The sequence below is a fragment of the Cryobacterium glaciale genome, from assembly GCF_004402535.1.
Taxonomy (GTDB): Bacteria; Actinomycetota; Actinomycetes; order Actinomycetales; family Microbacteriaceae; genus Cryobacterium; species Cryobacterium glaciale.
Genome location: NZ_SOEY01000023.1, coordinates 1 through 57,671 on the forward strand (window position 1 = coordinate 1; position 57,671 = coordinate 57,671).

At 66.7% G+C, this 57,671-nt stretch carries 53 protein-coding genes (1 of these 53 running past the window's edge); 36 read left to right on the forward strand and 17 right to left on the reverse strand.

The window, feature by feature from the left end; genetic code table 11:
* Positions 1-943 (reverse strand): DNA topoisomerase IB (locus tag E3O06_RS11170; RefSeq protein ID WP_134503469.1); only part of this gene is annotated, 943 nt, incomplete at its 3' end.
* A gap of 315 nt (positions 944-1,258) precedes the next feature.
* Between E3O06_RS11170 and E3O06_RS11175 the strand changes: the two genes are divergently transcribed.
* The 7 genes from E3O06_RS11175 (at position 1,259) to E3O06_RS11205 (ending at position 9,666) form a co-directional block, all read left to right on the forward strand.
* Positions 1,259-2,449 carry an Rv2578c family radical SAM protein gene (locus E3O06_RS11175; RefSeq protein WP_241980110.1) on the forward strand — a complete coding sequence of 397 codons (1,191 nt, stop codon included), beginning with the start codon at positions 1,259-1,261 and terminating at the stop codon, positions 2,447-2,449.
* A gap of 187 nt (positions 2,450-2,636) precedes the next feature.
* Entirely contained in the window at positions 2,637-3,839 is a 1,203-nt protein-coding gene (locus E3O06_RS11180) for a sensor histidine kinase (protein WP_134503470.1), read from the forward strand.
* Complete coding sequence (locus E3O06_RS11185; protein ID WP_134503471.1) at positions 3,836-5,260, forward strand: hypothetical protein; 1,425 nt, start codon at positions 3,836-3,838, stop codon at positions 5,258-5,260. The genes E3O06_RS11180 and E3O06_RS11185 overlap by 4 nt, the downstream gene beginning before the upstream one ends.
* A complete protein-coding gene (locus E3O06_RS11190; RefSeq protein WP_134503472.1) occupies positions 5,260-5,889 on the forward strand; it encodes a thymidine kinase in 630 nt (209 codons plus the stop codon). Before E3O06_RS11185 ends, E3O06_RS11190 begins: the two co-directional genes overlap by 1 nt.
* Before the next feature lie 135 nt (positions 5,890-6,024).
* Entirely contained in the window at positions 6,025-6,678 is a 654-nt protein-coding gene (locus tag E3O06_RS11195) for a response regulator transcription factor (RefSeq protein ID WP_134503473.1), read from the forward strand.
* Positions 6,678-8,978, forward strand: coding sequence for a sensor histidine kinase (locus E3O06_RS11200; protein ID WP_134503474.1), 2,301 nt, complete (start codon positions 6,678-6,680; stop codon positions 8,976-8,978). The genes E3O06_RS11195 and E3O06_RS11200 overlap by 1 nt, the downstream gene beginning before the upstream one ends.
* A 142-nt stretch (positions 8,979-9,120) precedes the next feature.
* Positions 9,121-9,666, forward strand: a complete 546-nt coding sequence (locus E3O06_RS11205) for a sortase (protein ID WP_134503475.1) — start codon at positions 9,121-9,123, stop codon at positions 9,664-9,666.
* Positions 9,667-9,720: 54 nt separating this feature from the next.
* On the opposite strand, the gene E3O06_RS11210 is transcribed toward E3O06_RS11205, so the two are convergent.
* The gene (locus tag E3O06_RS11210) at positions 9,721-10,026 is read right to left on the reverse strand and encodes a DUF7882 family protein (RefSeq protein WP_134503476.1); all 306 of its coding nucleotides are present in this window, start codon (positions 10,024-10,026) and stop codon (positions 9,721-9,723) included.
* A 160-nt stretch (positions 10,027-10,186) separates the two neighbouring features.
* Complete coding sequence (locus E3O06_RS11215) at positions 10,187-10,888, reverse strand: CPBP family intramembrane glutamic endopeptidase (protein ID WP_166788189.1); 702 nt, start codon at positions 10,886-10,888, stop codon at positions 10,187-10,189.
* A gap of 123 nt (positions 10,889-11,011) precedes the next feature.
* Here E3O06_RS11215 and E3O06_RS11220 point away from each other — a divergent pair, with 123 nt between their 5' ends.
* The 7 genes from E3O06_RS11220 (at position 11,012) to E3O06_RS11250 (ending at position 19,285) form a co-directional block, all read left to right on the forward strand.
* A complete protein-coding gene (locus E3O06_RS11220; protein WP_134503478.1) occupies positions 11,012-12,484 on the forward strand; it encodes a tyrosine-protein kinase domain-containing protein in 1,473 nt (490 codons plus the stop codon).
* Between the two features lie 91 nt (positions 12,485-12,575).
* Positions 12,576-14,414 carry a DUF4012 domain-containing protein gene (locus E3O06_RS11225; protein ID WP_134503479.1) on the forward strand — a complete coding sequence of 613 codons (1,839 nt, stop codon included), beginning with the start codon at positions 12,576-12,578 and terminating at the stop codon, positions 14,412-14,414.
* 79 nt (positions 14,415-14,493) lie between these two features.
* Positions 14,494-15,933 carry a tyrosine-protein kinase domain-containing protein gene (locus tag E3O06_RS11230; RefSeq protein WP_134503480.1) on the forward strand — a complete coding sequence of 480 codons (1,440 nt, stop codon included), beginning with the start codon at positions 14,494-14,496 and terminating at the stop codon, positions 15,931-15,933.
* Positions 15,930-16,727 carry an arsenate reductase/protein-tyrosine-phosphatase family protein gene (locus tag E3O06_RS11235; protein WP_134503481.1) on the forward strand — a complete coding sequence of 266 codons (798 nt, stop codon included), beginning with the start codon at positions 15,930-15,932 and terminating at the stop codon, positions 16,725-16,727. The genes E3O06_RS11230 and E3O06_RS11235 overlap by 4 nt, the downstream gene beginning before the upstream one ends.
* Complete coding sequence (locus E3O06_RS17585) at positions 16,724-17,797, forward strand: hypothetical protein (RefSeq protein ID WP_166788190.1); 1,074 nt, start codon at positions 16,724-16,726, stop codon at positions 17,795-17,797. Before E3O06_RS11235 ends, E3O06_RS17585 begins: the two co-directional genes overlap by 4 nt.
* 446 nt (positions 17,798-18,243) lie before the next feature.
* Positions 18,244-18,564, forward strand: a complete 321-nt coding sequence (locus E3O06_RS11245) for a hypothetical protein (RefSeq protein WP_134503483.1) — start codon at positions 18,244-18,246, stop codon at positions 18,562-18,564.
* A gap of 49 nt (positions 18,565-18,613) precedes the next feature.
* Positions 18,614-19,285: a nucleoside/nucleotide kinase family protein gene (locus tag E3O06_RS11250; RefSeq protein ID WP_241980111.1), complete on the forward strand. Its 672-nt coding sequence runs from the start codon at positions 18,614-18,616 to the stop codon at positions 19,283-19,285.
* 201 nt (positions 19,286-19,486) lie between these two features.
* Here the strand turns inward: E3O06_RS11250 and E3O06_RS11255 are convergent, their stop codons facing one another.
* Entirely contained in the window at positions 19,487-20,233 is a 747-nt protein-coding gene (locus E3O06_RS11255) for a gamma-glutamyl-gamma-aminobutyrate hydrolase family protein (protein ID WP_134503484.1), read from the reverse strand.
* A gap of 14 nt (positions 20,234-20,247) precedes the next feature.
* Positions 20,248-21,615, reverse strand: a complete 1,368-nt coding sequence (locus E3O06_RS11260; protein WP_241980112.1) for an NAD-dependent succinate-semialdehyde dehydrogenase — start codon at positions 21,613-21,615, stop codon at positions 20,248-20,250.
* Between the two features lie 85 nt (positions 21,616-21,700).
* Here E3O06_RS11260 and E3O06_RS11265 point away from each other — a divergent pair, with 85 nt between their 5' ends.
* Entirely contained in the window at positions 21,701-22,462 is a 762-nt protein-coding gene (locus E3O06_RS11265; RefSeq protein ID WP_134503486.1) for a FadR/GntR family transcriptional regulator, read from the forward strand.
* 2 nt (positions 22,463-22,464) lie between these two features.
* Positions 22,465-23,181, forward strand: a complete 717-nt coding sequence (locus E3O06_RS11270) for a cache domain-containing protein (protein ID WP_134503487.1) — start codon at positions 22,465-22,467, stop codon at positions 23,179-23,181.
* A gap of 13 nt (positions 23,182-23,194) precedes the next feature.
* Here E3O06_RS11270 and E3O06_RS11275 read toward each other — a convergent pair whose 3' ends face one another.
* Genes E3O06_RS11275 through E3O06_RS11295 form a run of 5 tightly spaced genes read right to left on the reverse strand, consistent with a single transcriptional unit; the run spans position 23,195 to position 27,949 of the window.
* Positions 23,195-23,890: an ABC transporter substrate-binding protein gene (locus E3O06_RS11275; RefSeq protein ID WP_134503488.1), complete on the reverse strand. Its 696-nt coding sequence runs from the start codon at positions 23,888-23,890 to the stop codon at positions 23,195-23,197.
* Positions 23,887-25,293, reverse strand: a complete 1,407-nt coding sequence (locus tag E3O06_RS11280; RefSeq protein WP_134503489.1) for a glutamine synthetase family protein — start codon at positions 25,291-25,293, stop codon at positions 23,887-23,889. Before E3O06_RS11280 ends, E3O06_RS11275 begins: the two co-directional genes overlap by 4 nt.
* A gap of 33 nt (positions 25,294-25,326) precedes the next feature.
* A complete protein-coding gene (locus E3O06_RS11285) occupies positions 25,327-26,526 on the reverse strand; it encodes an NAD(P)/FAD-dependent oxidoreductase (RefSeq protein ID WP_134503490.1) in 1,200 nt (399 codons plus the stop codon).
* A 6-nt stretch (positions 26,527-26,532) separates the two neighbouring features.
* On the reverse strand, positions 26,533-26,727 hold the full coding sequence (locus E3O06_RS11290) for a ferredoxin (RefSeq protein ID WP_134503491.1): 195 nt from the start codon (positions 26,725-26,727) through the stop codon (positions 26,533-26,535).
* Between the two features lie 25 nt (positions 26,728-26,752).
* The gene (locus tag E3O06_RS11295; RefSeq protein WP_166788192.1) at positions 26,753-27,949 is read right to left on the reverse strand and encodes a cytochrome P450; all 1,197 of its coding nucleotides are present in this window, start codon (positions 27,947-27,949) and stop codon (positions 26,753-26,755) included.
* A 247-nt stretch (positions 27,950-28,196) separates the two neighbouring features.
* Here E3O06_RS11295 and E3O06_RS11300 point away from each other — a divergent pair, with 247 nt between their 5' ends.
* A complete protein-coding gene (locus E3O06_RS11300) occupies positions 28,197-29,690 on the forward strand; it encodes an APC family permease (RefSeq protein WP_134503493.1) in 1,494 nt (497 codons plus the stop codon).
* Positions 29,691-30,049: 359 nt separating this feature from the next.
* On the opposite strand, the gene E3O06_RS11305 is transcribed toward E3O06_RS11300, so the two are convergent.
* Entirely contained in the window at positions 30,050-31,939 is a 1,890-nt protein-coding gene (locus E3O06_RS11305) for an RCC1 domain-containing protein (protein ID WP_166788193.1), read from the reverse strand.
* A gap of 728 nt (positions 31,940-32,667) precedes the next feature.
* Here E3O06_RS11305 and E3O06_RS11310 point away from each other — a divergent pair.
* A complete protein-coding gene (locus E3O06_RS11310) occupies positions 32,668-33,570 on the forward strand; it encodes a LysR family transcriptional regulator (protein WP_134503495.1) in 903 nt (300 codons plus the stop codon).
* On the opposite strand, the gene E3O06_RS11315 is transcribed toward E3O06_RS11310, so the two are convergent.
* The 5 genes from E3O06_RS11315 to E3O06_RS11335 form a co-directional block, all read right to left on the reverse strand.
* A complete protein-coding gene (locus tag E3O06_RS11315; protein ID WP_134503496.1) occupies positions 33,532-35,223 on the reverse strand; it encodes a glycoside hydrolase family 13 protein in 1,692 nt (563 codons plus the stop codon). The genes E3O06_RS11310 and E3O06_RS11315 overlap by 39 nt on opposite strands.
* Before the next feature lie 55 nt (positions 35,224-35,278).
* Positions 35,279-36,280, reverse strand: a complete 1,002-nt coding sequence (locus tag E3O06_RS11320; RefSeq protein WP_134503497.1) for a LacI family DNA-binding transcriptional regulator — start codon at positions 36,278-36,280, stop codon at positions 35,279-35,281.
* Between the two features lie 2 nt (positions 36,281-36,282).
* A complete protein-coding gene (locus E3O06_RS11325; RefSeq protein WP_134503498.1) occupies positions 36,283-37,203 on the reverse strand; it encodes a carbohydrate ABC transporter permease in 921 nt (306 codons plus the stop codon).
* Entirely contained in the window at positions 37,200-38,063 is an 864-nt protein-coding gene (locus E3O06_RS11330) for a carbohydrate ABC transporter permease (protein WP_134503499.1), read from the reverse strand. Before E3O06_RS11330 ends, E3O06_RS11325 begins: the two co-directional genes overlap by 4 nt.
* A gap of 104 nt (positions 38,064-38,167) precedes the next feature.
* On the reverse strand, positions 38,168-39,484 hold the full coding sequence (locus E3O06_RS11335; RefSeq protein WP_166788194.1) for an ABC transporter substrate-binding protein: 1,317 nt from the start codon (positions 39,482-39,484) through the stop codon (positions 38,168-38,170).
* 338 nt (positions 39,485-39,822) lie between these two features.
* On the opposite strand from E3O06_RS11335, the gene hisD reads away from it, so the two are divergent.
* The 9 genes from hisD (at position 39,823) to E3O06_RS11380 (ending at position 47,954) form a co-directional block, all read left to right on the forward strand.
* Entirely contained in the window at positions 39,823-41,172 is a 1,350-nt protein-coding gene (gene hisD, locus E3O06_RS11340; RefSeq protein ID WP_134503501.1) for a histidinol dehydrogenase, read from the forward strand.
* A gap of 14 nt (positions 41,173-41,186) precedes the next feature.
* Positions 41,187-42,494 (forward strand): ester cyclase, encoded by a 1,308-nt coding sequence (locus E3O06_RS11345; RefSeq protein ID WP_134503502.1) that lies wholly within the window; start codon positions 41,187-41,189, stop codon positions 42,492-42,494.
* Positions 42,494-43,348: a nitrilase-related carbon-nitrogen hydrolase gene (locus tag E3O06_RS11350; protein WP_134503503.1), complete on the forward strand. Its 855-nt coding sequence runs from the start codon at positions 42,494-42,496 to the stop codon at positions 43,346-43,348. The genes E3O06_RS11345 and E3O06_RS11350 overlap by 1 nt, the downstream gene beginning before the upstream one ends.
* A gap of 128 nt (positions 43,349-43,476) precedes the next feature.
* Positions 43,477-44,472, forward strand: a complete 996-nt coding sequence (locus E3O06_RS11355; protein WP_134503504.1) for an ester cyclase — start codon at positions 43,477-43,479, stop codon at positions 44,470-44,472.
* 30 nt (positions 44,473-44,502) lie between these two features.
* Positions 44,503-44,754: a hypothetical protein gene (locus tag E3O06_RS17590; protein ID WP_166788195.1), complete on the forward strand. Its 252-nt coding sequence runs from the start codon at positions 44,503-44,505 to the stop codon at positions 44,752-44,754.
* The gene (locus E3O06_RS11365) at positions 44,751-45,920 is read left to right on the forward strand and encodes an MFS transporter (protein WP_166788196.1); all 1,170 of its coding nucleotides are present in this window, start codon (positions 44,751-44,753) and stop codon (positions 45,918-45,920) included. Before E3O06_RS17590 ends, E3O06_RS11365 begins: the two co-directional genes overlap by 4 nt.
* 476 nt (positions 45,921-46,396) lie before the next feature.
* Positions 46,397-46,657, forward strand: coding sequence for a type II toxin-antitoxin system Phd/YefM family antitoxin (locus tag E3O06_RS11370; protein WP_134503506.1), 261 nt, complete (start codon positions 46,397-46,399; stop codon positions 46,655-46,657).
* Entirely contained in the window at positions 46,657-46,914 is a 258-nt protein-coding gene (locus E3O06_RS11375; RefSeq protein ID WP_134503507.1) for a Txe/YoeB family addiction module toxin, read from the forward strand. The genes E3O06_RS11370 and E3O06_RS11375 overlap by 1 nt, the downstream gene beginning before the upstream one ends.
* 119 nt (positions 46,915-47,033) lie before the next feature.
* Positions 47,034-47,954 (forward strand): hypothetical protein, encoded by a 921-nt coding sequence (locus E3O06_RS11380; protein WP_134503508.1) that lies wholly within the window; start codon positions 47,034-47,036, stop codon positions 47,952-47,954.
* 282 nt (positions 47,955-48,236) lie between these two features.
* Here E3O06_RS11380 and E3O06_RS11385 read toward each other — a convergent pair whose 3' ends face one another.
* Positions 48,237-49,394, reverse strand: a complete 1,158-nt coding sequence (locus tag E3O06_RS11385) for an ROK family transcriptional regulator (protein WP_134503509.1) — start codon at positions 49,392-49,394, stop codon at positions 48,237-48,239.
* A gap of 142 nt (positions 49,395-49,536) precedes the next feature.
* On the opposite strand from E3O06_RS11385, the gene E3O06_RS11390 reads away from it, so the two are divergent.
* From E3O06_RS11390 to E3O06_RS11430, 9 genes are all read left to right on the forward strand, one after another.
* Positions 49,537-50,577, forward strand: coding sequence for a substrate-binding domain-containing protein (locus E3O06_RS11390; RefSeq protein ID WP_134503510.1), 1,041 nt, complete (start codon positions 49,537-49,539; stop codon positions 50,575-50,577).
* A 1-nt stretch (position 50,578) separates the two neighbouring features.
* Positions 50,579-51,565, forward strand: a complete 987-nt coding sequence (locus tag E3O06_RS11395) for an ABC transporter permease (protein ID WP_134503511.1) — start codon at positions 50,579-50,581, stop codon at positions 51,563-51,565.
* A complete protein-coding gene (locus E3O06_RS11400) occupies positions 51,562-52,341 on the forward strand; it encodes an ATP-binding cassette domain-containing protein (protein WP_241980113.1) in 780 nt (259 codons plus the stop codon). Before E3O06_RS11395 ends, E3O06_RS11400 begins: the two co-directional genes overlap by 4 nt.
* Before the next feature lies 1 nt (position 52,342).
* Positions 52,343-53,254, forward strand: coding sequence for a sugar phosphate isomerase/epimerase family protein (locus E3O06_RS11405; protein WP_134503512.1), 912 nt, complete (start codon positions 52,343-52,345; stop codon positions 53,252-53,254).
* A gap of 73 nt (positions 53,255-53,327) precedes the next feature.
* Positions 53,328-54,200, forward strand: a complete 873-nt coding sequence (locus E3O06_RS11410; protein ID WP_134503513.1) for a sugar phosphate isomerase/epimerase family protein — start codon at positions 53,328-53,330, stop codon at positions 54,198-54,200.
* Positions 54,187-54,915, forward strand: a complete 729-nt coding sequence (locus E3O06_RS11415) for a nucleoside/nucleotide kinase family protein (protein ID WP_134503514.1) — start codon at positions 54,187-54,189, stop codon at positions 54,913-54,915. The genes E3O06_RS11410 and E3O06_RS11415 overlap by 14 nt, the downstream gene beginning before the upstream one ends.
* 208 nt (positions 54,916-55,123) lie before the next feature.
* Positions 55,124-56,101 (forward strand): acyltransferase family protein, encoded by a 978-nt coding sequence (locus E3O06_RS11420; RefSeq protein ID WP_166788197.1) that lies wholly within the window; start codon positions 55,124-55,126, stop codon positions 56,099-56,101.
* 285 nt (positions 56,102-56,386) lie between these two features.
* Positions 56,387-57,187, forward strand: a complete 801-nt coding sequence (locus tag E3O06_RS11425; RefSeq protein WP_134503516.1) for a DeoR/GlpR family DNA-binding transcription regulator — start codon at positions 56,387-56,389, stop codon at positions 57,185-57,187.
* A gap of 173 nt (positions 57,188-57,360) precedes the next feature.
* Positions 57,361-57,671, forward strand: partial view of a DUF2291 family protein gene (locus E3O06_RS11430; protein WP_134503517.1) — the start only. The gene runs 328 nt beyond the window's last position; only the first 311 of its 639 coding nucleotides appear in the window; its start codon is at positions 57,361-57,363; its stop codon lies off the right edge, out of view.

The window sequence follows — 57,671 nt, forward strand, 5'->3', positions numbered from 1 at the left end:
CTGCGCGCGGCGGCCGGGCAGTGGATGTGGCCGGTGCCGCCGGCGCCGCGGCCGCGTTCGCCGAGCCCGCTCCACGAGCCGATGCTGCCGTGCCCGCCGAGCCAGCCCCGCCCGCTGCCGCCCTGCCCGCCGACGCAATGTCAGTGGCCGACTCCGTGCTCGACTTCAGACTCTGCGCGAAGCTCTGTGCCAGGCTCTGTGCGGCAGCTGCCGTGCCCCGCAGGGTGCGAAAGTCCTTCGCGGTGAACTCGCCGCCGGTGCGTTCCCTGATGAAATCGTTGATGTCCGACGCCGATACGACGCCCTCGACATCGCCCAACATCCAGGACAGCAGGGGTGCGGCCGGGCGTTCGCGCAGGCGAGCGCGCAGGTAGGTCGCGAGGTCGGCATCCGTTATGACGCCTTGAAATTGTTGCCCACTCTTGGCCGGAAAATCCAACCGCACCACGTCACCGCGCACCGTGACGTGGGAGCAGAGCAGGGTGGAGAGGCCGTGGCTGCCGTAGGCGTCGGCGTAACGCTCGCTGCCGATGCGCAGGGAGGCGAGGTCGAGCATGCGAAACGCCGCGGCGAGGGCCCGGGTCCGCGGCGGGCCGTCGCTGCGCAGCTCGCGGGTGACCTGGCCACGCACCCGCGGCAGCGATTCCGCGAGCTGCAGTGCGCGTTCGAACTTGAGGCGGTCCTTCTGTTCGCGCCAGGCCGGGTGGTAGATGTACTGGCGGCGCCCGGCGGCATCGAGGCCGATCGCCTGGATATGCCCGGTGGGGTGCGGGCAGATCCAGACGTCGGTCCACGCCGGCGGAATCGCGAGCGCCGCGAATCGCTCCCGCAGCTCCTTCTCGGTGACTGTCTCCCCGGCCGGATCGCGATAGTTGAATCCCCGGCCCGCCCGCCGGCGGCTGTATCCCGGCCGGGTCGGGTCGCTGCGTCGCAGCCGGGTCATGCCGGTACCGTCTGTGCTCGCATGCCGGCACAGTACTGCGAATCGCTCGTGAGCGGATGCCGCGCCGTGGGTTCCCGCAGCACGCGCCTCGCGTTCATGAGGTCGCGCCCCCTGAGAAGGTGTGCCCTCAGCCCGAACACCCGCCGCGAGCGAAATCCCCTCGCGGCACGTGTTGGGGATGCGCGCACGTGTTCAAACCAGTGCCAACCTCTCAAAGTCGGGCCGCGAGGCCGCAGGGCGGCCCCGGCATCCGCTTTGGTGCGGGTTTTTCTCGCGACACTTGCATTTCACTCGTACTTGTGTTCGACTTGATGTATGCGGTGGAGCTCACAGGAACTACAGACTGAGCAGATCGGGGCCCTGCCCGGTCTGGCCCGCCTGAACAACCTCGTGCGCAGTGTGCAGACGCCCGAGTTCGCCGGAATCACGTTCCACGAGATCCTGTGCAAGTCCGCGCTCAACCATGTGCCCGGGCAGAGCGCGCTGCCGTTCGGGTACACGATCAACCCCTACCGTGGCTGCTCACACGCCTGCACCTACTGCTTCGCACGCCCGACCCACCAGTATCTCGACCTCGACGCCGGCAAAGACTTCGACAGCGAGATCATCGTCAAGGTCAACGTGGCCGAGGTCCTGAGAAAAGAACTCGCGAAACCCACCTGGGGGCGGCATCCGGTGGCACTCGGCACCAATACCGACCCGTACCAGCGTGCGGAGGGACGCTACCAGCTCATGCCCGGCATCATCGCAGCGCTCGCCGACAGCGGCACGCCCATCTCCATCCTCACCAAGGGCACCCTGCTGCGGCGCGATCTCGACCTGCTGGTCGAGGCGAACGAGCACGTTCCGGTCGACCTCGCCATGTCCATCGCAATTTATAACGACGAACTGCAGCAGTCGGTCGAGCCCGGAACCCCCAGCACCAAGGCGCGCCTCGCCACGGTGACCGCGGTACGCGAACGAGGTTTGGACTGCGGCGTCTTTCTCATGCCTATTCTGCCCTTTCTCACCGACACCCGCGCCCACCTCGACGAGGCCTTGCGGCAGGCCAAGGCGGCCGGCGCCACGAGCGTGCTCTACTCTGGCCTCAACCTCAAGCCCGCCGTCAAGGACTGGTACCTGGGATGGCTTTCCCGTGAACACCCCGAGCTCGTCGGCCGCTACCAGGAGCTTTACGCTCGCGGACAGTACGCCCCCAAGGAGTACCGCACCTGGCTTGCGGCCCGCATCCGGCCGCTCATTCGTGCGCACGGCCTCGAGCGTGGCGTGGTCGACCCCGCGACCGGAGGCATCCGCTCGAGCGCTCTCCCGACGTCCCCCGAGCGGATGCCCGCCGCCCGCACTACGCCCACCTTTGCCCCCACCCGTTCACCGGGCCCGGGCCCGGAAACCGGGCCCATGCTAGATCGTGGGCCCGCTTCCCCAACGTGGGCCCAGCCCGCTGCGGCACCCCGATCGCTGATCGCCGCCGAGCTTCCCCCCGAGCTGAATCCCACTCTGTTCTGACTCCTTGTGCTTTCCGGGCCCGGGCCCGGAAACTGGGTCCAGGTTAGATCATGGGCCCGCTTGCCGAAGGTGGGCCCGGCGCCTGCCCAGGGCTCAACCTGCGAGCGGATGCCCACACGCCCGTGCGCGCGCCCCAACTCCACCAAACCCACACCCACCCCAATGGCATACTTATCTGGGGGGGAAAATGTCTCTAGGGTTACCCGGCCACCTGGTCCAGCTGACGCTCGCGCGCGCCCTCGCGCGGGCCGCGCACTGGTTTGCGCTGACCTGCCTCATGGCGGGGGCCGTGTCGGTCTCCATCCTCAGCCTGAGCCGCCCCGAACTCTGGATCACCGTCCTGGCCGTCGTGGCTATGGGCGCCCTGCTCGTGCTCTTCACCCGGCACCGTCGCATCGGGTTCGCAGCGGCCTATCTGGTCGTGGGAACACTCGGCATCTACGTCTTCACCCGGGCCGTGCTCGACGTTCCCGACGTATTCCCCGCATCGAATATGTTCCTCGTCGCCCTGCCGAAGATGGCACTCGTCATGGTGGGCGGTGCCGGATCCACCGCCCTCGCCGGCGTACTCTGGAGCACCGCGGCCTTCCTGCTCGCCGAGGCCGCCGCGCTCGTCGCCATACTCGGCACCGCGGTGCCCTACCGGCCCGACCTGTTCACCCTCTCGACCTACCTCGTGCTCGTGGGCGTCATGGTGCTCGCCGGAATCGACCGCCGCCTGAGCAACGCCGCCCAGCCGGCCATCCACCGCGCCGTGCAGGATGGCGCCAACCGGCAGCTGCGCGACGCCCTCGACACCCGCGCGATCGCCCTGCTCAACGATACGACCGTCGCCCAGCTCGTGGCGCTGTCCCTCGCCGAACCCGGCGCCCTCTCGCCGGAACTCCAGGCGAGCCTCCGGCACACCCTGACCACCCTGCACGACACCAACTGGCTCACCGACATCGACGCCCGCGGCAACACCGGCCCTCAACCCACAGTGAGCACAGCCTGGCTCTCCAGCGCCGTCTGCACCGCCATCGAACGGGCCCGTGACCGTGGGCTGAAAATCGACGTCACTGGCGACCGCGACGCACTCGCCCGCCTCGACGCCGGCAGCGACCGCGACGTAGGCCTCGCCGTGCAGCAGTGTCTGGTCAACGTCATCCTCCACGCCGGAATCGCCGCCGCTGAGGTCGCCATCGAGGAGGACCTGACCACGATTTCCCTCCGTATAACGGATGCCGGCCGCGGCTTCACCGAGTCCGAATCCGCTTCCGACCGCCTCGGCCTACGGCAGTCCGTGCGGCGCCGCATCGAACAGCTCGGCGGATCCGTGGTGATCTGGAGCCGCCCCGGCGCGGGAACGAGCGTGCGCCTGACCGTGCCCGCCGCCCAGAAGAACTCATGACCCGCGCGACCCCCACGCCGAGACGGCCGCGCGCGCCGGCATCCGCTTCGCAGCAGCGCCTCGACCCGATCGGCGGCCTCGCAGCCTGGCCCCTCGCCCCGGTCGTGGCCCTCATCGTCGTGACCTATGCCGTCGTCGCCACCCTCAACCGCCAGCACGAGATCCAGATCAAAGAGCTCGCCGCGTCCGCCGTCGCCGTGCTGATCATCGCGGCCGCCGTGCTCGTCTGGTCGGCCCGGCCCGATCTGGCCCCCTTCACCCGCACCCGCGCCGTCGTGATCGTGGCGCTCGGCCTCGTGGCGCACCTGCTTGCGGCGGCGAGCACCTGGCAGTTCAACGGCATGATCCAGGACGACTACGCCCCGATCGGCCTCGGCCTGCTGCTGCTCGCCCTCGCGCCGTTCCGGCCCTGGAAAGAGATTCTCGTGCTCGGCGTCGCTGCGGCCGTCACCGTCGGCATCACCGCCCTGGCGCAATCACCGTTCCTCGGCATCCAGACCCCGCCCGTGCTGTTCGCGATCATCGCCATGATCCAGGTGCTCGCCCCCACCCTCGCCGCCGCCGCGTATTCACGCCAGGTCGTCAATTCCATCCACCGCTGGCAAATGGATGCCCGTCGCGCCATCCGCGCGCGCACCGAGGCCAGTCGCGGCCTCCTCGCTACCGAAGTGGTCGACCATCGCCTCAAGAACCTCGGGGCCGATGTGCTGCCCTTTCTGGCCGACGTCCTCGAGCGGGAAACCCTGACAGCCGCCGACGTCAAACGTGCGCGCTCGCTCGCCTTCCAGGTGCGTCGGGTGCTCGTCGCCGAAGTCGACCACACCTGGCTCGACGACCTCATCGACCGCGAACGCGCAGTCCTCACCACGCGCGGCCTCAACCCGCTCTGCGTCATCGCCGACCCCGAGCGACGCGCGACCGGTTTCGACTCCGACCAGCGCGCCGCCGTCGGCGCCCTGATCGTGGCCCTCTGCCGCCTCACAGGCTTCGACCCCACGAGCCTGGTCGTGCAGATCGACGGATCCGGCGCCGCCCCCGCCGACACCGACCAGATCACCCAGGCCTTCGGCCAGCGCGGCGCCCAACCCACCCCGGCCACCGACACGACAACCATGGCCATCGTCACCGCCGCGCAGACGCAGGCGGCCGCGCAAGCCAGGGCCCAGGCCCGTGCGCAGGCCCAAGTGCACGCCGCCACCAAACCGCGAACCCCCACCGCCGACTCCCCCAGTGCCGCCCCGAGGGACACGATCACCATCCAGGTCGGCCTCTCGCTGCCGCCGTTCCAGCGGCGTCGGGCACTGCGCCCCTACCTCAGCGTGCTGCGGGCCGTGTTCACCCGGGTGCGCGTGACCAGCCGGCATCCGCTGCTCACGCTAGAATTTGACGCTGAACGCTTCCCGACCAAAGGCACTCGATAATGGCCAAACTGTACTTTCGATACGGCGCCATGAACAGCGGCAAAAGCACGTCTATGCTGCAAGCGGCATATAACTATGAGGAACGCGGCCACCACGTGCTGCTCGCCAAACCGTCCGTCGACACCAAGGGCGACCGCGGCATCCTGTCCCGACTCGGCGTCACCCGAGCCGTCGATTATCTGCTCACCCCCGAAACGGATGCCTACGCCGCGTTCCAGCAGCACCGCGCGCAGGTCCTGCACCGGTTCGGCCGCGATGTCAGTGCCCTGCTGCTCGACGAAGCCCAGTTTCTGACCGCTTCCCAGGTCGACGATCTGCTGCGTATCGCCATTCTCGAGAACGTTCCCGTGTTGGCCTACGGCATTCGCACGGACTTCCAGACCGTCGCCTTTCCCGGCAGCCGCCGCCTGCTCGAGGTGTCGCACAGCCTCGAAGAGCTCAAGACCATCTGCCGCTGCGGACGCAAAGCCGTCTTCAACGGGCGCAAGATCGGCGGCGACTACGTCTTCGACGGTGACCAGGTGGCCATCGACGGCGAAGAGGTCACCTACGAGTCGCTGTGCGGCAGCTGCTACCTCGAAGAGAGCCACGGCGTGCTCAACAACCGCAGTCGGCCGGCACCGGCGTAGTCGGCGGTCCGGCATCTCCCGGGTGTACCCTCCCTCACCCTAAAGAACAGAATGCCAGCCACCAATTCTGCTGGCCTTTCGGGCCCGGCCAGACGGGGGCCCGGCACCGATGCCGCGGAGCATTAGGGTAAACCCATGTACCGCTATCGCGTGGCCCTCATCGACGATCATGAGATCGTCGCGCGCGGATTCGCCGAGTTGTTCTCTACGATCCCCGAAATCGACGTCGCCGCCACGGTCGCCACCGTCTCCGAACTGCTCGAGGTCACGCCGCACGCCACCCGCATCGACCTCGTCATCCTCGACCTGCGCCTGTCCGACGGGTCGACGGTCACGAGCAATGTCGACCGTCTCCGCGCCCGCGGTGCGACCGTGCTCGCCTTCACCGGGGGAGACGATGCCCAGCTCATGCGTGCGGCAGCCCGCGCCGGCGTGCTCGGTGTCGTGCGCAAATCCGAACCCACCGCGGTGTTGCTCGACGCCATCACCCGGGCCGCCCGCGGCGAAACCATCGCCTCCACCGACTGGGCCGCCGCCCTCGACGGAGACCCCGACCTCGCCGACGCCGGGCTCAGCCCGCGGGAACGCGAGGTGCTCTCGCTCTACGCGGCCGGCGCGAAAGCACCCCTCGTCGCCTCCCGCACCGCGCTCTCCGAGGCCACTGTCATCGACTACATCCGCCGCGTGCGCTCCAAGTACGAGCGCGTCGGCCGCCCGGCCAACACCAAAATCGACCTGTACAAGCGTGCACTGGAAGACGGCATTCTGCCCATTCCCGGCCACTCCTGATGTCGCAGCGCGGCTTAGAGACCGCCCGCGACGACGTCTCGGCCACCGAACGCCTCATCCGCATGCTCTACCTCGGAGTCGGCGCCACGGCACTGATCTTCGGCGCACTCTCGCTCGATACGTTCCTGCGACAGGTTTACCCCACCTTCCCGCTCGCCTCCGTCGGCGTCTGGATCTTCATTGTGGGGTTGCCGGCGGCGCTCGGTTTTCTCTCCCACGTGGCGCCCCTGCGGATGTTGCGGCGAATCGCTGTCGCCGAAGCCGCTGGGTTTCCGGTCGTTCTCGGGTTCTGGTTGATCATGCGGTTCGATCCGCTGCCGGAAGGCGACGACGTGCCGTGGGTGCTCATGCTCTCGGGAATCCCGACGGTCACCATCGCCATCTTCGCCAGTCCGTGGACCGCACGCATCTATGCCGTACTCGCCTCCATCGCCAGCGGCATCATCCGCGCGGCGACCTCGGCCGAACCCCAGCCCCTGCTCGTCGGGTTGCAGGACGCCCTGTACATGCTTCTGCTGTCGAGCGTTTTGGTGGGACTGACCCTGACCATCCGGAGCAGCGCCGCCCGGGTCGACTCGGAGGAGCACGTTCGGCGGGCCGCCGAAGCCGAACAGGCCGCCCGCGCTGCTCGGCGCGCTGAACGGCGCATCATCAACGCCCTCGTGCACGACAGCGTGCTCTCTACCCTGCTGATGGCGGGCCTGAATCGGGCCTCGCCCATCGTCGTCGGGCGCCAGGCGCGGTCGACGCTCGACCAGCTCGACGCCCTCGGCACGCAGGCCTGGCCAACCGTCGTCAGCGGGACGGACTTCGCCGACCGGCTGCGCCAGCAGTGCGAGCAGCTGGCCGCGCACGTACACGTGCACGTCATGATCCTGCAGAACGACCTCAAGTCGATCCCCGCCCCGGTCATGCTCGCGCTGCTCGGCGCCGCCGGCGAGGCACTCCGCAACTCCGTCGCCGCCGCCGGGGTCGGCCACCCGCACAGGGTGCATCGTCGGGTCACCCTCAGCACCGACCAGGGCACGATCCACCTCGCCGTCACCGACGACGGCGTGGGCTTCGACCCGGCCACGGTTCCCGACCACCGCTTGGGAATTGCCGAGAGCGTCGTCGGCCGCATGGAACGCCTCGCCGGCGGCAGCGCCATCATCACGAGCCGACCCGGGCACGGAACCTCGGTCGACCTGTTCTGGGTTCGGCCGGCGGTCAGCACCGAGCCGACCACTGCCGCCGTGACCACAGCGACCTCACTCGCCCAGATCCCAGGGACCGCGTCGCGCCCACTATCATTCTCAGCGTCCCTCGGCCTGTCAGTGCACATGGCCCGGGGCGTCGTCGTGCTCTTCATCGTCGTGCATGCGGTGCTCGCGGCCGCCAACTCCGATCGCGTCACACCGATGCCGCTGGGCATCTTTGCCTTCCTGGTGCTCTCGACCGCAGCGATCCTGGTCACCGGTGACGCCGCCGACCCGATGCCGCTCAGCCGCACGGTGGGGGTTCTGCTGCTCACCACAGTCGCCGGTGGGCTCATGTACTTTCACATTCCGGGCGGGAACATCGGCCCCTTCGCCCACTGGCACCTGGGTGCCATCACGCTCCTGCTCGTCGTGCTGGTCGCCCGCGGACGCACCGCCTGGGCCTGGGCGGGTTACGCCATGATGACGGTGGTATCCGTCTTCTGGGCCCTGCAGATCGGGCACACCGTCGGCGATGGTCTGGTTTTGGTGAGCCGCCACGCCGGCACCCTCCTGGCCGGAACCCTGTTCGCCGTCGGCCTGCGGCATTCCTCCCGCAACCTCGACGACCTGTATCGCGACCGGTCCAGGCGCGAGACCTTCGTGGCCCAGACCGGTGCGACCGCCTCCGAACGTCAGGCACAGGTCGCCCGTCTGAACGCCATGGCTCGGCCCTCGCTGGAACGTCTCACCCGCACCGATGCGGTGACCGATCGTCAGCGGGACGAATTCCTGCTGGTTGAAGCGAGCCTGCGGGACGCCATCCGGGCGCGCTGCCTGTTCGTCGAACCCATCATCGGGTCGACCTGGGCGGCACGATCCCGCGGCGTGCAGGTCGTGCTGCTCGACGACAGCGGCGACCGGCCGCCGGCATCCGTTGTGCGCACGGCGGCGATCATCGGCGCTGAGCTCGACCGCCTCACCCAGGGCCGGCTCACGGTGCGGGTGCTCCCACCCGGGCGCCCTGAGTTCGCCACGATCATGGTTGAGACCACCGTGAACGAGGCCACCGAGAGTCGTCTGCTGCTCATCGCGCGCGACGGCACCGCGCGGGAGGCCTAGACCTATCGTTACCCCCAATACGGGGCACATTGCGGGTTGGCGCGCGAAAAAGGATTATGTATCGCCACGAGGAAGCCGCTAGCCTGACAGCAACCTAGGTATTTCACGAGGATCTGCCGGGAAATCACTACGGGGGACCTCGATGTTCAAGAAAACGCTCGCTACAGTGGCACTCGCCGTCATGGCGACTTTCGCGTTCGCGCCGGCCGCGAATGCCGCCGGGTATGTGCCTGATGATCTCGTCACCCAGGAAGAAGCCCCGGTCGCCGGTGAGACCACCGTCATCGCCTTCGCCGAAGGCGCCTTCGCCGGCAACGAATTCGTCGACTTCACCGTGACCGGCTCGCACGAGGCCACCCTCTCGGTCATCAAGACCGCCGTTGACTCCACCCTGCGCAAGCAGGCCTCCGGCGGCGCAGTGTCCGTCAACATCGTCCTGCACCCGGACGCCTTCGGCACCTACACCCTCACCGGTGTCGGCGCCGACTCCGGCCTGATCGGTATCGCCTCCGCGACCATCGTGCCCGCCGACGCGGGTGCCGCGACCGGCGACAGCGCCTCTGGCCTGTCCGCCACCGGCTACAACGTTCCCGTGCTCGTGATCTGGGGCGCCGGCGGACTGCTCGCGCTCGGTGTCGCACTCGTGCTCGTGCGCCTCTCGATCCGCCGCCAGCAACTGGCCAAGTAACTCTCGAACAACCTGCGCGACGGGACCGGTCTTCGGACGGGTCCCGTCGCCGTGTTAAAGCCGCTCGGCTGGTTCGGCGACGACCTGCAACCCGGTCGCGGAGTTCGCCGAGAGCGACAACGCTTCGATCCAGTCCCGGTTGAGCGTCGGTACCTTGCCGCCGAAGTACTTAAAAGCCAGTGAGATGCCCGGGTGCACCCAGACCGTGCTGCGGCCGCCGCCGGTGAGCGGGTCGTCCCGCCAGGAGAAATAGAACGATTCGCCGCGGCGCAACTTGGCACCGATCACCAGCTGGATATGGGCCAGCACGCGGTCGTCGAAGTCTGCCGTCAGGTTGGAATCGTAGGTGAGCTTGCCCATGATCTGGCCCTTATCGTTCGGGGCGTCGAACAGCGGACGGGCCGTGTGCCGGCAGCCCGAGTTCGCACCTAACGAGATTGTGCTGTAGATCCTAGTGAACGCCCCACCCAAATGGCTCTCCGGGTTAGGGATATAGCAGCCCCAAAACGGGGCACCCGAGCTACAGCGCCGGCACTATCACGAGCGCATTGAACACGACGTGCGCCACGATCGCCGCACCGATACGCCCGGTCAGCATCGAAGCGGATGCCGCAGCCAGGCCGAACAGCAGGGTCCCGGCCCCGACGACCACCGCCTCCACCGGCGACCCGGCCGACACGACGTGCAGCAACGCGAAGCTCAGGCCGCTCACGCCGATCGCAACGCCCGTGGCCGCGCGGCCCGGCGTCGCCGCGAGCACCGAGCGCAACACGAGGCCGCGAAAGAACAGCTCCTCGACCAGCGGCGCGATCAGCACGGGGGCAAGCAGCGTCCCGAACAGCCACCACGGGTCGTAGCTCGGCGGGCCCAGGGTGACGCCGCCCACCGATCCGACCTGCCCGTAGCCGACGATTTCGAGCACGGTCGCCACGGTGCGGCCCAGCAGGCCGATCGCGAGCCCCCAGACCAGGTCGATCGGGCGAAAGCGCAGGCCGAAGTCGCGGCGCAGCGATCCGGAGCCGTGCCACCGGCTGGCGATCAGGGCGGCAGCCCCCAGCGGCAGCCAGACCACGGCATAGCCGACCAGCTCACGTGCGCCGTCGAATGCAGTGCCGTCGAGAGCAGCGGGCCAGGAAGCGACCAGGAGCAGGCCGAGCACGGCGAGGGTTGCGCCCGCCGCGGCATCCGCTCGCCGCAGGTCCCGACCGGTTGAAATCGTCACCAGTCCAAACTACCGGCCTTGATCTACCCCAAATGGGCATTTTGTGTCCCCCGGGGTGGGTACCCTCAGAATGGGCACAGTCTGCGCACAGAAGAAAACCCAGGAAAGAAAGTAGTAGTACGAGTGGAACTCCGTGATTACCTCCGCATCCTGCGCACCAGCTGGGTGCTCATCGTTCTGCTCTGCCTGGCCGGCGTCGGTGCGGCGTCGGCCTATTCGCTCGCGGTGACCGCACAGTTCAGCGCGACGGCCCGGGTGATCGTCTCCACCCAGGGCAGCGGTTCCACGGCCGATCTGGCCCAGGGCAGCAGCTTCACTGTGGCCAGGGTGAAGACCTACTCCGAGCTGGCCAGCACGCCGATCGTACTGTTGCCCGTCATCGCGAGCCTCAAACTCGGCGGCTCGCCCGAGGCCCTCGCGAGCCGGGTGAGCGCATCCGCTCCCCTCGGCACCTCCATCATCGACATCACCGTGATCGACACCGACCCCACCCGGGCCGCCGACATCGCCAACGCCGTCTCGCAGCAACTCTCGAGCGTCGTCGAAGAGATCGAAACCCCCGACCTTGAGGGGGCCGCTTCCCCGGTCAGGCTCTCCCCGGCCCAGGAGGCCACGGTGCCGCTCACGCCCGAAAGCCCCAATGTTGCGCTCAATATCGCGCTCGGCGCCCTGGTCGGACTGGCCCTCGGCGTCGGCATCGCCGTGCTGCGGCACACGCTGAACACCCGCATTCGCACCGAGCGTGACGTGCAGCAGCTCTCTGACCTGCCCATCCTCGGCGGCATCGTGTTCGACAAGAAGTCCGCCGAGCGGCCGCTCGTCATGCACGACGACCCGCGCAGCCCGCGCGCCGAGTCGTTTCGAACCCTGCGCACCAACCTCCAGTACCTCGACGTCGGCCGCGTCGACCGCGGATTCGTCATCACCTCGTCCATTCAGAGCGAGGGAAAGAGTACGACCGGCGCCAACCTCGCCATTGCGCTGGCGGATGCCGGTGCTCGCGTTCTGCTCGTCGACGCCGACCTGCGCCGCCCCAAGGTCGCCGACTATATGGGCATCGAAGGCGCGGTCGGCCTCACCGACGTGCTCATCGGGCGGGCCGAACTCGACGACGTCATTCAACCGTGGGGCCGCGGTGCGCTGTTCGTGCTACCGGCCGGGCAGGAGCCGCCGAACCCGAGCGAGCTGCTCGGATCCACCCGCATGAGCGCCCTCGTCGCCGACTTCAATGCGGCGTTCGACGTGGTGCTCTACGACTCACCCCCGCTGCTGCCGGTAACGGATGCCGCCATCCTCGCCACTGCGGTCGGCGGCACGATCGTCGTGGTCGCCGCCGGTCGCACCCACCGGGGCCAGCTCACCGGGGCCCTCGCCGCCCTGCGCCAGGTCGGAGCCCACGTCTCCGGCCTCGTGCTCACGATGCTGCCGACCTCCGGCCCCGACGCCGTCGGCTCCGGCTACGGAGGGTATGGCTACGGCGGCTACGGCTACGCCCAGGACTCCAGCTCTGGCGGCCACGCCCCGGCCGTCCCCGTGGAAGCGCCGGCCAGCGTTCCGGCCGCGGCCCGCTCGCGCGGAATCCGAGCCCGCCGGTAGCCCGCCGGCCGCATGCAAGGCGCAAGCGGGCCGCCGCGCCCGGCCCCGCGTGCCAACCGGCCAGCCGCGCCGGTTCTGCTTGAATAAGCGCATGGCCTCCGCTCACTCCGCCCCCGCCACGCCCGCCTCAGCCACGCCCGCCCCAGCCCCGCCCGAACGTCGCAAGCCGGCGCGTGCCCGCACCGTCGTCGGGCTCGTCGTACTCGGACTGCTCGCTGTCGTGCTGTTCGTCGTGGCCTGGGTCGGAATCCGCGGCCTGCAGGCGCAGGACGCCCTCGAGAGCGCCCTGCCGCTCGCCGCGCAATTGCAGGAGCAGGTGCTCGCGGGGGAGACCGCCGCCGGTTCCGCCACCGACACGGCCGCCGCGCTCGCCGACTACGCCGACACCGCCCGCGACCGCACGAGCGACCCGATCTGGCGCGCGGTCGAAGCCCTGCCGGGGGTCGGCCCCAACCTCGTGGCCGTGCGAGAGCTCGCCGCCGTCGTCGACGACGTAGCCACTGACGCCATCACCCCGCTTGCGACGCTCGCGGGAAAGCTCAGCCTCGACGACTTCAAACCGGTCGACGGCCAGCTCGCCCTGCAGCCGCTGCTCGACGCCCAACAGCCGGTGCAGCAGGCGAGCAGCACGCTCAGCCGGGCCGCCTTCGACGTCACCGCGATCGACACGAGCGCGGTGCTCGAACCGGTGCGCCGCGCCGTGAACCGCCTGCAGAAGCAGACCATTGACATTGCCGGCACCCTCGACATCATGGATCGGGCCATCACCCTGCTGCCCGCCATGCTCGGCGCCGACGGGCCGCGCAACTACATCCTGCTGTTCCAGAACCCGGCCGAACTGCGCTCGACCGGCGGAATCTCCGGCGCGCTCGCGCTGCTCCACACCGAGAACGGCGCGATTAGTCTCACCCAGCAGGCCAGTTCCGCATCGTTTCGCCACCACGACGAACCGGTGCTGCCGCTGAGCGACGACATCCGCTCGATCTATGGCGACATCACCGGCGAATACATCCAGAACATCAACCTCACCCCCGATTTCGCCGAAACCGGTGCGCTCGCCCGCGAGATGTGGCGCATCGAGTTCGGCGTCGAGGCCGACGGGGTGCTCTCGGTCGACCCGGTCACGCTCAGCTACCTGCTGCAGGCGACCGGCCCGATCACCCTCGCCACCGGCGACGAACTCACCGCCGACAACGCCGTGAACCTGCTGCTGAGCGAGGTGTACGCCCGCTATGACGACCCCGCCCAGCAGGATGCCTTCTTCGCCGCGGCCGCCGGCGCCGTGTTCGACGCCGTGAAGAGCGGCCGGGCCGACCCGGCCACGCTCATCGACGCCCTCACCCAGGCCGGACGCGAGTACCGCGTACTCATCAACAGCGCCAGGGACGACGAGCAGGCGGTACTCGCCGACACGACCCTCGCAGGCGGTCGGCCGCTCAGTTCCGACGCGGTACAGACCTTCGGCCTGTATCTCAACGACGCCACCGGCGCCAAAATGGACGTCTACCTCGACGTGCAGACCGCCGTCGGCCAGTCCGTCTGCCGTTTGGACAAGCGCCCCCAGTTCGCGGTGCAAGTGACCATGACCAACACCGCCCCAGCGGATGCCGCCGCCACGCTTCCGCCCTATGTCACCGGCGGCGGCGCATTCGGCATCGCACTCGGCAACGTGAACACCAAGGTCTCCGCCTATGGCGTTCCTGGCATGCTCAACGACGGTGTGTCCCGGGACGGGGTGGCCGTTCCGTACCATCCGGCCGCTGATTCCGGGTATCCGGTAAGCAGCATCGCCATCGACCTCGCCCCGGGGGAGTCCACGGTGCTGCGGTTCGACTGGCTCGGCGCCGAGCCCTTCAACGGTGCGTTAGAGGTGCGCAGCACCCCGCTGATCAGCCTGAACGAGACCCAGACGCTGCCCATGACCTGCTGACGTCCGCTCCCGATGTGTGGGAAGCTACACCCGGGGAACCCCCACCCGGGGTAGACGGCAACATCGGAAAGGCGCTCTCATGGAACTGCGCGACTACATTCGCATCCTGCGCAAAGGATGGGTGCTGATTGCGGCGCTGACACTCGTGGCGGTGGGGGCGGCATCCGCTTTCTCGATTCTGCAGACGCCCGCGTACAGTGCGACCGCGATGGTCGTTGTGTCCATGCAGTCGACCGGCACCACGAGCGACATGGTGCAGGGCAACAACTTCACCGTGGCGCGGGTCAAGACCTATGCTGAGCTGGCCAAGACGCCCGTCGTGCTGCTGCCGGTCATTGAAAACGTCAAGCTCGATCTCACCGCCGCGCAGCTCGCACCTCATATCGTGGCGTCGGCGCAGCTTGACACCTCGATCATCGACATCACCGTCACCGACACCGATCCGGCGCGGGCCGCGGAGATTGCCAACGAGGTCTCCGACAGCCTCGCCGCGTACGTGCCGGAACTCGAACGCAGCGCTGACGCCGACGCCGTCGACACGGTCAAGGTCATGCGCGTGCAGGTCGCGACCGTGCCGACGCGGCCGGTCAGCCCCAACGTTCCCCTCAACATTGCGCTCGGAGCCCTCGTGGGCCTCGCCCTCGGGGTAGGCCTCGCGGTGCTGCGGGAGACCCTCGACACCCGCATTCGCACCCTGCGCGACGTCGCACAGGTCAGTGACCTGCCGGTGCTCGGCGGCATCGTCTTCGACCCGAAGGCCCCCGATCGGCCGCTCATCGTGCACGTCGACCCGCGCAGCCAGCGCGCCGAGTCGTTTCGCACGCTGCGCACCAACCTGCAGTTTCTCGACGTGGGCCGGGCCGACCGTTCGTTCGTGGTCACCTCGTCCATCGGCAGCGAGGGCAAAAGCACCACGAGCGCGAATCTGTGCATCGCGCTGGCGGATGCTGGCGCCCGCGTTCTGCTCGTCGACGCCGACCTGCGACGACCCAAGGTCGCTGAATACATGGGCATCGAGGGCGCCGTCGGCCTGACCGACGTGCTGATCGGCCGGGCCGAGCTCAGCGACGTGATTCAGCCGTGGGGCAAGAGCCAGCTCTACGTTCTGCCGGCCGGACACATTCCGCCGAACCCGAGCGAGCTGCTCGGATCCGCCGGCATGAGCCACCTCATCGCCGAGTTCAACCGCACCTTCGACGTGGTCATCTTCGACTCGCCGCCGCTGCTTCCGGTAACGGATGCCGCGATCCTTGCGAAGAACGTCGGCGGCGCCATCGTCATCGTGGCCGCCGGGCGCACCCACAAGAACCAGCTGGCCGGCGCCATCCATGCGCTACGCAGCGTCGAAGCCCCGATCTCGGGCATCGTCGTGACCATGATGCCCACCCGCGGACCGGACTCCTACGGTTACAGCCAGTACGGCTACGGCCAGTACGGCTACGGCAACACCTACGGCAGCGAGCCCGCCGCGCCCCTCGATCCTGCGCCGCTTCCGCGCCGAGCCCGGGCCACGTCGTGACCGAACCGGGCGGTGCTTCCTCCAGGGCTGTCGCTTCGGCTTCCCGCCGGCCTGCGTTGGCGCCGTCCGCGGCATCCGCTTCGCCAACGGGCCTGTCGGTGCCGCACATTCTGATCGTCTGCACGGGAAACATCTGCCGGTCGCCGCTGGCGGAGCAGGTGCTGCGAGCCAGGCTGCTCGCGGCCGGGTCCGGTGTGACCGTCGCGAGCGCTGGAACCCAGGCCGTGGTCGGTGGCGCGATGACGCCCGAGGCCGCCGCCCTCGCCTTGAAGCTGGGCTCCGCCTCCACCGTCCACACGCCGCGCCAGCTCACCGCGGACATGCTGGCGCAGGCGGATCTCGTGCTGACTGCGACTCGCGATCACCGTCGCGACGTCGTCACCCTGTTTCCCAAGGCCACCCGCTACACCTTCACCCTGAACCAGTTCGCCCGTCTCGTGGACGCCGCCGCCGAGTCTGCCGCCCTCGCCGCCAGCCCCTCCGCCCCCTCCACTTCTGCACCGGGCCCGGGCCCGGAAACCGGGCCCACGATAGATCATGGGCCCGGTTCCGTAACATGGGCCCGGGCAGCGGATGCCCCCGCGGCCCAGCCGGCGGCATCCGCGTTCGCAGCCTTCGTCGCCTCCATCGCCGCCACCCGCGGACTCCAGCCCTCGCCCACCCCTCCGACCCGGGATGACATCGACGACCCGTACCGCCAGAACGCGTCCGTCTACTCCCGCGTCGCGGCCATCATTGACGACTCGGTGACCACCGTCGCCGCGGCGATCTCGACCGCCCTGGCTGCGCGATGAAGGGCCGCAAGCGTTCGCGCGCCCCGCGTGACGGTTCGCGCCGCCGCATCTGGGCTTACGTCGCGATCGCGGTGTTCCTCATCCTCGACGCCTTCCTCGTAATGGCCGCTCTCAACGCGAACCGGGCGGACGCCGAAACCGCACCCGTCGCGGCCGCCGAGGTCTCCGCAACCCCAACCGCAACCCCAACCGCAACCCCAACCCCGACTCCCGCGCCCCGCCCGACCGTCGCGGCAACTGTCACGGTCGGCCCCGTGCCGGCCACACGCATCCTCTCGGCGGTGTCGTCGACCGTCGCCTGGCGGGCCGTCACCGGCATCTGCCCCGACCCGCTCGCCGACCCCGAGGTCAGCACCGATGCCGGCGCGACCTGGACCACGACCGACGCCCACACGCCCACCCAGGTGACGGCGCTGCAGAGCATCGACCCGACCAACGGTTCGGTCGCCGAGCTGCTCGGATTCGCCCAGACCGACTGCTCAGCCCAGGTCGTGCGCACCTTCGTGGGCGGCGACAACTACTCCTCCGCCGACGATGAACTCGACACCGCCTGGTACGTCGACCCGGCCTCACGTGCCGAGGTGCACGGCCCCGACGGCCTTCAGCCCGCGCCCTGCGACTCGGTCGTCGCCGTCGCGCCCGGTCGCGACACCGATGCCGCCGCCGTTCTCTGCGCTGACGCCCGCGTCTTCACCACAGCGGATGCCGCCGCCTCCTGGTCAGCGCCGCTGACCGTTCCCGGGGCGCTCACCCTCACGGCGACGTCCGGCGGCTACCTGGCACTCGCCGCCGGAGCGGCGCCCGCCGCAGCCGAGCCGACCGCCACCCCGGCTGCCACCGCGACGCCGGCCACCTGCCTCGGTCTGAGCGTCATCAACCTCAGTGTCGACTTCGCCGACCCGGCTGGCGCCCCGACGGCCGCAGCCACCGGATGCTACGTCACCGCCGCAGCGCCCGCCGAGCTGGCCGGAAACATCGCGGTCGCGTCGGCCGCCGCCGATGACACCCTCTGGCTCTGGATCGGCGACGCCACCCTGCGCTCGACCGACGCCGGCCAAACCTGGCTCTAGTCGCCCCCGCCGCGTCGGCGCGTGGCCGCGGAGCCCCGCCGCCCGGGTACCTGCGGGTGCGACCCGCGCCCGCGCATCCGTCGCCGTGTACGTAACGCCGGTAAATTTGCGACACGCCGAGCTGTGGGGCCCCAATCCACGGCGTGTCGCGAAATCTACCGGCATTGCGTGCAGCGACGGCTCGATCCGCGCACGTTTCGCGCCCGCGAGGCCCCCGCCCTGCGCGGCCCCGCAAGGCCGCGCGCCGCCCGCGCCGCCCGCGCGGCCCCGCGACTCCGTGCAAAGCTGCGGAGATTCTCGCCCGTAGACCCCGAATCGCCCAGTTTCACCGTCCCACAGACGCAGCCTCCGCACTTACGCACGGCACCGGCGAGTACGAGACGGCGAATATTCCACAGAACCGCCAATCCCCGACGCGCAAACGCCCTCGGGACTAGTCTCAGCCCATGGACGATAACGTCTCCTGGCTTTTCCAGAAGAAAGACGTGCATCAGCCGCGCCTCTGCCCGCAGTGCGGCGACCCCATGGAAGTCACCTGGCATGGCGCGAGGTATGACTACGGATGCGCGAACCTCGCCTGCACGCAGCTCTACTTCGGCCCCCCGTTTTCCGAGGCCGAGCTGGCCAGCACCGTTCCGGCCGAGGCACGTACGCCCAATTGCCCCCGTTGTCTCATGCCCATGCAGCTTGCCCCGGACGGTAACGGCTGGCAGTTCGCCTGCCAGCAAAGCGGATGCGACGGCACCTGGCCCCCCACCACCCCCTGACCCAGCCCCCACCGTCACCACGCACCCCCCGCCCCGCCTAAGTCGACACATGCCCGAAACCGACCCCGCGCCCACTGCCCCTCCGGCATCCGCGCAACTCACCGAACTCGCCCGCCGGGTCATCGATCTAATGCCCGAGCACGGTCGCATCCTGGTCGGAAACGCCGGTAGCCCCGGCGCCGGCAAGTCCACCCTCGCGATGACCGTCGCAGCGAAGGTTAACGAACTGCTCGGCAGCCCCGCGATCGCCGTGCACCTCCCCATGGACGGTTTCCACCTCGCCAACGCCACCCTCGACCGCCTCGGCCGGCACGACCGCAAGGGGGCCGTCGACACTTCGACGGTTGGGGATTCATCGCCCATCTCCGCCGCCTCCTCACCGAAGACGACCACACCGTCTACGCGCCGAGCTTCAATCGCAGCGTCGACGAGGGCATCGCCGCCGAGATCGCCGTGCTGCCGCGCCACCGAGTGGTCATCGTCGAGGGAAACTATCTGCTCGCCGGCACTGAACCCTGGGTGCAGATCGCGAGCCTCCTCACCGACAGCTGGTTCTGCGAGACCAGCGAAGCGGAGCGCCTCCGCCGCCTGGTCGACCGGCACGAGCGCCATGGACGCCCCCGCCGCCGCCCTCGCTTGGGCCGAGTCCGTCGACGGCCAGAACGCCCTCCTCATCGAGGCCACGCGCCCCCGTGCGACCCTGACCATCTCGGGCCAGTAGTAGCGCACCCAAAGCGGATGCCCGCCGCTGGTGAAGACCCCGCCCCCGCGCCGCCTGTGATCTCGATCGGCGAGTTTCCGCTGGTCGAGGCGCGAGGTACGAGCGATCGAGACCCGCGCGCCGCCTGTGATCTCGATCGCTCGCAGGCTCGTGCCTCGATCGACGTTTCCGCTGGTCGAGGCGCGAGGAACGAGACCCCACCTACGCGACAGACCGCTCCGCCGCGACCGCGACCGTGGCGCGGATGAACGCGTCAAACAGACCGCTCCCGCCGCCCGACAGGTTCTCCTCCGGGTGCCACTGAACGCCGAGCACGAACCGTGAGCCGGCCAGCTCCACCGCCTCGATCACGCCGTCGGGCGCGGATGCACTCGCAATCAACCCTCGTCCCAGACGCTGCACGGCCTGGTGGTGGTGCGACGTGATCGTCAGGTCCTCCGTGCCCACCGCGCGCGCGAGCCGCGTACCGGCAACGGGCCGAACCGTGTGGCTCGTGAACGTACCGACCACGTCCCGGTGCGGAGTCATGTCCAGTCGATCGCCCAGATGCTGCTCGAGCGTGCCGCCGAGCGCCACGTTGAGAATCTGCATGCCCCGGCAGACGCCATAGACCGGCACGCCGCGTTCGACCGCCCGACGGGCGAGAGCGACTTCCAAATCATCGCGAATGCGCAGCGGCGGGTCGTTCTCGGCGTGCGGCTGCTGATCGTACAGTTCCGGGTCCAGGTCGGCCCCGCCCGGCAACAGCAGCCCGTCGATCGCGTCCAACAGCCGATCCACGTTCGCGAGATTCACCGCGGTGCTCGGGATCAGAATCGGCGAACCGCCCGCCTCAGAGATCGCAGCAACGTACGAGTGGTTGATCGCATCGTGCTGCACGGCAATCCACGGCCCGGTGGTGACGGCCTTGCGGTCGGCCACCAGCCCAATAATTGGTGTCAGTGTCATCTGAAAGGCTCCGTTCACGGTGTGCGAATAAGTTTCTTGTTCACGAACTCGTCCAGGGCGAACCGTCCGAGCTCACGCCCGACGCCGGAGCGTTTGGTGCCGCCGAACGGAAGATCCACGTGCGAATCCGTGTTCTCGTTGATGAAGACCATGCCAACGTCCAGGGCGTCGGCGACCGCGTGAGCAGCGTCGACGTCGGACGCGAAGACGGCCGATCCCAGCCCAAACGATGAGGTATTGGCAAGGGCGATCGCCTCCGCAGCGTCGGCGACCTTGTAGATCACTCCGACCGGCCCGAACAATTCCTCGCCGAATGCGCGCATCTGTGGGGTGACACCGGTCAAAACGGATGCCGCCATGAACGATCCCCGGTCGCCCACCCGGTGCCCGCCCGTGTGCAGCACGGCGCCCTGGTCGGTCGCGTCCCGAACCTGAGCGACCAACTCGGTCACCCCGGCGAGTGACGACAGCGGCCCGAACCGGGTCGCCATCTGCTGCGGATCGCCAGGGACCATCTTGGAGACCCGGCTGGTGAAGCCGGCCACGAAGTCGTCGTAGTGCTTGTCGATCACGATGAAACGTTTGGCGGCCGTGCAGGCCTGCCCCGCGTTGCTCATGCGGCCCGAAACGGCCGCGTCGATCGTGGCCTCGAGATCGTCGACCTCCAGCACGATGAACGGGTCGCTGCCGCCCAGCTCGAGCACGAACTTCTTCAGTGACCGGCCGGCCGCTTCGGCCACGGCCATCCCGGCCCGTTCGCTGCCGGTCAGGGAGACTCCCCGCACGCGGGGGTCGGCGATGATGCTCTCGACATCATTGCTCTGGGCGAAGAGGTTGATGTAGGCGTCTTCCGGCAGCCCGGCCTCGCGAAAGATTTCTTCCTGAACGAGCGCGGCCTGCGGGCAGTTGCTGGCATGTTTGAGCAGGATCGTGTTTCCAAGCAGCAGGTTGGGCGCGGCGAAACGGGCCACCTGGTAGTAGGGATAGTTCCACGGCATCACGCCCAGCAGCACGCCGAGCGGGGTGGACCGCACCACGGCGGAACCGCCGCGGGCCGGTTTCAGGTCTTCGTCGCCGATGAGTGCGGGCCCCAGCGTGGCGTAGTACTCATAGATATCGGCGACGAGGCCGACCTCGCCCATGCCCTGGCGCACCGGCTTACCCATTTCCGTGGCGATGATGCGGGCCAGTTCCTCTGTGCGGGCACGGTAAATCTGCGCCACTCGCAGCAAAATAGCCGCCCGCTCCGACACCGCTATTGCTCGCCAGCTGGTGAATTCCGTATCGGCGCGACCAATTGCCGCGTCGATCTCCTGAGGTGTCAGGCTGGCAAACTCTCGCTCCACGAGGCCGGTCACCGGGTTGGTCGTTTTATAAGACACGTTGTTCTCCATTCTGGGGGAGCGGCACGAGGCCGCCCCCGGTTTTTGCCGATAGCGTTGTGAAACACGATATGAAAGAGCGACGATGACGGAGCTGAATGGGATCAGGGCGTACGTTTTTCGCCCGCTCCCCGATATGTTGCGCGCCGACGCCATCACGCAACGTCTCACCACGGCGATCGCCCTCGGCCTCATCCGTCAGGGGGAGCAGCTGCCCGTGGAAAATCAGCTGACGGTCATGTTCGGTGCCGCCAGCGCCACGGTTCGCGACGCCCTGCAGACCCTGCGGGAGAGCGGCATCATCGCCACCCGACGAGGCCGAAGCGGTGGCACGTTCGTCGTCGGCACCCCGATCTTCGACACCGAGTCGCTGCACGCCCGGCTCCAGGACCTCTCGATGGCCGAATTGCGCGATCTGGGCGACGAGCTCGCCGCCGTCGCGGTGGCGACGATCCGACTGGCGCATGAGCGTGCGGTCGCTCATGACTTTCCCCGATTGATCATGTTGGCGCAGTCCATCTCGACGGCCGAAGACCTCGCGGCCTGCAGCCGCGCCGACAGCCGCTTCCACATTGAACTGGCCGTCCTGGCCCAGTCGGAGCGCCTGATGCGCAGCGAGCTTCGCCTGCAGAGCGAAACCGTCGAACTGTTGTGGTCGGCGCAGTCGGTGGAGCCTGACCGCATTTTCGCCATGTCGGAGCATGTTGCCATTGCCGAGGCGCTGCGCACCGAAGACGTGCATCGGGCCGAAACGCTGGCTGTTCAGCACGTGCACCGCAACATCTACCGAATGATTGAGGCCAAGATGACCCTGACCTATCCCAGCGACGACGCGAATCACGGATGACCATGGTCACGACCGCAGGCCAGGCCGCGGTTCAGATTGCGGCCTGGTTTGACGGCGTCTTCGGTGAACTCGATGAGCTGAGCACCCGCATCAGTTCGACCCTGCTGGAGGCGCGTGGTGCGCGGTCGCGCTTCACCGAGGCCGATTTGAAACCGGTGAAACTCATCACGGCGGGTTTCCTGGCCCGTCAGAGCGTCGTCGCAGCGGCCGGCGTCATTCTGGCCCCTGGCACGGTCGACCCCAACCGCGGAACGATCGAGTGGTGGCGCCATGACGAGCAGGGCATCACCGGCAAGGTCGTGTTCAACCTGACTCCGCAGACCGGGTCGTTCTACGACTTCGCCACCCTGCCCTGGTTCGACAACGCGGTGAAGAACGCCAATCGCACCCTGACCGGACCGTATGTGGACTTCGGCGGGCTCGATCAATACATCATGACCATGACCGTGCCGCTCGAACTCGGCGCCGACGTGATCGGCATGGTCGGCTGCGATATCGATGTGCGTGCCATCGAGACCGTCATCGTGCCTATCCTGCGTCGCATCCCGGGCGATGCCGCCCTGCTCAGCGCCGACCAGCATGTGATCCTGGGCAACTCCGGGCGTTTCCTGGTGGGAAATCGGGTGCGCAGCACCCCCACAGACGGCGGCCTCATTCCGGTGGATTCCGCGTTTTTGGGGCTCAGCCTGGTCTGCGCGCAACACACCGACTACCGCTGACGTCGCACGCATCTCACGCCAAGGCAAAGGGGAGGTCGGGCATCCACTTGTGCCAGATCTCCTGCAAACGGCCGTCGGCGATGAGAGTGGTCAACGCCCGGTCGATGTCAGCTCGCAGGGTGTGGTTGGAATGCGCCAGTCCCACGCCCCAGCGGTTGGCAGTGGGGGAGGTGAAGGCTACGTCGAAGTCCGGGTCAGCGCCGAGCGGAACGGTCACCACGTCGTCATCGACGAACGCGTCGATCGTTCCCGCACGCAGCGCGGCGATCATGTCGCCGAACACGTCGTCGCTCGCGCCGAACTCCACCGGGATGATGCCGGCAAAGGTGTGGGCCAGGGCGAGGTTCGTGCTGTTCGCGATGGCTCCCACCCGGTAGCCGGCCAGATCATCCGGCCCCCGCGCCGGGTCGCCCGCGCGCACCAGCACCGACTCGTTAAAGATCGCGTAGGGCTGGGTGAAGGTCACCTCGCGGGCGCGCTGTTCGGTCATGCCCTGCCCGCACCAAACGGCGTCGGCGTCGCCCGACTGCACGAGCGGAATCATGTTCTCCCAGGCGGTGAACACCCAGTGCAGGTCGAGGCCGAGTTCGGTCGCCACCAGCTGCGCCACCTCGGGCTCGTAGCCGGTGCGCTGCACACCGTCGGGGCTCAGATCGAATAGGGGGGCAGCAGCCGAGTCGATGCAGGCCAGTCGCAGAGCCGCGCTCACGGCAGGGTCTCCCAGTACATTGCGCGCTCCCAGTCCGTGACGACGCCCGAGAAGCGGGCCCACTCGTCTTCCTTGAGTTGAATGAAGATGTCGTGGTAGTCCGCCGGCAGGGCGGTCGACATCAGGTCGCTCAGCTGAAAGCTCTTGATGGCGTCACCCAGGTTGAGGGGCAGCTCGGTGAAGGTGACGGCGGTTCCGGGTTCGCCGAGGGGGGCCCCGGGGTCGATCCGCCGATTGATGCCATCTTCCATCGCCGCGATGAGCGCCGTGTGCGACAGGTACGGGTTGACGCTCGCGTCGGGCAGGCGGTATTCCATGCGCCCGATCGAGGAGATGCGAATCATGCTGGCCCGGCTGTCGAGTCCCCAGGTCGCCACGCTCGGCGCAAACTGTCCGGCATCCCAGAATCGTTTGTAGGAATTCACCGTTGGCGCCATGATGGCGGTCGTCGACGCGGCATGGGTGAGCATGCCGCCCACGGCGTGCCGGCCGATCTCGCTGAGGTGCAGGTCGGTGTTGCCCGGCTCGATCAGCACATTCACGTCGCCCTGCCACAGGCTCAGGTTGTGGTGGCAGCCGTTGCCCATCTGGCCGGTGGCCGGCTTGGGCATGAAGCTCGCCGTCACGCCCTCTTCCCTGGCCACCTGCTTGCAGATCTGGCGGTAGGTGACCAGCCGGTCCGAGGTGAGTTCGACGCGGTCGTACATCCAGTTCAGTTCGAGCTGGCCGTCGTCTTCATAGTCGCCCTCGATCATGTCGAGGCCGAAGGCCTGGGCGTAGGGCACGAGTTTCTTGTAGATCGGGCGCATCCGCTCCAGGTTTTCCACCTGGTAGGCGGGGCTGGCCCCTTCCTTCTTGATCACGTCGAGACCCGGGCCGACCCAGCTCATCTCCGGCTCGCATCCCGAACGCACCTCGAGACCGGTGCGGGCGGTGAATTCGGCGTGCGCCCGCATCAGCAGCCCGCGGGAGTCGGTGGCGAGCGGCTGCCCGCCCACCTCGGGTAGGTGCGGCGGCTCGTAGGCGCGGCAGAACATGCGCGCCACGGAGGTGTCCCACGGCAGCACCACGAAGGTCTCCGGGTCGGGCAGCCCCACCATCTCGCGGGCGGCGATTCCTCCGCCGATGAGGTTGCCGAAACGGTCCGACTGCAGGTCGGCGACCGCGGTGCGGTGCAGCGCGATGCCCTTCGACAGGTTGCGGCGCAGGTGCCGAGCCGGCACCATCTTCGCCACCACCTTCGCGCCGATGGTGGGCAGCATGTAGTAGATGTACTCCACCCCCGCGGCGGCGATGCGCTGCTCCAGGTCGGCGACGATCCCCGGTTCCATGTTGGCCTCACGATGCCGGGCGAAAGCCTCCCGGTCGGTCAGTGCCGACGTGATCATAGTTTCAAACGTCATTGTTCTCTCTTTTCGGGTGGGGGATGAACAGCTTTAGACGAGCGCCGCAATCACGAGGGTGCGGTAATGCAGTTGGCGATTGCTCGCGAGGCCCACCGTCACCACGGCCACGAGCGCATCATCGCGCAGGTAGCCCACGGCCAGGCCGTGTTGCGGCTCGTGCAGATCGCCTTCCAAAATTTGAACGGATGTTGCCGCTCGCGTCGTGCCGACACCGCACAGTCGCAGCTCGAACAGGTCGGTCCAGAAGCTGGGCAGGATCGCTGTCGCCGCGGGCGCCGGCACGCCGGCGAGGTCGGCAAGCAGGGTAGCGGCGGCCACTTTGGCCGTATCACCGGCGGTGGCCCAGTGTTCGACCCGGCGTGGCAGGCCGCCGAGCACGCTGTCGGTGAACCGGGCCACGTCGCCGACGGCGACGACGTGCGCGGCGCCGGCCACGCGCATCCGTTCGTCGCAGAGCACGCCATCGCTGAGGTCGAGGTCGTTGCCGGCGAGCCAGTCGGTGTTGGGGACCGAGCCGATGGCTTCCACAATGAGGTCAGCGCCGAGTTCGGTGCCGTCATCGAGCGTGACGCCGCCACACTGGTTCGCCGCGGCGGTGAGCAGCCCGACGACCCGACGGCCCGACGAGAATCGCACGCCGCGGGAGAGCAGAAAGCTGCGCATTGACTGGCTGAGCTCACGGCCGAGGGATCGCTCCATCGGGCCGGTCGCACCTTCGATCACGGTGACGTCGCAGCCGAGTGTGGTTGCGGTGGCCGCTACCTCGCAGCCGATGAATCCCGCCCCGACCACGACCACTCTGGTTCCCGGCACCAGACGTGCACGCAGGGCGAGCGCGTCGTCGAGGGTGCGAACGACGAACCGTGAACCCGTCGGAGAGCTGATATAGAGCCGTCGGGCGCGCAGCCCGGTGGCCACGACGAGCCCGTCGTAGGCGAGTACCTCGCCGGTATCGAGCTGCACGGTCTGGTTCGCGAGGTCGCTTGCGACCACCCTCACGCCGAGTGACCAGTCGACATCGGCCACGGAGCTGCGCTGGCGAAATGCCAGCTGTTCGTGCGCGTCGGTCGCGGAGAAGTCTGCCGCCAGAATGGCTTTCGACAGGGGCGGGCGGTTGTAGGGAAGGTGGGTCTCGTCGCCCACCACCCGCAGTGGGCCGGAGTAGCCGCGCGCCCGTAGTTGCTCGGCGGCACGCAACCCGCCCAGCGACCCACCGACCACGACGATCATGGCCGGCTACCCCTCGTTCAGAATGAAGATGGCCTGCACGGGGCAGACGTCGATGGCATCCTCCACGTCATTGTGCAGGGCGTCGTCGACGACCTCGTCGTACTCCAAAATACCTTCCGTGTTCATGCGAAAAACATCGGGCGCAGAAATCGCGCACTGCCCGTGGTTATCGCAGAGTGTGCGATCGACGAAAATATTCATCGGTACTCCTATCTAGTTGTGCGGCTCAGGGGGCGGGGGTGAAGCTCAGGGGTAGGCGTACCGGACCGGTGTTACCCGAGTCGGGCATCCACTCTTCGACGCCGTCGATCCGCACGTTGCGCAGGCGCCGAGCCAGCAGCGGCAGTGCCACGCCCATATCGGCCTTAGCCACGAAATGGCCGAGGCAGTGATGCACGCCACCGCCGAAGCCGTAGTGCGGAGCGTGCTCACCGAGCAGATTCATCTCGGGATCAGGAAACGCGAGGGGATCGGTGCCGGAGACCTGGGTGAACAGGTGCACCGTGGTTCCGCCGGCGATAAACAGGTCGTTGTAGGTGAAGTCGGCCACGGCTTCGCGGGTGACCCAGGTGGTGGTCGGATTGGTGCGCAGCACCTCGTCCACCGCTTTGCGGCCCAGGTCGGGGCGCTGCCCGAGCAGGTCCCATTGCTCCGGGTTGTGCACGAAGGACTGCAGGGCCAGGCCCAGCTGGTTGCGGGTCGTGTCCATGCCGCCGAAGATCAAAAGCACGATGGCGTTCCGCAGTTCGGCGTCACTGAGGCTGTCACCGTCACGGTTGGCCACAACCAGGCGGGTGATGAAGTCGTCGCCGGGCGCGGCACGGCGATCCACGATCAGGGCTTCGGCGTAGGCATACAGCTCGGCCAGGGCCGCTTCCACCTGCTCGAGGTCGCGCTTGATGTGCACGCCGAGGGCCAGGCCCACCGTCGACGCGAGACGCGCAATTGTCGGCCATTCGGTTTCGGGAATGCCGAGCAGAATGCAGAGCACCCGGGTGGCGTAGGGCTCGGCGAAATCTCGCACGAACTCGCAGTGCCCGTCAGCCACGAAGTTGTTCACGAGTTCCTCGGCCAGGGCCTCGAATCGAACGATCAAAGGTTCGATGTGTCGCGGCGAGAAGGCCGGGTTCACCAGTCGGCGAATGCGATGGTGGTCTTCACCCTCGAGAACCAGCAGATTCTCCGTCCACCAGTCAAAGAACAGCCCGCCGTGCACACCGTTGTGTTCGGGCCATTGGGCACTGCCCTGCTTGAGGCGCTGGTCCTTGAGCAGATGACTCACCTCGTTGTACCGCAGAACGGCGACTCCGTAGTTGGTGCGGGCGAACCAGCTCTGCGATCGGGCGGCGCGCACGGCCTCGGAGTGCATGGCGAACGTACTGTCAGAAATATCGAAATAGGGAGCGGGTGCGACCGTGCTCATCAGAACTCCTTTGTTCATAAAAACCTCAATAGTGAATGTTTACACGATGCTGAGCGGATGGTCAAACCAATTTTTCGAGATCACTCGCCGTAACAACTGCATAATTCAGTGATCCAGAGGCAATTTGCGTATTCCTCTAGTGCAGAGGTATTGCTGTGCACTAGCGTGACGACATTGCAGAAACTTGGACGCCAATCAGAGCCGACTGGCACACATCCCGTTTCTGAAACTGACTTGAAAGGTCGCAATGACAATCAAGAGCCCCCCGGTAGCCAGCCTTGGAGATGCCGAGCATCTCGCTGTTCTCGGCTACGAAGGTACCTACCACCGCTCGATGTCCCTCTGGGGAAACATCGCGTTGGGTTTCACCTACCTGTCGCCGCTTGTGGCGGTCTATTCCCTCTTCGCCTACTCGCTGAGCATCGGCGGCCCACCCTCCGTGTTCTGGATTCTCATCGTGGGAGCCGGGCAGCTGTTGGTCGCCCTCGTCATGGGTGAGGTGGTGTCGCAGTTTCCGATCGCCGGCGGCATCTATCCGTGGTCCCGGCGTCTGTGGGGCAAGCGCTATGCCTGGATGGCGGCCTGGATCTACGTCTGGGCCATGATCGTCACGATCACCTCGGTGGCCGAATACGGCACCGGGTTCGTCTCGAGCCTGATCGGTCTGCCGGTGACGCCCGAGACGACACTGTTCGTGGCAATAGGGCTGCTGCTGCTCGCTTTGCTGCTCAACCTCGGGGGTACCAAGGTGATGACGCGGGTAGCGCGCATCGGCCTCGCGGCCGAGCTCACCGGCGTCGTGGCCCTGGGCCTCTACTTGCTGATCTTTCAGCGCAAGAACGACTTCAGCGTCTTCTTCGACTCCTTCGGCAAGGGCGACGGCAACTACCTGTCGGCCTTTGTCGGAGCTGCCCTGGTGGGCCTGTTCATGTTCTACGGCTTCGAGGCCTGCGGCGATGTCGCCGAAGAGGTCGCTGATCCGTCCCGTCGCGTTCCGCGCGCTATGTACCTCACCATCTTCGTCGGCGGCATCTCGGCGCTGCTCTCCTACGTCGGCTATGTGCTGGCCGCCCCCGACCTCGCGTCCATCGTCAGCGGCGAGAACGCCGACCCGATTCCCGGCATTCTCGAGTCGTCCATAGGCGTGGTCGGCGCGAAAGTCTTCCTCGTCGTCGCCTGCATGGCGTTCATCTCCTGCGTGCTGAGCCTGCAAGCCGCTGCGAGCCGTTTGCTGCACTCGTTTGCTCGCGATGGAATGCTGCCCGGCAGCGCCTGGCTGTCGAAGATCTCGCCGCGCTCGCAGGTGCCGCGCAACGCCCTGCTCGTGGCGAGCATCGTGCCCATGCTGATTTGCGTCGTGGTCTACGTGCGGCCGGAATCGCTCTTCCAGGTAACGGCATTCGCCGTCCTGGGCATCTACATCGCCTTTCAGGCCGTCGTGCTCGCCGCACTGCGCCAACGTTTCCGGGGTTGGAAGCCGGCCGGCCCATTCCACCTTGGTCGCCTGGGCTTCGTGGTCAATATCGGTGCCCTGATCTACGGCATCATTGCCATCGGTCTGCTCCTCACGCCAGGATCATCCGGTGACTTCGTCGCCGACTACATCGCGTGGATCGGGCTCGGCGTGGTCGTGATCATCGGCGGGCTCTACCTGTTCATCGCCCGACCCGACCGCAAATCCACTGCCCCCGACGGCGACGCCATCGAGGTCGCGAACAAGATTCGCGCCCACGCCGGCTGATCCCGCCCGCCGCGCTGGTCGAGGCGCGAGCCCCTTGCCGCGCTGGTCGAGGCGCGAGCCCCTTGCCGCGCTGGTCGAGGCGCGAGCCCCTTGCCGCGCTGGTCGAGGCGCGAGGAACGAGCGATCGAGACCCTTCCCGTTCGCCGAGACTGTGATCTCGATCGCTCGCAAGCTCGCGCCTCGATCGGCGGATGCCTCGATCGGCGGATGCCTCGATCGACGGATGCCTCGATCGACGGATGCCTCGATCGGCGGATGCCTCGATCGACGAGTGCCTCGATCGACGAATGCCTGCTCACAAACTCGGATGCCCCCACGAGCGAAGCAGAGACCGCCACGACGGCCGCTTCTCGCCGTATTTACGCGACTACACGCCGCCGCAAGCAGAGCGCCAGACCGAGCACGAGCAGCATTCCGCCGGCGAGCACCCCGGGTGCCGGGTTTGATCCGGCCTGAGCCAGAACTGCGGTCTGCTCAACCGAAGTAGCCGCCTGCTCCGCCGCCTTCTGCGCCGCCGCCAGCGCTGCCGCGACCCCCACCGGGTCCGACAGCTCGATCGCGACGGTCGACGTCAGCCCGCCGAACGTTCCAGTTAGCGTGTGCACCGACGCGTGCGTGAATCGAACGGTGGCGCCGTCGATGACATCCGAGGCCCAGTCGCTCGTGAACACGGCCTGCGACGCGAGGTCGCCGGTCTCGTTGCCGTAGGCATCCGTTCCGTTGAGGGACAGCGTGATGGTGTCATCGACGATGGCCGTCATAGACGACGACGCGAGTTCGACGGCCGAGGTGGCCGACGCGGCAATCTCGACGTCAAACGAGGTGCTGACCGATCCCACGGTGACGGTCACGGTGCGCACGCCAGCCTTATAGAAGGTAATGGTGTCGCCGTCGATGACATCCGCAAAGTCGGACCCCACGAGCGACGTCGTGTACGAGGCCGCGACCGAGGTCGCGTTGCCGAACGCGTCCTCACCCGCAACCGCGAAAGTCAGCGGCTGCCCGGCGATGGACACGAACCCCACCTCTGGTGGCGTCACCACGAGTTCGGCCAAAGCTCCCGCGGTGACCACGAAAGTGTGAGTTGTCCCGTTCGTTGAGCGGATGCCGCTGGTCGCGACGACCTGCACGTCATACTCGCCGACCTCGGTGATCGTGCCGGCGAGCAGCCCACCGGAGGTGAGGGTCAGCCCGGACGGCAGCGGGTTTGCGGAGACGAATGTCGCGGCGTTCTCGGTGGCGAATTGGTACGAGACCGGCGACCCGGCGACCAGGCCGAGAGACGGGGCGTCTGCCGTGAAGGCGGGGACATCCGCTACCAGTGCCAGCGCGTGGCTGTACCCGCCGGCGAGGGCGATGACGCCGTTGAGGCCGTCGGGCACCACGCCGGGGTTTGAACCCCAGGTTCGCACTGTGCCGTCACGGGTCAACGCCATCGAATAGTAGTTTCCGGCGGCGATGGCCACAACTTCCGGCAGGTCTGCCGGCACGGTAGTAGCGCCGGTCGACGCGAGGCCCCAGGACACAATGGTTCCGGCTTCGGTCAACGCGAGGGAGTGGTGCTCGCCGGTCGCGACGGCCGTCACACCGGTCAAGCCCGACGGTACCGCGAGCTGGTCATAGTCGTTGTTTCCCCAAACAACAGTTGTGCCCGCTCCGGTGAGCGCGACTGTGTGGTAACCGCCGGCCGAGATGGCGGTCACCCCGGTCAGGCCGTTGGGAACGTTCAGCTGCCCGTAGCTGTTGTTGCCCCAGGCGACGACCGTGCCGTCGCTCTTCAACGCCACATTGAACCACAGGCCGCTCGCGATTGCCGTCACATCAACGAGCCCGGTGGGAACGTTGCTCTGACCGAAGTCGTTGCTGCCCCAGGCAACGACGGTGCCGTCGCTCTTCAACGCGAGCGAGTGATTGAGGCGCGCCGAGATGGCGGTCACGTCGGTCAGGCCCGTGGGTACGGTACTCTGACCCTCGCCGTTGGAGCCCCAGGCCACCACGGTGCCGCCAGCGGTCAGCGCGAGTGAGTGATTACTCCCCGCCGCAATGGCGGTCACGTCGGTCAAATCGGTCGGCTGGTCTTGTTGGCCGTCCCAGTTCCCGCCCCAGCCTGTGACTGTCCCGCTCTCCCCGGTCGGCACGCCCACTGGCGCGGCCGCCGCCGTCTGCAGGCCCGTTCCCATCAGCAGAGCGGATGCGACGGCGCTCGCCACCAGGAACCGCCCCACCGCCGCGCGGCGCCGAACCCTCATTCGCGACATTAAAAAGGCAGCAGACAATGGAACCCCCGAGTTGGTGAACCTGACGATATGGCCGCCGGCTGGCATCCGTTGTCAGTAGTTTTTCGGCACACGCCGAAATTCAATCCTACGAGGACGTATGCCCATTTACCCCGTGACGGCCACACGGGGGGTGCGCTGCGCCGCCGCTTGCACGCTATGCCGGTAGAAATGCGACACGCCGGGCATTTTGCGTCGAAACTGCCAGCGTGTCGCGAATTTACCGGCACAGCGTACCCGATCGGCGCTCAGCGCGCCCGAATGCGGCAGCGGCGCCCCTCAGCTCGTCGATTCCTGCCGGTGCCGGTTCACGTCTGCGGAGATCCGCCCGCAATCTCCCTGAAAATCGCCGATTTCGGCGTCGAATCGCCGGGGCGTCCGCAGTTGTGTACGCCAACCCGGCCAGTAATGAGTTGGTGTGGATCATCCGCGCCAAGAGCCAGTAGGCCAACAAGGCGCGTACCGTGGCCGGTCTCCCGCAGATGTGCATTGCAAGCCAGCGCCCCCGCTGATCAAGGTGCGAGGTGCTAGCGATCGAGACCTGATCTCCGCCGCGTGATCTCGATCGCTCGCAAGCTCGCGCCTCGATCGGCGAAGAGGCTCGCGCTTCGATCGGCGGATGCCCCGCAGCCACTGATCGTCGGGGACTCCATGCCCCTCGCCAGGTATAACCATCCCCGCACCTTCCCTAGAGTTGAAGCATGACGCTCAACCAACTCCGCGTGTTCCTGGCCGCGGCCCGCCTCGGGTCGTTCACCGCAGCAGCCGAATCGCTGGAGATGGCACAACCCTCCGTCTCGGAGCTGGTCAAGCGCCTCGAGGAGACCTACGGCACGCGACTGTTCGTGCGCGGTGGACGCCGCCTCATCCTCACCTCGGCTGGCCGCGAGCTGCTGCCCCTGGCCGAACAGACCGTGGCCAGCGCGGCCGCCGCCGACCGGGCCTTGCGCGCCGTGAACGCCCTCACCGGGGGAGTGGCGTCGTTCGGCCTGCTGCGCAACGCCAACTACTACTCGCTCAGCAACCTGCTGACCCAATTTCACGCCGCCCACCCGAGTGTGCGTCTGCGCGTTCTCGGCGTGAACTCGGTCGAGGTCGCGCACATGGTGCAGGTCGGCGAGCTCGAGGCCGGCCTGGTCGTGCTCCCGGTCGACACCACCGAGCTCAAGGTGCTGCCGCTGCGTCGCGATGAAGTTCTCTACGCCAGCGCGAATCCCGACCATGTCAAAAGGCCGGTGACGCTCGCCGACCTCGCCGCCCGCAACCTCATCCTCTACGACGCCCACTACGGCTGGCGCGACCCGACCCGGCGCCAGCTGGCCGACCGGGCGCAGATCGAGGGCATCACCCTCGAGGCACGCATCGAAGTCGAGCAGACCGGTTCGGCCCTCAACCTCGTCGCGGCCGGCGCCGGCGACACCTTCGTCTCCAAAACCATTGTCGACAGCGGCACCTGCCCGCCCGAAATCTACTTCACGTCCTTCGCCGACCCGTTCTTCGAGACGGTCGCCCTGGTGCAGCGCGAAGACACCGTGCTCTCACCCGCCACCGCCGAACTGGCGCGCCTAGCCCAGCTGATGCTCTCCGACTCCGCCAACCTCTAACCACACCGTCGTCGACGGTTCAATCACCGCCGACACCCCGGAACTAACCAACCTCACCCGACCGGTCGGCACGGCAGTTGGCACCAGCCCAAAGTTCGTCACCGACATCCAACCGTCAGACCGGGTGATGTACAGAGCCTCCGCCGCGACGCGCACCTCCACCGTGGCATCGCGCTGCATAGACCGCCGCAGAGCAAGAGCCTCGCGGTACATCGTCAACGTCGATCCGTCCACGCCCGCCTGCGCCTCAACGCTCAGCGCGCCAAACCATGGGGGTTGCGGCAGCACAGCCGCCGCAGACCCAAAGCCGAACGACGGCCCCTCCGACGTCCACGGCAGGGGCACCCGCGACCCGTCGCGCCCCTTGCGCAGCCCGCCGGTGCGCTCCCAGATCGGATCCTGCAGCACCTCAACCGGCAGGTCGGCCACCTCCGGCAGCCCCAATTCCTCGCCCTGATACAGGTAGCTCGAACCGGGCAGCGCCAAGGTCAGCATCGTGGCTGCCCGCGCTCGCCGCAGGCCCAGTGCCAGATCCTCCGCCGGCGACACCCCGTGCGACATCAGCCACGCGGGCAGATCCGCGCCCTCGGGGAGCCCGTACCGACTGGAATGCCGCACCACATCATGATTCGACAACACCCAAGTGGATGACGACCCCACCGACGCCGACAGCGCCAAATTCTCGAGAATGGCCGCTTCAAAAGCCTCCGCCGACCAGGGAGCTTCGAGCAGGGCGAACTCGAACGCCTGGCCGAGTTCGCTCGGCCGGGCATAGAGCGCCCGCCGATGCGGTGCCACCCACGCCTCAGCGACCGCGGACCGCGGCGGCGTATAGCTGTCGAACAGTTGCCGCCACTCGGCGAAGATCTCGTGCACTTCGTCGCGGTCGAACAGGGGGTCGGTGCCATCCGAGAGCCGCACCGGTGCTTCAGGGTCCACAGCCCCGACCGGTCCCATGCTGACGGCCGCGACCGACGCGCGTGGTGAGAGATCTTTGGCCAACCCGTGCGCAACATCCACTCGAAAGCCGTCGACGCCGCGATCGGCCCAAAACCTCAACGTGGTCAGAAACTCGTCGCGAACCTCACGGTTGCTCCAGTTGAAGTCGGGCTGCTCCACCGCGAACAGGTGCAGATACCAGTCGCCATCGCCCGCCGCTTGCCAGGCACTGCCGCCGAACAGCGACTGCCAGTCGTTCGGCGGCAACAAGGCTCCCTTGCCGCGCCCGCGTCGAAAGATATACCGCGCCCGGGCGGGCGACCGGGAGACGGATGCCAGCGCCTGGCGAAACCACACGTGACGGTTCGAGGAATGGTTGGGCACGATGTCGACAATCACCCGCAGCCCGGCCTCGTGCGCGTCGTGAACGATCGCGTCGAAGGTTGCGAGCGAGCCGAGCGACGGGTCAACGTCGCGGTAATCGTCTACGTCGTAGCCGCCGTCCACCAGTCGTGACGGGTAGAACGGGCTCAGCCAGAGGGCGTCGACGCCGAGGTCGCGCAGGTACGGGATGCGGGAGCGCACCCCCTCGAGGTCACCGACGCCCGACCCGGTCGAGTCCGTGAAAGCGCGCGGATAGACCTGGTAGACGACGGCGTCGCGCCACCAGTCGGGGTCGGCCGCGAGCAGTTCGCCCGACGAGAATGCAGACATGATGGTTCTCCAAACGGATGCCGGCCCCGCGAGGCCAGGCGCTGCACTAAGGGGGTCAGGCCGGAACGTGCGAGGTGCGCAGCACGACCGTGGTCGGCACGACCATCGTGCGCACCGGCAGGGTGGTGCCGTGGCTGAGCTGCTTGATGCGTTCCACCAGCAGGGCGCTCGCGACGCGAGACATCTCGGCGAGGTGGGTGTCGACGGTGGTGAGCGCGAAGACCGGCCAGCCGGCGAGCGGGCTGTTGTCGAAGCCGATGACGGCGGGGCGGTGGGCCCGCTCACCCTGTTCGGCGATGGCGTTGAGCAGCCCGATGGCCACGGCATCGGTGCTGCAGAACACCGCTGTCGGGCGCTCGCGCAGGGAGACCAGTTCGGCCCAGCCGAGGCGCCCGGCCTCATAGGTGAGGTCACCGCGAATGACCGGGCGCATCGACGATGCCAGGCCGCCCGCGCGCAGGGCGGTCGTGAACCCGCGTTCTCGATCGGCCGCGCTGCTCAAGTCCGTCGGTCCGGCGATCATGGCGATGTTGGTGTGACCGTCGCCGAGCAGCAGCTGGGCGATGGAGCGGGCCCCGCCGGTGTTGTCGGCCGTCACGCTGTCCGCTTCGATCCCCTGGGCGATGCGGTTGAGGAACACGAAGGGAATGTTGCGCTTCTGCAGCCGGGCGGGCAGTTCGGAATCGCGGTGCGAGGTCGTGAGAATGACGCCGTCGACCGACCCGTCGAACAGAATCGAATGATCGAGTTTGCGGGTCGGGTCCTCCGAGATGAGCAGCATGCCGTAGCCGCGGTTCTGCAGCTCGTCGTGCATCGCCGGAATGGTGTCGGGGTAGGTGAGGTTGCCGAGCTCGGTGACGACGGCGATCTGCCCGGTGGCGCGCCGGCTGAGGCTGCGCCCGACGCTGCTGGGAACGTAGCCGAGACGCTCCGACGCTTCTTTCACCCGTTCGATCGTGGCGGGCGAGATCTGTGTGTCGCCGCGCAGCGCCCGGGACACGGTCGCCTGCGACACCTGGGCTTCACGGGCAACATCGTGGCTGGTGATACGAGACATGGTCAGCCCTTCACCGCTCCGCCGCCCAGCCCGGCGACCAGGTACTTGCGCGCGAAGATGGCAATGAAGACGACGGGAATGACCAGCAGAATGCTGGCTGCTGCCAGTGTCTGGTACGTGGACACGTCGTCGGCTCCCTTTTGTGCTGCGATGAAGACTGGAATGGTCACCGCGCTGTTCTGCGTTAGCGTGAGTGCCACCAAATATTCCTGGAACGCGACGAGCAGGGTGAAGACACCGGCCGTCACGAGCCCGGGGCCCATCAGGGGAATGATCACTCGACGGAACGCACCGAAATGGCTGCACCCATCGATCATGGCAGCCTCGTCTAGTTCCTTGGGGATATCGCGAAAGAATCCGATCAGCAGCAGTAGGGTGAAGGGCATATTCACCGCCACGAGCGCCGCGACGAGGGCGAAATTCGTGTCGTAGATGCCGAGCGCCTGCGATGCCTCATAGAAGGGCAGCACGATTGCGAAGCGCGGAATGGTGCGCAGCACCACAGCGAGAATCAGCAGGATCGGGCCGATGACGCCCGCGTAACGCGCGAAGGCGTAGGCGGCGGGTGCCCCCACGCAGAGGGCAACGATCACGGTGAGTACGGCGACCAGAAAGGTGTTGCCCAGAACGGATGCGAACTGGGTGCCCCGCCAGAGATCGGCGAAAGCGCCGAACTGGGGTTCGAAGATCCACGTGGGAGGGTTGGTGAACGCGGCCTGGAAGGGCTTGACCGCCGTCAGGAAGGCCCAGACGAAGGGGCTGAGCGACATCACGACCACAAACGTGAGCACGAGCCCAAGCGTGACGGTGAGGTTGCGGTCGTGCAGCTTCTTGGCGCGACGGGTGCGTTCGCGTTCGGCGGTGCGGGGCGCGCTGGGGCCGGCCGACATATTGACCGTGGGGGAGTCGAGTGTTGTGGTCATGCTGAGCGCGCTTCTTTCCAGGTCATACGAAGGAACGGGATGAGCAGAACGATGGTGAGGATGATCGTCAACACGTTGACGGCGCTGGCGATGCCGAGTCGATACGACTCACCCAGGGCCACCTGGTAGACGAAGGCCATAAGCGACTCCGTGCCCAGGCTCGTCGCGGCCGGCGTGATGATTCGAATCGAGTCGAAGACCTTGAGACTGTCCATGATGCTGATCAGCAGCACGAAGGAGAACAGTGGGGCCATGATCGGAATGACAACGTAACGCTGACGCTGCCACCAATTCGCACCGTCGAGCTGAGCGGCCTCGAGGGGTTCCTCGGGCAGCGTGGCGAGGCCGGCCAGCAGCACCATGATCACGAACGGTGTCTCGTGCCAGAGTGCGTGCAGCCCGATGAGAACGCGGGCCGGGCCCACCTCGGTGAGCCAGTTGATGTTCACGCCGATGATAGCCAGGCCCTGGTTGACGACGCCGCCGAAGATGTCGTTGAACAGCCAGGAGAAATTCAGTGCGCCGATGACCGTGGGTACCACGTACGACGCCATGAGCAGCCCGAGAATGATCATTCGGCCACGTTTGATGCGGTTCAGCATCAGGGCGATGCCGTACCCGGCAATGATCTTGGCGAGGGTCACGACAATCGTGAAGCCGATCGTGAACTTGGTGGCATCACCGAAGCGGGGGCTGCTGAAAATCTCGAAATAGTTCGCGAGGCCGGTGAAGACGCCGGGCTGGCCCACGGGAACGTTCTGAAAGCTCCAGACCAGGGTGGTGATGAGGGGAACGAGGAGAAGACCGAGCATCAGCACGAGGGCGGGTGCTGAGAAGGCGACGAAGTGTTTGAGTTTCATGAAATTCTCCGGTCGGGGCGGCGCACGCCCAACGGGCGATCGAGATGAGGTGCTGGGGCGGGAGGCACGCTGCACTAGCGTGCCTCCCGGGGAGCAAAGCGTGGTTACGGGGTGTAGCCTGCCGCGGCGATCGCGGCCACGGCGGCTGCCTGCAGCGCCGCCGCGCCGTCGGCCGACGACAGGGTGCCGTTGACGACCTGCGCCAGGATGGGCGCCATGCCCGCGTAGACATCGGCCATGTAGGGCAGGTGTGGCAGCCCGTTCGGGCGTTCGCTTTCGAGAACCGCGCGGGCGGCCGGTTCGAAGGCCAGGTTGGCGTTCTCTGCCTGGGAGTTTCGGGCCGGAATGGTGGCTCCGGCCGCTTCGGCCGCGGCGTCAGCCCCGGTTGCAACGCTCAGCAGGTCGAACATGAGGTCCTTGTCGACCTCGGTGTTCGACGCGATGGCGAATCCGTCCACGGAGAGGCTCGTGGCCGGGGTGCCGCCGGTGATGACCGACGGAGGCACGGCAAAGCCGAAGCTCTCCGACAGGTCGGTCTGATCGGCGTCGAGCAGGGCCGAAACGCGCCCGGCGAAGAGCATCGACATGGCGGCCTGGCCGGTCTGCAGCTGGGTGATCACTTCGGGCGACGACCACGACGTGGCCTGCTGGTTCATGGCGAGGTAGGTGGACCGCAGCGCGTCGAGTGCGGCGACGGATTCCGGGGTGTCGAGCGTCGGCGTTGCCTCACCGTCTTTGAACCAGTCGCCGCCGAGCGAGCCGAGAACTTGGTTGTAGGCGGTTGACACGTCTCCGGCCGAGTTGAACGGGAGGGCGAGCGGGTTGACCATCCCGGTCTCGGTGGTGATGGTTTCTGACGCCGCGATCATCTCCGCGTAGGTCGTGGGAACGTCGAGGCCGAGGTCATCGAAGATGTCCTGGCGGTACACGAAGATGATGGTGCCCCAGAAGGTGGGGATTCCGAACTGCTGGCCGTCGAACTGCAGCTGTTCCATGAGCACCGGGTCGACGTCGTCGAGGCCGAGTTCATCGCCTCGCTCAGCGATCTGCTCGTCGAGGGCGTCGATCCAGCCATGTTCGGCATAGAGCGGGTACACCGTGCCGTAGACCTCGATGAGGTCGTAGCTGGGGTTGGTGCCCGACATCGACTGGGTGGCCCGCTGGTTCTGGCCGGCGAAGTCCGTTGCCGGCGCGTTCACGGTGAGGGTGCCGGTCGTGCATCCGCTCGCGACCGCGTTGGTGAACGGGTCGGTCGAGGGGCTGTTGTAGGAGAGCACATTGACCGTGGTTTTGGTGTCGGGCATCGTGATGCTACAGGCAACACCGACTCCGCCCACGTCGGCGCCGGCCCCACAAGCGGTCAAGGCCAGGGCGGCCGAAGCAGCGCCGAGGGCGAGGCTCACTCGCAACTTTCGGCGCATTCTCGGTTTGTATGTTGGTGCTGTGAAACGTGACATGCAGAACTCCTCAACGGCCTTGGAACGAATTATTCTCTTGTTATACGTATACGCGACACTTCGCTGGTTTGTCGAGTTTTTACGCAAATTGCAGCGAGATCGTCATAAGCGGATGCCCGATTTCGGCTAGTCCAACCCGCAAAATCGCGTTTATCTAATAGAGGCACGGGCGCGTCGCGAGCGTGCCTATTCAGACATCCGTCTGGCTGTTATTGCGTCGGTAATATATATAGCTGAACCCTATGTCAGGTACGTCATATCGGGCATTGTCCTTTGACAGCGATTCTTCTAGACTCCGAAACATGCTCTTCACACCCTCAGTTCTCCAGTCCCTGGCCGGCTCGTTCACCACCGTGAAAGTACCCGCCGTCAACGCACCTGCTGCCCAGCGCGACCCGGCCGTGGCCGAAACCGTCAGCCGCATGCTGCTCGACATCGAAAAGCGCGGCCTCGACGCCATCGGCGACTACGCCCGCAAGCTCGATCACTGGGACGGCCGCTCGTTCGAACTCGACGCCCAGACCATCCGCACGAGCGGCGACCGTCTGGCCCCCGACCTGCGCGCGGCGATCGACCTGGGCTCGGAACGCACCAGAGCCTTCGCCCTTGAGCAGCGTCGCCGCCTGGTGGACTTTGAAACCGAGCCGATCCCCGGCCTGGTCACCGGTGTCAAGTACGTTCCGGTGACCCGCGTCGGTGCCTACCTCCCGGCCGGGCGCTTTCCGCTCACCGCCAGCGCCTTCATGACCGTCGGGGTTGCTAAGGCAGCCGGCGTCGACACCGTACTCGCGTGCAGCCCGCCGCAGCCCGACGGCGGTGCCAACGACGCCGTCGTCTACGCCGCCTACGTGAGCGGCGTCGACCGCATCTTCGTGCTCGGCGGCGTGCAGGCGCTCGCCGCCATGGCCTTCGGCCTGCTCGGCGAACTTCCCGTCGACATGCTCGTCGGTGCCGGCAACGCCTTCGTCGCCGAAGCCAAGCGCCAGCTCTTCGGCGCCGCCGCGATCGACCTGCTCGCCGGGCCGTCCGAGGTGGCCGTGCTCGCCGACGAAACCGCCGACCCCGAGATCGTCGCCGCCGACCTGCTCGGGCAGGCCGAACACGGCCCCAACTCGCCGGCCGCACTCGTGACCACCTCGCCGGCCCTCGCCGACGCGGTCAACGAAGCCATCATGCGCCAGATCGCCGGTCTCTCCACGGTTGAGATTCTCTCGGCGGCCTGGCGCGACTTCGGGTCCATTACCGTCGCGAAAGACCGCGAGACCGCGGTCACGCTCATGGACGACCTGGCCCCCGAGCACCTCGAAATCATCACGAGCGACGACGACTGGTACCACGAGAAGCTGCGCAACTACGGCTCCCTCTTTATCGGTGCGTGGAGCACCGTGGCATACTCCGATAAGGGGATGGCGGGCACGAACCACACGCTGCCCACTGCCGGTGGCGCCAAGCACAGCGCCGGCCTGTCGGCTGCCCGGTTTGTGAAGCCGCTGACCTACCAGCGCATTTCGAAGGAGGCCACCCCTGAACTCGCCGTTGCCGTTCAAGTGATCAGCGATTCTGAGGGCATGAGCGCCCACAGCGCCACCGCCACGATGCGCCTGGCGCGCTACGAACTGCCCGAGGCTGAATTGCTCGCGCTCAGCCTGTAATTGAAAGTGGATTCATGAGTAACGCAACGTCAAAATTGCCCGTCCCGACACCGACCGCCGTGGCGAAAACCGCCGGGGATTCCGCCGCAGAAACCGCCGTGGTTCCGCGTACCCCGACAGAGTTTCGCCTGCCGGATGTCTCGCCAACCCTGGTGCAGGCATCCGTTCCCACCTGGTCCAGCCAGGCGCCGGCCGCGTCGCCTCCGGAAGGGTCGGCCACGCCGCCGCCGCGCACGATGCCGAGTGATTTCTCCATCGCCATCGCTCCCGGCACCGGCAAGCCCAAGCGTGGCGCTCTGGCCGGGCGCCGCCAGCCGATGCGCGGTTACGAAGTCCGGTTCACCGACATTGTGGACTACTGCGTCGACGTGACCGACCGCATCTGGGAAGACCAGGATGTCGGCTACATCTACGACACCTACGCGAACGGCGTGCGCATCCACGACGACCGCGGCTGGAAGTACGGGGTCGAGGCCGTCGTTGAGGGCACCATCGCCACCATCAACGCCTTCCCCGACTCGCGACACTACGCCGACGACGTCATCTGGGCCGGCGACGAAGACCAGGGCTTCGTCACCTCTCACCGGGCGCTCAACATCGGGCACCACACCGGGCCGTACAAGTGGGCTCCGCAGCCCACCGGCAAGGAGATCCGCATCTGGGTCATCGCCAATTGCGTCTCAAAAGAGAACCTCTTCTATGAGGAGTGGGTGCTCTACAACACGGCCGCCCGCCTGTTGCAGCTCGGTGTTAACGTCACCGAGGCCGCCCAGACCTACGCCATCGCCGGGGGAGCCCGCCTCGACGACCACCAGCTCAGCGAGGTCGACCGCTTGCTGTCGGGCCGCAAGCCCACGCGTTACGAGTTGCCGCCGGCCGGTGCCTTCAACGTGGAGCACGCCGTGCGGGCGCTCTTTCACGACGTCTACAACCGCCGCGATTTCAGCGCCATCGACCGCCTGTACTCGCAGTCGGTGCGCTGGCACGGCACCTCCAACCGTGAGGGTCGCGGTCGTTCGGCCGTGCGCGGCATGGCCCGCAACCTGCTGGCCACCTTTCCCGACCTCGGCCTGTCGGTCGATGAGGTCTACTGGATGGGCAACGACGACGACGGCTACAGCGTCTCCGTGCGCTGGTCCGCCGCCGGCACCCACCGCGGCCTCGGCCTCTACGGCGCTCCCACCAACCGGCGCGCCTTCGTTTGGGGCATTTCGCAGTTGTACTTTCAGCAGGGACGCATTGTCGAGGACTGGTCGCTGTTCAACGAGTTCGATGTCATCGCGCAGCTGATCGGACAGCCCGAAGCCGTTTCGCTCGCGTGATGACTGGCCTGCAAGCGGATGCCGCAGCGCCGGCCGATACCGTCGTCGTCGCGGCTCCGACCGTGCGGCCGCGCATCGGCTGGCTGGACGACAACCTGCGGGAAGCGGGTTGGAGCATCCGTTCTGCAGTGGCGGCCGGGGCGCGCCTCATCGTTCTGCCGGAACTGGCCACGAGCGGGTATGTCTTCGCCACGCCCGAGGAAGCCCGGGCGTCGTCTATTCGGGCCGACGACGCCCGGTTGCGGGCCCTCAGCCGGGAACTGCCCGACCACGCGGTGGCCGTCGTCGGGTTCGCCGAGGTGGCGGGCGATCAGCTTTTCTCGAGCGCGGCCGTGCTCAGCAGTACCGGAGTGATCGCCACCTATCGCAAAACGCATCTGTGGGGAGACGAACCGCGTTTCTTTACTCCCGGTGATGCTGCGCCGCCGGTCGTGTCGACGCCGATCGGTCGAATCGGCGTGGCCATTTGCTACGACCTGGAGTTTCCCGAGGTTCCACGATCCCTCGCGCTGGCCGGCGCTGACATCATCGTCGCGCCGGTCAACTGGCCAGTGGTCAGCCGCCCCAGTGGCGAGCGAACTCCGGAAATCGTGCTCGCTATGGCGGCGGCCCGGGCGTCGAGCGTGCCGATCGTCATCTCCGACCGGGGTGATCTGGAGCGCGGCGTTGTCTTCACGGGCGGCAGCTGTGTGATCAGTCACGAGGGCTGGATGCTCGCCGGGGAGCCGCGCAGTGACCACTTGGTCATGGCCTCGATCAACCTCGCGGCCGGGCGATCGAAGGCTGCGGGGAACCATAACAATGTGTTCACCGATCGTCGACCTGATCTCTATCCCCGGCTGTTGCACCAATAGCAACTGCGTTCTTCGCGGTGTATTTGGTTCGGAGATAACTAATATCGTTGGATAAAACGTATACGTATGCAAAACTTTTGCAATTCAACTAGGTTTGTGTGAATAGCCAAACAGAAGGACTAACGCCCATGACGTTGAATCCGCTTGCCCACGCTCCCTACGACACCGTCGAGCAGTACATTCTCGACTGGACCGAACTCATCTGGGCTGAGGGCGGCATCGGGTCCATCCCCGGCATGTACCACGAGAACATCATTGTGCGTGGCGCCTCCGGAGTCTCGACGGGTGTCGCCGGTGTCGTGCGCGGTTCGCTGGCCAAGAAGGCGTCCTTCATCGACCGCATCGGCGTGGGCGAAGACGTCATCTGGGAGACCCGCGGCGAATCCTCCTTCGTCAGCCACCACCGGGTACTCCACTCCGGCGGCCAGAGCGAGGTCTGCAGCTACGGCCCCGCCCTCGGGCTGTCGGCGGTCTCTCGCAATCTTCCCGTCTGTCTCGTCGTCGACGGACTCGTCACCGAGGAGTGGGTGGTGCGCGACGAGTGGGCCGTTGTTGCCGGCCTCGGGCACGACCCGGTCGCCGTGGCGAGCGCGTCCCCGGTCGCTCTCGCTCCCCTCGGCGTCGGGGGCCTGTTCGGGCGACCCGCGCCATCGAACCCGGTGGTGTCGGGAGATTCGGGGCCGCGCCCCGCCGAACACGTCGAGGAGGCAGAATTTCTGCTCGCCCTCTGGCGTGACGTCATCCAGGCCCGGCGGTTCGACCGCGTCGCCGACTTCTACTCGCGCGACTCGATCGTGCACACCAGCCGCAACCGAACCGTGACCCGCGTCGACGGGGTGCGCGCCGACCTGCTGCGCTTTCTGGCACCGTTTCCCGACGCGACCGTCGAAGTGCGCGACATTGCCGTGCATTCGTCGGCGTCGCGTGGGCTGCGCGCATCCGTTCTGTGGCGGTTGACGGGCACCTATTCCGGCCTGCCGCTCTACGGGCCGGTCACCGGCTCGCCCGTCGAGATCATGGGTGTCTCGCAATACGAGTTCGAGGCCGGCCGGGTGCGCCAGGAATACCGCATCTTCGACGAGGTGGCGGTGCTGGCACAGATCGAGGCCGCACGGCAACACTGATGCCGAGTCGTCTAGGTAGGCGAAAACGCCGTGCTGACCGTGCCGACGGTCCCGACCGTGCTGACCGTGCTGACCGTCCCGCTCGTGCCGACCGTCCCGCTCGTGCCGACCGTGCTGACCGTACCGACCGTGCCGACCGTGCCGACGGTCCCGCTCGCCCGGTGCGCGCTGGCCGCCCCGACCGTGCTGACCGTGCCGACGGTCCCGCTCGCCCGGTGCGCGCTGGCCGCCCGGACCGCGCCGACAATATCGACCACCCCGGCCGTACGGCCGCACTCGTGATCTTGAGCATTGTGCTCACCGCGATCAACCTCAGGTCTGCCGTGAGTAGCGTCGGCGCCCTGCTGCCCGACATCCAGCAGTCCCTGCACATCGTGCCCAGCCTGGTGGGCGTGCTCACGGCGTTGCCGGTGCTGGTCTTCGCCCTCGTCGGCCCGCTGGCGCCGAGACTGGAGCGACGCTGGGGCCTTGCGGCCGTGTCGTCGGTCGGAATCATCATGATGGCGGCGGGCACACTATTGCGGCCGTTCGCCGGTGAAGCAGTCGCCTTCTTTGTGGCCAGCCTCGCTGCCTATTCCGGATGCGCCATCGTCAACGTGCTGCTGCCGGCCATCGTGCAGCGGCAATTCCCGCACCGGGTCGGCACCCTCACCGCGCTGTACTCCACCGCGGTCGCTGTCGGTGTTGCGGCCGCGAGTGCGTTCTCCGTTCCTCTCGCCGAGCAGAGCGAGTTCGTCTGGCGAGCCGGACTCGGCGTGTGGGCACTCCCCATGATCGTGGCGGCGATCGTCTGGCTGATCGTGCGCCCGGCCGGCCGCCGAGATCGCGACGCGCTCGGGGCACCTGACTTTGGAGCCGCCGCGCGCCTCTCCCGCAACGCTGGCGCGTGGGCCACCGCCATCTACTTCGGCACGCAGGGCCTGCAGTCCTATGTGGCCATCAGCTGGCTGCCGCGGTTCTTTCAGGATGAAGGTATGTCGGCGTCGGCGGCCGGAGCCCTCGTCGGCCTCCTGCTGATCATTGCGGTGCCAATCTCCCTGGTCGTGCCCTCGCTCGTGGCCCGCATCTCCTCGCCGCGAGCGGCCGTCGTCGTGCTCGCGGCAGCCTATTTCGCCGGCTACGTCTGCCTCGCCATCGACGGCAAGTCCCTCGCGCTGCTCGGAGTCGTCCTGATCGGCGTCGGTGCCGGCGCATTTCCTCTCGCGCTCACGGTCATCGGAAGTTGGTCACCCGACAGCGCCGAGACCTCGCGCTTCTCCGGATTCGTGCAGGCCGTCGGCTATCTCATCGCCGCGTTCGGCCCGGTCATCGCCGGCATCGTTTATGGGGGAGACCACCCGGCCGTTGGGCTCCTTACCCTCCTGCTCACCGCGTGCGTCATCCAGCTCGTCGCCGGCCTCGTGATGGCCGCCAAGGTGAGCGCACGATGGCGCTCCGTCTCGGTCTAGCCGCCCCGGCAACGTACACAACTGCGGACTTTCCCCCGAAATTCAGTGAATTTCGCAGATCCTGGCCCCGAGCCCCCGAGCCCCCGAGCCCCCGAGCCCCCGAGCCCCCGAGGCATCCGCAGTTATGAACGCTCTGCCCAGTACACGCTCGTGCGCGAGCTCCGCACGTCGAAGCGCGACACTTCCCGCTGGTCGAGGCGCGAGGAACGAGCGATCGAGAGCCCCAGCTGGTACGTTTTGCCGGTAAATCTGCGACACGCCGAGCATTTTGGCACGAAAATACGGCGTGTCGCGAAATCTACCGGCAGTACACACACCTGCCAAGCACGCCACACCGCCAAGAAGCGGATGCCGCGCCGCGCCTCGCCCTCGCCCCGCACCCGCATCGCCCCTGCCGAGTTGGAAGAGCCTTGCCCCAGCAACCCCTCCTCGCCTAGGCTTGACGCGTACGTAATAACGCACGCATTGGAGGATTCATGGCCATCACAGCTACCGCCGCCCGCAAAGACCTCTACCGTCTCATCGAAGAGGTCAATCAGGACCACGACGAGATCGAAATCACCTCGAAGAACGGGTCGGCGTTCCTGGTCTCTGCGCACGAGTACAACGCCCTGAAGGAGACCGCGCATCTGCTGCGATCGCCCGCCAATGCGGCGCGACTGGCCCGCTCCGCGCAAGAAGTGCGGGACGGCCTTGCCACCCCGCACGATCTGGTGGATGACGACGAGACGCTGTAGTGCTCGCCCTCGCGTTCACCAACGACGGCTGGGATGACTCCCAATATTGGGTCACCACCGACCGAGCCACACTGAAACGCGTCAACACGCTCATCACCGCCGCCCGTCGAGATCCCACATCGGGAATAGGCAAGCCCGAGCAACTCAAATATCACGATGGCTCGCCCTGGTCGCGCCGTATTACGCAAGAGCATCGCCTGGTCTACTCCTTCGACGACGACCAGCTGATCGTCTGGCAGTGCTGCCTGCACTACTGAAGCCCGCATCGGTGGACTGTGCGCACATCGTTAAGGCAAACCCGGCTGGGGGTCGATGATTGCAAAGAGCGACTCACTTGATTGCAAGAACCTTCGATGATGACGGGCGCAGCCCCGAAGTGCTCACCGGCTTTTTGCCGACGGCGGCATTATGCTGCCGAGCGTTTCACCAGAAATCAAGCGCCTGCCGGCCTGGCCCGAGTCCGTTAATGTTCACGCGATCGCCGGCGGCTATTCAGTTGGGCTATTTCTCCGGCTATGAAGCAGCCACGTTCAATTTGGGTGATCTTGTTGTTTCGCTCGGCTCAGCTCTCGCCGGGGCGGATACGACGAAAGTCATTTCCTGTGCCGTCACCTTCGAGGTGGGCGTTGATTCAAGCGGATTCGCGGGTGCCTCGCTGAACAATCTGTCCAATGCGCAGCAGCGCTCACTAACCGCCTGCTATCACGCGGGCATGCTGTCAAACGTCGAGGTTATCAATGACGTGATTGGCACGGTGCAAAACGCCATCGAGCCCCAAGGAACGGCTCGCTCGGTTGACCTGTCGGGGTTCCAGATCACCCAGACAAGTCTCGAACCAATCAGCCCAAACACCAACCTGTTCATGATCAAGACGTTGGAGACAGACCGGCCGTCGATCCTCGCCGCAGCGCAAGCCGAGGCTGCAGCGGGTACGAGCGCGGATGCGCAGGCGTCGGTCCTGGTCGAAGGATTCGAGGACTGCGGGTACGCCGAGTGGTGCCCGGTGCTACCCACCGGCCCCGACGAAACGGCAGCCGGACCTTTCGTTCACTATCGAGGGTCGGACGAAGCGGCGAGTCCCGATTTCGTCGTTCTCTACCCGGCCAATCCGTACCAAGCCCTCACCTTTCCGAAAACTGATCGCGGAATAGGAGCCGGAGCAACCAAGCAGGACGTCATGACCGCCTACGCCGACGTGTTCGTCTGGGACTGGACAGTGACGTCGTCCCAGACGCCACCGAGCCCCGACACGCCGACAAAGCGTCGCCGGCGTGTCGGTGATGGCCGATTCGTGTGACACTCGGTCGCTGTGGTTCATGTTCGACGCAGACGACGTGCTCACAACCATCGGCGCGGACACGGCGTGGGACAACTGCACCGGTTAGCACGCACCTGAGCCGGACCGTTCAATTTCAAGCGGATGCCGCTTCGCACCATTACCCGCTGGTCGAGGCGCGAGGAACCAGTGATCGAGACTATTGGTTCCCGCGCTTGTGATCTCGATCGCTCGCGAGCTCGCGCCTCGATCGGCGAAGCCGCGCCTCGAGAGCTACGACACGAGCCGTCCGCATCACGCGGCCTACGCCGCCAGCCGCAACAGTTCCTCGATGGCGTCGGCCGAAAAGATCTGGTCAGCCGTGATGAGCGCGAGCCCGGTCACGCCGCCGAGGTTACCGAGCGTCGACGTCGTGATCACCAATCGGCGCGTGGCCAGCGGCGACGTGCGCTGGTAGACCCGCTCGCGCACCCCCGACATGAGTACCTCCTCGCACTCCGCGAGCTGCCCTGACACCACGATCACCGCCGGATTCAGAATGCTCACGAGCGACGCCACGGCATCCCCGAGTACCCGCCCGGCCTGACGCACCAGGCGCACCGCGGTGATATTGCCTTCCTTCACGAGCTGAACCACCTGGGTGGCCGACGACACGGCGATTCCCAGCTCGGTCAGGTCGCGCACGAGCGCCCATCCGCTTGCGTAGGCCTCGACGCAACCCACGTTGCCGCAGCGGCACTGCAGCAGTGCCGCGCCCTCGGCGAGTGCGGTGCGGGTGTGTCCGATATCGCCGGCTGCGCCCTCGTTGCCGCGCACAACCTGCCCGTTGAACACGAGCCCCGAACCGATGCCGGTGCCGAGCTTCAGGCTGATCAGGTTGTCGGCCTGCAGCGTGCGCGCCTCCACGGCCGCGCGCGCGTTCGCGTCGTTCTCGACCACCACCGGCACCTGAAATCGTGACCGAAACCAACCGGCAATATCGAATCCGTCCCAGCCGGTCATGATCGGCGGGTTCACCACGCGCCCGGCCGCAAAATCCACCGGACCGGGCACACCCACACCAATTCCCCACACACCGGTGAGGTCACCGAGCCCGTCGAGCGCCTCGAGCACCTCGCCGAGAACTCGTTCCGGCCCCTCCCACACGTTGACCGTGCGGGTCACGTATCGCAGCGGCGTGCCTTGCAGATCGCACAGCGCCACCGTGAAACCGGATGCCCCCACATCGACCGCGAGTAAACCCGCGCGAGCCGGGTTGAACGCGAAAAGGCTCGACGGTCGTCCCCCGGTCGACTCACCCCCGCCGATGGCGGAGATTAAGCCCGCAGCGTGCAGAGCGGTCAGCCGCTGGTTCACCGTGGATCGCGACAGCCCCGTAATCTCCATCACATCCGTGCGACTCAGCTGCCGCTGCTCGCGAAACAGCGTCAGCACGTCGCTGATATGGGAGTTGAGTGTCATGGGGCTCCATCGCCAAAAGTTGTTTTGATCTTACTCCACCGTAAAGATTCTGTACTTTTGTATTGTGAAAACTCGAAAGTCGCGCTAGTTTCTCTACATTGGCACACAGTGGTGCCCCGACTCCCATCAGAGGACACACAACATGTTCAGCAATGACGCCACATGGTCACGCACCCTGCGCGTGGCCGTTCCCCTCGGGGCCCTCGCCCTAATCCTGGTCGGCTGCTCCGGCGGCGCCGCCGACACCAACGCCGACGGTGACGGCGGCACCAAGGTCGCCGCGGTGATCAAGGGCCTCGACAACCCCTTCTTCCAGGCGATGGAAGACGGCATCACCGACACCGCGAAGACCGACAGCGTCGACGTGACCGTGCAGGCCGCCGCCGATGTCGGCGACACCTCCGGCCAGGCCGACAAGCTCAGCGCCCTCGCCGGCCAGGACTTCGGCTGCTTCGTCATCAATCCCATCAGCGGCACCAACCTGGTGCAGGCCCTCAGCCAGGTGTCCACCGCCGGCAAGGCCATCGTCAACATCGACAGTCCCATCGACCCCGACGCCGCCGCAACCGCCAACCTCAACATCTCCACCTACATCGGCACCGACAACGAGGCGGCCGGTGGCAAAGCCGGCGACTTCATCAGTGAGCAGGTGCCCGCCGGCAGCAAGATCGCCATCATCGGAGGCATCGCCGGTGACGTCACGAGCGCCGCCCGCGTCGACGGCTTCCGGGCCGCGGCCAGCGGCCTCGACGTCGTGCAGGAGACCGCCGCCGACTGGAAGCGCGAGGTCGCCCTCACCGCGGCGACCGACATCATCGCCGCGAACCCCGACATTGCCGCCTTCTTCGCCGCGAACGACGACATGGGCCTCGGCATCGTCAAGGCCATCGAGAACGCCAACCGCACCGGCGAGATCGTGGTCGTCAGCGTCGACGGCAATAAGGACGCCCTCGAATCCGTGCAGGACGGCGGACTCACCGCCACCGTCGCTCAGTACCCGTACGCCATTGGCGCCCTCGGGCTGCAGGCCTGCGAGGTCGTCGCGGCCGGCGGAACCCTGCCGAAGTCCATCGAGTCTCCGACCGCGCTGGTAACGGCCGACGTCGCCGTCGACGCGATCGACATGTTCCCGCAACCCTTCGAGGAGTTCGAGAACCCGCTCACCGAGTTGCTGAACAAGTAACATGCCCACCCAAACCAAAGCGGATGCTCCACCGCGCCAAACCCCGCCGCTGATCGCACAGGCCAAACAGGTGAGCTTCTGGGCCGAGCAGGCTGCACCGATCGGTCTGGTCGGGCTGGTGATCGTCTTCGGCATCCTGAGTCCGACCTTTCTCACCCTCGGCAACATCCGGGCCATGCTGGTGGCCGCGGCCATTCTGGTCGTGCTGAGCGTTGCGCAGTCCTTCGTCATCACCACCGGCGGAATCGACCTGTCCATCTCGGCCACCATGACGGTGGGGGCCGTCGGATTTGGACTCGCCTGGCAGGCCGAACTCGGATTCGTGCTGGCTGCGGTCGTGGCGGTCGCATCCGCTTTGGTTATTGGGCTGATCAATGGGCTGCTGATTGCGCGGGGCAAGGTGACCGACTTCATCGCAACCCTGGGCACGTTGTCGGTCGCGACCGGCCTCGCGCTCATCTTCAGTGATGGCAAGCCGATCACCGTGAACAGCTCGGAGCTGCTCACGCTCACCTCGGGCTCGCTCGGCATCTTCGGCTACCCGATCATTCTCGCCGTGATCGTGGGTGCCCTCGGCTGGTTCGTCATGTTTCGCACCCGGTTCGGCCTGCACGTGCAGGCGGTCGGTGGCAGTGAAGAGAGCGCGGTGGCCAACGGCATCAATGCTCCGAGGGTGCGCATCGCCGTGTACCTGATCAGCGCCGGCCTCGCCGGTGTGGCCGCCCTGCTGCTGGTGGCCCGCGTCGGCGCCGCCGAGCCCGCGATCAACACCGCGTTCTTGCTCAACTGCATCGCCGCGGTCGTGCTCGGCGGGGTCAGCCTCACCGGCGGCAAGGCCCGCATCGTCGGCCCGATCATCGGCGCGCTGCTGCTGACCGCCCTCACCAACGGACTCACCCTGCTCGGTGTCTCCCAGTTCTATCAGCCCCTCGCGGTCGGCCTGGTTGTCGTTCTGGCCGCCCTACTCACGAGGTTTCAGAAGAAATGACCATGCACACCGAATTGCGTCAGCCGTCGTCGCCCACCAAGGACGTGCTGCTCGAAGCCACCGACATCAAGAAGTCGTTCGGCGGGGTGCACGCCCTCAAGGGTGCATCGATCACCATGCGCCGTGGCGAGATTACCGCGCTGGTCGGAGACAACGGGGCCGGGAAGAGCACGCTCGTGCGCTGCCTCTCCGGCATTCACAAGCCCGACTCCGGCACCATTCGGCTCGACGGCGAGGTCATCAACTTCGCCACCCCCAACGATGCCCGCAAACAGGGCATGGAGACCGTGCAGCAGAACCTCGCCCTGGTCGAAGAGCTCGCCGTCTGGCAGAACTTCTTTCTCGGTCGAGAACTCGTGCACGGGCCGTTTCGCACCCTCGACCGCAAACTCATGAAGAAGACCGCGGCCGACCTGCTCAAGAACCTTGCGGTGAACGTGCCGCCGGTCACCAGCAAGGTGCGGCGTCTGTCCGGCGGGCAGCGCCAGGCCGTGGCCATCGCGCGGGCCGCCGGCTGGGGCAGCAAAATTGTCATCATGGACGAGCCCACCGCCGCCCTCGGCGTGCAGGAAACGGCCAAGGTCGAGCAGGTCATTCTCACCCTGCGTGACTCCGGGGTCTCGGTGCTGCTGATTAGCCACAACTTCGATCAGGTAATGCGCCTCGCCGACCATGTCTGGGTCATGCGCGCCGGCCTCTCGGTCGCGCAACGCCGCACCAGCGAGTCGAGTGGTGACGAGCTGGTCGCGTTGATCACCGGCGCAAAGGCGAACTGACGTGGGCAATGCCATTGGTATTCATGCCGGCGTGTGGGTGGGCGACTGGTCGCCCGCATCCGCTCGCTACGCCATCGCGCAGAGCGCTCAGGCCGGCTTCGACCTCATCGAGATCCCCGCGGTCGACCCGCGCACGGTCGACTCGGCCGAGACCGTCGCCCTCCTCGCCGAGCACGGTCTCGACGCGGTCGTCTCGCTCGCGCTGGGCAGACGCGACGACATCAACACGACGGATGCGCACGCCTCCGCTCGCGGGGAACGTCGCCTGCTCGACGCGGTCGCCTTCGCCGGCGACCTCGGAGCGAGCTATATCGGGGGAGTGCTCTACTCGATGATGGGCAAATACGATGTGGCGCCGAGCGAGCAGGCCCGCGACAACTCGCTCGCCGTGCTCGGGCGGGTGGCCGAGGCCGCCGGAAAGTTCGGCATCACCCTCGGCCTCGAGTACGTCAACCGGTACGAGAGCAACCTGCTGAATACCGCCGCGCAGACCGTGCAGTTCATTCACGACCTCGCCGCCAGCAATGTTCGCCTGCACCTCGACACCTATCACGCCAACCTCGAGGAGCAGGGTCAGGCGGCCGCGGTGCGAGATGCCGGGCCACACCTCGTCTATATCCATGCCGCCGAGAATCATCGCGGCGCACTCGGCACCGGCAACATCGACTGGCCGGGTCTGTTTCGGCAGCTCGCGCTGAGCGGCTACACCGGGCCGATCACGTTCGAGTCCTTCGCGGGCACAATACAGCCAGTGCATGTCGCCACCGACATTGCCCTCTGGCGCAACCTCTGGAGTGACCCGGCAGCCCTGGCCCGCCAGGCCCACGGCTTTATCGCCGCCCAGCTCGCCGCCGCGAGGAGCGCGACAGAAGACACTGTCACAGCCACCGCCGACTTCGCCACCGTGCCCTGACACCGGCACCCGCCGGGTGCCCACGTAACCATCCTTGACGCCAGACCGAACCACACAATTCAAAGGAACTCTCATGCCCAGCAACAAACTCGGAGTACACGCCCTCGTCTTCTCGGGCGGAACCGGCCCCGCCGAAGTCACCTATGCCATCGAACAGGCCAAAAGGAGCGGCTTCGACATTCTCGAGCTCTCCCTGCACGACGCCAAGAACCTCGATGTCGCAAGTGCCCGCACCGCCCTCGACGCCGCCGGCCTCGACGTGGTCTGCTCTCGCGGGCTGTCGTTCGCCGCCGACGTCTCGAGTGATGACCCGGCCGTCGTTGCCCTCGGTGCCACGCTGCTGCACGATTCGCTCAAGATCACCCACGACCTGGGCGGAACGTTCTTCACCGGCGCCCTGTACAGCGCCCTCGGCAAGTACAGTGCTCCGCTCAGCAGCAAGGGCCGCGCCAACGTCGTCGCCGTGCTGCGCGACCTCGCCGTCGAGGCGCAGGGCCTGGGCATGAGCCTCGGCCTCGAAATCTGCAACCGCTACGAAACCAACGTCATCAACACAGCCGCGCAGGCCCTGGCGCTCGCCGACGATATCGGCGAAGACAACGTGCTCATCCACCTGGATTCGTACCACATGAACATCGAGGAAGACGACTTCGTGCGCCCGGTGCATCTCGTCGGTGACCGCCTCGGCTACGTGCACATCGGCGAAAACCACCGCGGCTATCTCGGCAGCGGCCACCTCGACTTCAGCGCGTTCTTTCACGCCCTCGCCGACATCAACTACACCGGTTCCATCACCTTCGAATCCTTCTCCTCCGCGATCGTCTCGCCGACCCTGTCAAACGACCTGGCCATCTGGCGCAACCTCTGGAACGACGGCCCCGCGCTCGCCGCCCACGCCCACACCTATCTCGCGACCGCCCTGGAGTCGGTTCATGCCGAACAGTGACCTCCGCGCTGCCGTGCCGCACCCCCCTTCCGCTGATGCCCAAACCGCGCAAGCGGATGCCCCAGCCGAGCCCGCGGCATCCGCTGACCTGACCGACCTCGCCCACCGCGTCATCGCGCTCCTGCCGGAGCGCGGGCGCATTGTAGTCGGGATCGCCGGCAGTCCCGGCGCCGGCAAAACCACCCTCGCCATGAACGTCGCAGCGAGGATCAACGAGCTGCTGGGCAGCGCGGAAACAGCGGTGCACCTGCCGATGGACGGCTTTCATCTCGCCAATGCGACCCTCGATCGGCTCGGACGCCACGACCGCAAGGGTGCTATCGACACCTTCGACGGCTGGGGATTCGTCGCCCTGCTTCGCCGCCTGCTGGTGGAGACCGATCACACGGTCTACGCGCCGAGCTTCGACCGCAGGGTCGACGAGGGAATTGCGGCCGAGATCGCCGTGCAGCCCAGCGCGCGCGTGGTGATGGTGGAGGGCAACTACCTGCTCGCCGACACCGAGCCGTGGAGAGAGATCGCCGGTCTGCTCGCCGAGGCCTGGTTCTGCGAGACCAGCGAGGCCGAGCGCCTGCGCCGACTGGTCGACCGGCATGAGCGCCACGGCCGCAACCCCGAGGCCGCGCTGGCCTGGGCCGAGTCCGTGGACGGCAAGAACGCCTTGCTCATCGAGGCCACCCGGGCCCGGGCCACCCTCACCATCTCGGGCCAGTAAGCCTTAACGCCGCTTGTCGAGCTCACCTTCGCTGCTCGAGGAGCCGCACGTCGGTGTTGAGCCCGTCGAAACACGCCGGTCTCGAGACCCGCGTCGCCACTGGTCGAGGAGTCGGCACGCCTTCCGCCGGTGTCTGGAGCCCCCAGTTTCCTTCGGCTCGCCGCAAACATTCAGCGAGCCGAAGGCGCAGAGTCCTAGGCTTCGCCACGTGGACAGTACAAGAACGCGCTCGGCCGCGATCGATGGCTTGCGCGTTCTCGGCATCGTTGGCATCGTCGCTGGGCACGTCTGGTCGGACCGCAGCAATGACATCGCCCGCATGGGTCTATACACCTGGCACGTTCCCGTGTTCTTCTTTCTGGGTGGATACCTCTGGGCCAATGAACGGTCGCTGGGCACCGAATTCGGCAAGCGGGTACGCACTCTGCTCGTGCCCTACGTCGCATGGCTGCTGCTCATCGGTGCCGTCTATGGCACGTACCTGTGGGCGAACGGGAAGTCTCTGCAATTCGGCAACGTGTTGCTCGGCGGTTCATACATGGGCGCACCATTTTTCGCCTTCTGGTTCGTCACCGCGCTCTTCGGTGCATGCCTGCTGCTTCGTGCACTCCAACGTTTTCCCGTCTGGCTGCCCTGGGGAGTGGCCGCCGCCGGATTGGGAGTGGCCTACCTCGCCCCCGATTTCTTGACCACTGTCCCCTTCTCGCTGGGCGTTGCCGTCCCGGCCATGATTTTCATCCTCGCTGGTATTTCTTTTCGCCGGATCGCCCCAAGACTTGAGAGGGGCTGGGTTTCAGTTGCACTCCTGGCCGGCTCAGCAGCCCTCATCGTGACCGGCGTATCGCAGCCACTGGACATGAAGCAGGGGGATTTTGGCACCCCCGTGCTCAGTGTCGTCATTGCCAGCGCCATTTCTGCTGGTCTCGTCCTCCTGTTTCACGGGATGTTCGCTTCCAGCACGCCACGTGTTGCGAGGCTCGTTACGCGCGCGGCCACGGTCGGCCTCGCGGTTGTGCTCACTCACAGTGCGTTCATTATGTTGCTGAGTGAAGTCCCAGTGCACATGCCCGCGGTCCTGCACTTCCTCGTTGTTCTCGTGGTGTCGTGGTCGCTCGCGTATCTCCTCAGTCGAACGCCGCTCGGTAGCGTATTCACCGGTGTTGCCACGGCGTCATTCAGCCAATGACCGAGATCTGGTCATCTCAGGCAACATCGACGCGGCATCCCGAAAGCGGATGCCGCACCCAGAGATGCCGCCGCACCCCCGCCCCCCGCCCGCTGGTCGAGGCGCAAGGAACGAGCGATCGAGACCCTCCGTCTGGGATCTCGATCGCTCGCAAGCTTGCGCCTCGATCAGCGGATGCTCGCCTGCACTACCGCCGAAACCCGCCTAGCAGCAAACTGCTATGTGACGCTGATTGTTATAATCTCAGGACGCAGCACATAATGCGCGAGACGGCGGGCGGGAACGATGTCGAAGAATACGGCAGGCAAGAAAGAACAGCGTCTGGCCTTCATTACGGAGCTCATCAACCGCGAGGGGTATGTCACCGTCGACGCCCTGGCCGAAACCTTGAGCCTGAGCCGCATGACCGTGCACCGTGATCTCGACGAGTTGCAGAGTGCGAGCGTGCTGCGCAAGGTGCGCGGGGGAGCGTCGGCGTTCCGTTCCGCCCAGTTCGAGAGCGGACACACCTTTCGGGCCCGCCTAGCGCTCGACGAGAAGAGGCAGATCGCCAAGGCCGCCGCCGCGCTCGCCTCCCCCGGTGACGTGATCATCATCGACGCATCCACCTCGGCGATGGCCGTGGTGCCGCATCTCATGGAAATCCTTCCGCTCACGATCATCACCAACTACTGGACGCTGCTCGAAGAACTCCGGGGAAAGTCCGACATCAACCTGATCGGCCTCGGCGGCAATTACGTTCATCAGTACAATGCATTCCTCGGTGTGGTGTGCGAGCAGGCGCTGTCAGAGCTGTACGCCGACGTGCTCTTTGCCTCGGTATCCGCCCTCACCGACCTCACGCTGTATCACCAGGACCAACGCATCGTCTCGGTAAAGCGGGCGATGATGCAGGCCTCAAAGCGACGAGTATTGCTGCTCGACAACTCGAAGATCGGCCACGGTTCTCTGCACCGGTTGGGAAGCGTGACCGAATTCACGCACGTCGTGGTCGATCACGACGTTCAGGACGCCGTCGTGGAGAAAATCCGCGACGCGGGGGTCGACGTCATCGTCGCTGCAGAGGACTCGCCGCAGCCCAATTGACACGATTCAAATAATTTGTGATCTTTTGTTTCAAATAGAACATTTTTGTGTGAACTTCGTGTTAGATTCTCGGTGCAGGCTGTTTTTGCCCGATCACCACCGGCATCTTCGGCTCGTACGACGCACGCAGGAACGGCCTGCGGTTGTCGCTGCAAAGGAGCAGTCCGAGACGAATGAGTTCACTCACCGCACGTCGCAAATGGCGCACCATCCTCGTCATCGCTCTGCCGGTGGTTCTGATCGGCCTGATGGCCGCCAACACCAAGGTTCTGACCGCTGACGAAGTAGCCAAAGTGAACCCCGCTGCGTTCGACGCCGCCGTGTACGCAGCCGACGAGTACCCGGGCATCGTCACCGCAGTGAAAGCGGATGCCGTCGACCTCGCCCTGGTTGCGCAGGATCCCGCCACGGCCGGTGACGAGTACGGCAACCTCGCCGGAACCGACAAGTACGCCATCCCGGTCACCCTCACGGGAACCGTCAA

Coding starts and splice junctions, on each gene's coding strand:
- E3O06_RS11175 (WP_241980110.1), top strand. CDS start 1,259: ATGCGGTGGAGCTCACAGGAACTACAGACTGAGCAGATCGGGGCCCTG.
- E3O06_RS11180 (WP_134503470.1), top strand. CDS start 2,637: ATGTCTCTAGGGTTACCCGGCCACCTGGTCCAGCTGACGCTCGCGCGC.
- E3O06_RS11185 (WP_134503471.1), top strand. CDS start 3,836: ATGACCCGCGCGACCCCCACGCCGAGACGGCCGCGCGCGCCGGCATCC.
- E3O06_RS11190 (WP_134503472.1), top strand. CDS start 5,260: ATGGCCAAACTGTACTTTCGATACGGCGCCATGAACAGCGGCAAAAGC.
- E3O06_RS11195 (WP_134503473.1), top strand. CDS start 6,025: ATGTACCGCTATCGCGTGGCCCTCATCGACGATCATGAGATCGTCGCG.
- E3O06_RS11200 (WP_134503474.1), top strand. CDS start 6,678: ATGTCGCAGCGCGGCTTAGAGACCGCCCGCGACGACGTCTCGGCCACC.
- E3O06_RS11205 (WP_134503475.1), top strand. CDS start 9,121: ATGTTCAAGAAAACGCTCGCTACAGTGGCACTCGCCGTCATGGCGACT.
- E3O06_RS11210 (WP_134503476.1), bottom strand. CDS start 10,026: ATGGGCAAGCTCACCTACGATTCCAACCTGACGGCAGACTTCGACGAC.
- E3O06_RS11225 (WP_134503479.1), top strand. CDS start 12,576: ATGGCCTCCGCTCACTCCGCCCCCGCCACGCCCGCCTCAGCCACGCCC.
- E3O06_RS11230 (WP_134503480.1), top strand. CDS start 14,494: ATGGAACTGCGCGACTACATTCGCATCCTGCGCAAAGGATGGGTGCTG.
- E3O06_RS17585 (WP_166788190.1), top strand. CDS start 16,724: ATGAAGGGCCGCAAGCGTTCGCGCGCCCCGCGTGACGGTTCGCGCCGC.
- E3O06_RS11245 (WP_134503483.1), top strand. CDS start 18,244: ATGGACGATAACGTCTCCTGGCTTTTCCAGAAGAAAGACGTGCATCAG.
- E3O06_RS11250 (WP_241980111.1), top strand. CDS start 18,614: ATGCCCGAAACCGACCCCGCGCCCACTGCCCCTCCGGCATCCGCGCAA.
- E3O06_RS11255 (WP_134503484.1), bottom strand. CDS start 20,233: ATGACACTGACACCAATTATTGGGCTGGTGGCCGACCGCAAGGCCGTC.
- E3O06_RS11265 (WP_134503486.1), top strand. CDS start 21,701: ATGACGGAGCTGAATGGGATCAGGGCGTACGTTTTTCGCCCGCTCCCC.
- E3O06_RS11270 (WP_134503487.1), top strand. CDS start 22,465: ATGGTCACGACCGCAGGCCAGGCCGCGGTTCAGATTGCGGCCTGGTTT.
- E3O06_RS11280 (WP_134503489.1), bottom strand. CDS start 25,293: ATGACGTTTGAAACTATGATCACGTCGGCACTGACCGACCGGGAGGCT.
- E3O06_RS11285 (WP_134503490.1), bottom strand. CDS start 26,526: ATGATCGTCGTGGTCGGTGGGTCGCTGGGCGGGTTGCGTGCCGCCGAG.
- E3O06_RS11290 (WP_134503491.1), bottom strand. CDS start 26,727: ATGAATATTTTCGTCGATCGCACACTCTGCGATAACCACGGGCAGTGC.
- E3O06_RS11295 (WP_166788192.1), bottom strand. CDS start 27,949: ATGAGCACGGTCGCACCCGCTCCCTATTTCGATATTTCTGACAGTACG.
- E3O06_RS11300 (WP_134503493.1), top strand. CDS start 28,197: ATGACAATCAAGAGCCCCCCGGTAGCCAGCCTTGGAGATGCCGAGCAT.
- E3O06_RS11305 (WP_166788193.1), bottom strand. CDS start 31,939: ATGAGGGTTCGGCGCCGCGCGGCGGTGGGGCGGTTCCTGGTGGCGAGC.
- E3O06_RS11310 (WP_134503495.1), top strand. CDS start 32,668: ATGACGCTCAACCAACTCCGCGTGTTCCTGGCCGCGGCCCGCCTCGGG.
- E3O06_RS11315 (WP_134503496.1), bottom strand. CDS start 35,223: ATGTCTGCATTCTCGTCGGGCGAACTGCTCGCGGCCGACCCCGACTGG.
- E3O06_RS11320 (WP_134503497.1), bottom strand. CDS start 36,280: ATGTCTCGTATCACCAGCCACGATGTTGCCCGTGAAGCCCAGGTGTCG.
- E3O06_RS11325 (WP_134503498.1), bottom strand. CDS start 37,203: ATGACCACAACACTCGACTCCCCCACGGTCAATATGTCGGCCGGCCCC.
- E3O06_RS11330 (WP_134503499.1), bottom strand. CDS start 38,063: ATGAAACTCAAACACTTCGTCGCCTTCTCAGCACCCGCCCTCGTGCTG.
- E3O06_RS11335 (WP_166788194.1), bottom strand. CDS start 39,484: ATGCGCCGAAAGTTGCGAGTGAGCCTCGCCCTCGGCGCTGCTTCGGCC.
- hisD (WP_134503501.1), top strand. CDS start 39,823: ATGCTCTTCACACCCTCAGTTCTCCAGTCCCTGGCCGGCTCGTTCACC.
- E3O06_RS11345 (WP_134503502.1), top strand. CDS start 41,187: ATGAGTAACGCAACGTCAAAATTGCCCGTCCCGACACCGACCGCCGTG.
- E3O06_RS11350 (WP_134503503.1), top strand. CDS start 42,494: ATGACTGGCCTGCAAGCGGATGCCGCAGCGCCGGCCGATACCGTCGTC.
- E3O06_RS11355 (WP_134503504.1), top strand. CDS start 43,477: ATGACGTTGAATCCGCTTGCCCACGCTCCCTACGACACCGTCGAGCAG.
- E3O06_RS11370 (WP_134503506.1), top strand. CDS start 46,397: ATGGCCATCACAGCTACCGCCGCCCGCAAAGACCTCTACCGTCTCATC.
- E3O06_RS11385 (WP_134503509.1), bottom strand. CDS start 49,394: ATGACACTCAACTCCCATATCAGCGACGTGCTGACGCTGTTTCGCGAG.
- E3O06_RS11390 (WP_134503510.1), top strand. CDS start 49,537: ATGTTCAGCAATGACGCCACATGGTCACGCACCCTGCGCGTGGCCGTT.
- E3O06_RS11395 (WP_134503511.1), top strand. CDS start 50,579: ATGCCCACCCAAACCAAAGCGGATGCTCCACCGCGCCAAACCCCGCCG.
- E3O06_RS11400 (WP_241980113.1), top strand. CDS start 51,562: ATGACCATGCACACCGAATTGCGTCAGCCGTCGTCGCCCACCAAGGAC.
- E3O06_RS11410 (WP_134503513.1), top strand. CDS start 53,328: ATGCCCAGCAACAAACTCGGAGTACACGCCCTCGTCTTCTCGGGCGGA.
- E3O06_RS11415 (WP_134503514.1), top strand. CDS start 54,187: ATGCCGAACAGTGACCTCCGCGCTGCCGTGCCGCACCCCCCTTCCGCT.
- E3O06_RS11425 (WP_134503516.1), top strand. CDS start 56,387: ATGTCGAAGAATACGGCAGGCAAGAAAGAACAGCGTCTGGCCTTCATT.